Source organism: Halogeometricum limi, from assembly GCF_900115785.1.
Classification (GTDB): Archaea; Halobacteriota; Halobacteria; order Halobacteriales; family Haloferacaceae; genus Halogeometricum; species Halogeometricum limi.
The window spans coordinates 112,071-166,849 of sequence record NZ_FOYS01000002.1 but is presented as its reverse complement, the minus strand read 5'-3'; the positions used below and the strand labels follow the sequence as shown (position 1 = coordinate 166,849).

General features: G+C 66.7%; 57 protein-coding genes. 19 read left to right on the top strand and 38 right to left on the bottom strand.

The annotated features are described in order from the left end of the window. Nucleotides 1–85 precede the first annotated feature (85 nt). Entirely contained in the window at nt 86–1,327 is a 1,242-nt protein-coding gene (locus BM282_RS05735) for an MFS transporter (RefSeq protein ID WP_089877827.1), read from the top strand. Between the two features lie 24 nt (nt 1,328–1,351). On the opposite strand, the gene BM282_RS05730 is transcribed toward BM282_RS05735, so the two are convergent. The 9 genes from BM282_RS05730 to BM282_RS05690 all read right to left on the bottom strand — a co-directional run bounded on the left by BM282_RS05730 (nt 1,352) and on the right by BM282_RS05690 (nt 10,864). Next, nucleotides 1,352–2,410 carry a hemolysin family protein gene (locus tag BM282_RS05730; protein WP_089877824.1) on the bottom strand — a complete coding sequence of 353 codons (1,059 nt, stop codon included), beginning with the start codon at nt 2,408–2,410 and terminating at the stop codon, nt 1,352–1,354. Between the two features lie 148 nt (nt 2,411–2,558). Continuing rightward, nucleotides 2,559–3,707 (bottom strand): acyl-CoA dehydrogenase family protein, encoded by a 1,149-nt coding sequence (locus BM282_RS05725; protein WP_089877821.1) that lies wholly within the window; start codon nt 3,705–3,707, stop codon nt 2,559–2,561. A gap of 90 nt (nt 3,708–3,797) precedes the next feature. Further along, nucleotides 3,798–5,459: a long-chain fatty acid--CoA ligase gene (locus tag BM282_RS05720; protein WP_089877818.1), complete on the bottom strand. Its 1,662-nt coding sequence runs from the start codon at nt 5,457–5,459 to the stop codon at nt 3,798–3,800. A gap of 88 nt (nt 5,460–5,547) precedes the next feature. Then, on the bottom strand, nt 5,548–7,299 hold the full coding sequence (gene menE, locus BM282_RS05715) for an o-succinylbenzoate--CoA ligase (RefSeq protein ID WP_089877815.1): 1,752 nt from the start codon (nt 7,297–7,299) through the stop codon (nt 5,548–5,550). Nucleotides 7,300–7,350: 51 nt separating this feature from the next. Then, a complete protein-coding gene (locus BM282_RS05710; protein WP_089877812.1) occupies nt 7,351–7,545 on the bottom strand; it encodes a hypothetical protein in 195 nt (64 codons plus the stop codon). Between the two features lie 55 nt (nt 7,546–7,600). After that, a complete protein-coding gene (gene mce, locus BM282_RS05705) occupies nt 7,601–7,984 on the bottom strand; it encodes a methylmalonyl-CoA epimerase (protein WP_089877809.1) in 384 nt (127 codons plus the stop codon). Between the two features lie 58 nt (nt 7,985–8,042). Further along, nucleotides 8,043–8,534 (bottom strand): hypothetical protein, encoded by a 492-nt coding sequence (locus tag BM282_RS05700; protein ID WP_089877808.1) that lies wholly within the window; start codon nt 8,532–8,534, stop codon nt 8,043–8,045. Between the two features lie 57 nt (nt 8,535–8,591). Next, nucleotides 8,592–8,915 carry a hypothetical protein gene (locus BM282_RS05695; protein WP_245758314.1) on the bottom strand — a complete coding sequence of 108 codons (324 nt, stop codon included), beginning with the start codon at nt 8,913–8,915 and terminating at the stop codon, nt 8,592–8,594. 272 nt (nt 8,916–9,187) lie between these two features. Next, nucleotides 9,188–10,864 (bottom strand): acyl-CoA mutase large subunit family protein, encoded by a 1,677-nt coding sequence (locus BM282_RS05690; RefSeq protein WP_089877805.1) that lies wholly within the window; start codon nt 10,862–10,864, stop codon nt 9,188–9,190. 112 nt (nt 10,865–10,976) lie between these two features. Between BM282_RS05690 and BM282_RS05685 the strand changes: the two genes are divergently transcribed. The 3 genes from BM282_RS05685 to BM282_RS05675 all read left to right on the top strand — a co-directional run bounded on the left by BM282_RS05685 (nt 10,977) and on the right by BM282_RS05675 (nt 12,822). After that, nucleotides 10,977–11,627, top strand: coding sequence for an O-methyltransferase (locus BM282_RS05685; protein ID WP_089877801.1), 651 nt, complete (start codon nt 10,977–10,979; stop codon nt 11,625–11,627). A gap of 64 nt (nt 11,628–11,691) precedes the next feature. Further along, complete coding sequence (locus BM282_RS05680; protein ID WP_089877798.1) at nt 11,692–12,093, top strand: nascent polypeptide-associated complex protein; 402 nt, start codon at nt 11,692–11,694, stop codon at nt 12,091–12,093. Next, nucleotides 12,094–12,822 carry a tRNA (adenine-N1)-methyltransferase gene (locus BM282_RS05675; RefSeq protein ID WP_089877795.1) on the top strand — a complete coding sequence of 243 codons (729 nt, stop codon included), beginning with the start codon at nt 12,094–12,096 and terminating at the stop codon, nt 12,820–12,822. Between the two features lies 1 nt (nt 12,823). Here the strand turns inward: BM282_RS05675 and BM282_RS05670 are convergent, their stop codons facing one another. From BM282_RS05670 to BM282_RS05660, 3 genes are all read right to left on the bottom strand, one after another. Next, nucleotides 12,824–13,477 carry a hypothetical protein gene (locus tag BM282_RS05670; RefSeq protein ID WP_089877792.1) on the bottom strand — a complete coding sequence of 218 codons (654 nt, stop codon included), beginning with the start codon at nt 13,475–13,477 and terminating at the stop codon, nt 12,824–12,826. A gap of 68 nt (nt 13,478–13,545) precedes the next feature. Then, nucleotides 13,546–13,869, bottom strand: a complete 324-nt coding sequence (locus tag BM282_RS05665; RefSeq protein ID WP_089877789.1) for a transcription factor S — start codon at nt 13,867–13,869, stop codon at nt 13,546–13,548. 78 nt (nt 13,870–13,947) lie between these two features. Continuing rightward, nucleotides 13,948–14,205 carry a DUF5789 family protein gene (locus BM282_RS05660; protein ID WP_089877787.1) on the bottom strand — a complete coding sequence of 86 codons (258 nt, stop codon included), beginning with the start codon at nt 14,203–14,205 and terminating at the stop codon, nt 13,948–13,950. Nucleotides 14,206–14,350: 145 nt separating this feature from the next. Between BM282_RS05660 and BM282_RS05655 the strand changes: the two genes are divergently transcribed. Further along, entirely contained in the window at nt 14,351–15,883 is a 1,533-nt protein-coding gene (locus BM282_RS05655; protein ID WP_245758313.1) for a methyl-accepting chemotaxis protein, read from the top strand. 65 nt (nt 15,884–15,948) lie between these two features. Here the strand turns inward: BM282_RS05655 and BM282_RS05650 are convergent, their stop codons facing one another. Beyond that, nucleotides 15,949–16,722 carry an enoyl-CoA hydratase/isomerase family protein gene (locus BM282_RS05650; RefSeq protein ID WP_089877781.1) on the bottom strand — a complete coding sequence of 258 codons (774 nt, stop codon included), beginning with the start codon at nt 16,720–16,722 and terminating at the stop codon, nt 15,949–15,951. Between the two features lie 104 nt (nt 16,723–16,826). On the opposite strand from BM282_RS05650, the gene BM282_RS05645 reads away from it, so the two are divergent. Beyond that, the gene (locus BM282_RS05645; protein WP_089877779.1) at nt 16,827–17,330 is read left to right on the top strand and encodes a DUF5797 family protein; all 504 of its coding nucleotides are present in this window, start codon (nt 16,827–16,829) and stop codon (nt 17,328–17,330) included. A gap of 54 nt (nt 17,331–17,384) precedes the next feature. Here BM282_RS05645 and BM282_RS05640 read toward each other — a convergent pair whose 3' ends face one another. Next, entirely contained in the window at nt 17,385–18,416 is a 1,032-nt protein-coding gene (locus BM282_RS05640) for a DUF5787 family protein (RefSeq protein ID WP_089877776.1), read from the bottom strand. A 118-nt stretch (nt 18,417–18,534) separates the two neighbouring features. After that, nucleotides 18,535–18,993 (bottom strand): bis(5'-nucleosyl)-tetraphosphatase, encoded by a 459-nt coding sequence (locus BM282_RS05635; protein WP_089877773.1) that lies wholly within the window; start codon nt 18,991–18,993, stop codon nt 18,535–18,537. A 164-nt stretch (nt 18,994–19,157) separates the two neighbouring features. Between BM282_RS05635 and BM282_RS05630 the strand changes: the two genes are divergently transcribed. Then, on the top strand, nt 19,158–19,490 hold the full coding sequence (locus tag BM282_RS05630) for an uS10/mL48 family ribosomal protein (protein WP_089877770.1): 333 nt from the start codon (nt 19,158–19,160) through the stop codon (nt 19,488–19,490). A gap of 13 nt (nt 19,491–19,503) precedes the next feature. Here BM282_RS05630 and BM282_RS05625 read toward each other — a convergent pair whose 3' ends face one another. The 3 genes from BM282_RS05625 to BM282_RS05615 all read right to left on the bottom strand — a co-directional run bounded on the left by BM282_RS05625 (nt 19,504) and on the right by BM282_RS05615 (nt 21,634). Further along, a complete protein-coding gene (locus BM282_RS05625; protein WP_089877767.1) occupies nt 19,504–19,770 on the bottom strand; it encodes a hypothetical protein in 267 nt (88 codons plus the stop codon). A gap of 77 nt (nt 19,771–19,847) precedes the next feature. Continuing rightward, the gene (locus BM282_RS05620; protein ID WP_089877764.1) at nt 19,848–20,111 is read right to left on the bottom strand and encodes a DUF7513 family protein; all 264 of its coding nucleotides are present in this window, start codon (nt 20,109–20,111) and stop codon (nt 19,848–19,850) included. Continuing rightward, complete coding sequence (locus BM282_RS05615) at nt 20,108–21,634, bottom strand: Na+/H+ antiporter NhaC family protein (RefSeq protein WP_089877761.1); 1,527 nt, start codon at nt 21,632–21,634, stop codon at nt 20,108–20,110. The genes BM282_RS05620 and BM282_RS05615 overlap by 4 nt, the downstream gene beginning before the upstream one ends. Nucleotides 21,635–21,808: 174 nt before the next feature. On the opposite strand from BM282_RS05615, the gene BM282_RS05610 reads away from it, so the two are divergent. Continuing rightward, a complete protein-coding gene (locus tag BM282_RS05610) occupies nt 21,809–23,080 on the top strand; it encodes an amidohydrolase (protein WP_089877759.1) in 1,272 nt (423 codons plus the stop codon). Between the two features lie 200 nt (nt 23,081–23,280). Further along, nucleotides 23,281–25,251 (top strand): right-handed parallel beta-helix repeat-containing protein, encoded by a 1,971-nt coding sequence (locus BM282_RS18430; protein ID WP_175501399.1) that lies wholly within the window; start codon nt 23,281–23,283, stop codon nt 25,249–25,251. Nucleotides 25,252–25,366: 115 nt separating this feature from the next. Here BM282_RS18430 and BM282_RS05590 read toward each other — a convergent pair whose 3' ends face one another. From BM282_RS05590 to BM282_RS05560, 8 genes are all read right to left on the bottom strand, one after another. After that, nucleotides 25,367–26,806, bottom strand: a complete 1,440-nt coding sequence (locus tag BM282_RS05590; RefSeq protein WP_281244792.1) for a geranylgeranyl reductase family protein — start codon at nt 26,804–26,806, stop codon at nt 25,367–25,369. Nucleotides 26,807–26,860: 54 nt separating this feature from the next. After that, nucleotides 26,861–27,019 carry a hypothetical protein gene (locus BM282_RS18425; protein ID WP_175501397.1) on the bottom strand — a complete coding sequence of 53 codons (159 nt, stop codon included), beginning with the start codon at nt 27,017–27,019 and terminating at the stop codon, nt 26,861–26,863. A gap of 50 nt (nt 27,020–27,069) precedes the next feature. Continuing rightward, entirely contained in the window at nt 27,070–27,996 is a 927-nt protein-coding gene (locus BM282_RS05585) for a hypothetical protein (RefSeq protein ID WP_089877753.1), read from the bottom strand. A gap of 78 nt (nt 27,997–28,074) precedes the next feature. Further along, the gene (locus tag BM282_RS05580; protein WP_089877749.1) at nt 28,075–29,175 is read right to left on the bottom strand and encodes an ABC transporter permease; all 1,101 of its coding nucleotides are present in this window, start codon (nt 29,173–29,175) and stop codon (nt 28,075–28,077) included. After that, nucleotides 29,172–30,524: an ABC transporter permease gene (locus BM282_RS05575; protein ID WP_089877745.1), complete on the bottom strand. Its 1,353-nt coding sequence runs from the start codon at nt 30,522–30,524 to the stop codon at nt 29,172–29,174. Before BM282_RS05575 ends, BM282_RS05580 begins: the two co-directional genes overlap by 4 nt. Continuing rightward, the gene (locus BM282_RS05570) at nt 30,521–32,143 is read right to left on the bottom strand and encodes an ABC transporter ATP-binding protein (RefSeq protein ID WP_089877742.1); all 1,623 of its coding nucleotides are present in this window, start codon (nt 32,141–32,143) and stop codon (nt 30,521–30,523) included. Before BM282_RS05570 ends, BM282_RS05575 begins: the two co-directional genes overlap by 4 nt. A gap of 239 nt (nt 32,144–32,382) precedes the next feature. Then, a complete protein-coding gene (locus BM282_RS05565) occupies nt 32,383–33,516 on the bottom strand; it encodes a BMP family lipoprotein (RefSeq protein ID WP_089877739.1) in 1,134 nt (377 codons plus the stop codon). A gap of 137 nt (nt 33,517–33,653) precedes the next feature. Continuing rightward, nucleotides 33,654–35,036 carry a phosphomannomutase gene (locus BM282_RS05560; protein ID WP_089877737.1) on the bottom strand — a complete coding sequence of 461 codons (1,383 nt, stop codon included), beginning with the start codon at nt 35,034–35,036 and terminating at the stop codon, nt 33,654–33,656. A gap of 96 nt (nt 35,037–35,132) precedes the next feature. Between BM282_RS05560 and BM282_RS05555 the strand changes: the two genes are divergently transcribed. Together BM282_RS05555 and BM282_RS05550 are read left to right on the top strand one after the other, a co-directional pair. After that, a complete protein-coding gene (locus BM282_RS05555) occupies nt 35,133–35,414 on the top strand; it encodes an acylphosphatase (protein WP_089877734.1) in 282 nt (93 codons plus the stop codon). Nucleotides 35,415–35,463: 49 nt separating this feature from the next. Further along, nucleotides 35,464–35,709 (top strand): hypothetical protein, encoded by a 246-nt coding sequence (locus BM282_RS05550; protein WP_089877731.1) that lies wholly within the window; start codon nt 35,464–35,466, stop codon nt 35,707–35,709. 23 nt (nt 35,710–35,732) lie between these two features. Here the strand turns inward: BM282_RS05550 and BM282_RS05545 are convergent, their stop codons facing one another. The 7 genes from BM282_RS05545 to BM282_RS05515 form a co-directional block, all read right to left on the bottom strand. Then, nucleotides 35,733–36,509: an inositol monophosphatase family protein gene (locus tag BM282_RS05545; protein WP_089877728.1), complete on the bottom strand. Its 777-nt coding sequence runs from the start codon at nt 36,507–36,509 to the stop codon at nt 35,733–35,735. A 92-nt stretch (nt 36,510–36,601) separates the two neighbouring features. Further along, a complete protein-coding gene (locus BM282_RS05540) occupies nt 36,602–37,405 on the bottom strand; it encodes a TrmB family transcriptional regulator (protein ID WP_089877726.1) in 804 nt (267 codons plus the stop codon). Continuing rightward, nucleotides 37,402–39,984: an efflux RND transporter permease subunit gene (locus tag BM282_RS05535; protein WP_089877723.1), complete on the bottom strand. Its 2,583-nt coding sequence runs from the start codon at nt 39,982–39,984 to the stop codon at nt 37,402–37,404. The genes BM282_RS05540 and BM282_RS05535 overlap by 4 nt, the downstream gene beginning before the upstream one ends. 3 nt (nt 39,985–39,987) lie before the next feature. Next, nucleotides 39,988–41,859: a COG1361 S-layer family protein gene (locus BM282_RS05530; RefSeq protein WP_089877718.1), complete on the bottom strand. Its 1,872-nt coding sequence runs from the start codon at nt 41,857–41,859 to the stop codon at nt 39,988–39,990. A 152-nt stretch (nt 41,860–42,011) separates the two neighbouring features. Next, complete coding sequence (locus BM282_RS05525) at nt 42,012–42,713, bottom strand: DICT sensory domain-containing protein (RefSeq protein ID WP_089877716.1); 702 nt, start codon at nt 42,711–42,713, stop codon at nt 42,012–42,014. Nucleotides 42,714–42,774: 61 nt separating this feature from the next. After that, on the bottom strand, nt 42,775–43,242 hold the full coding sequence (locus BM282_RS05520; RefSeq protein WP_089877714.1) for a hypothetical protein: 468 nt from the start codon (nt 43,240–43,242) through the stop codon (nt 42,775–42,777). A 53-nt stretch (nt 43,243–43,295) separates the two neighbouring features. Continuing rightward, nucleotides 43,296–43,967 carry a helix-turn-helix domain-containing protein gene (locus BM282_RS05515; RefSeq protein WP_089877713.1) on the bottom strand — a complete coding sequence of 224 codons (672 nt, stop codon included), beginning with the start codon at nt 43,965–43,967 and terminating at the stop codon, nt 43,296–43,298. 258 nt (nt 43,968–44,225) lie between these two features. Here BM282_RS05515 and BM282_RS05510 point away from each other — a divergent pair, with 258 nt between their 5' ends. Together BM282_RS05510 and BM282_RS05505 are read left to right on the top strand one after the other, a co-directional pair. Next, nucleotides 44,226–44,669, top strand: coding sequence for a DoxX family protein (locus tag BM282_RS05510; RefSeq protein WP_089877711.1), 444 nt, complete (start codon nt 44,226–44,228; stop codon nt 44,667–44,669). 77 nt (nt 44,670–44,746) lie between these two features. Further along, nucleotides 44,747–45,331, top strand: coding sequence for a flavin reductase family protein (locus tag BM282_RS05505; protein WP_089877708.1), 585 nt, complete (start codon nt 44,747–44,749; stop codon nt 45,329–45,331). Between the two features lie 22 nt (nt 45,332–45,353). Here the strand turns inward: BM282_RS05505 and BM282_RS05500 are convergent, their stop codons facing one another. Continuing rightward, entirely contained in the window at nt 45,354–45,779 is a 426-nt protein-coding gene (locus BM282_RS05500; protein ID WP_245758312.1) for an SRPBCC family protein, read from the bottom strand. Between the two features lie 90 nt (nt 45,780–45,869). Between BM282_RS05500 and BM282_RS18925 the strand changes: the two genes are divergently transcribed. Further along, nucleotides 45,870–46,001 (top strand): hypothetical protein, encoded by a 132-nt coding sequence (locus BM282_RS18925; RefSeq protein ID WP_281244789.1) that lies wholly within the window; start codon nt 45,870–45,872, stop codon nt 45,999–46,001. Nucleotides 46,002–46,110: 109 nt separating this feature from the next. Then, nucleotides 46,111–47,085 (top strand): phosphomevalonate decarboxylase MvaD, encoded by a 975-nt coding sequence (gene mvaD / locus BM282_RS05495; protein ID WP_089877705.1) that lies wholly within the window; start codon nt 46,111–46,113, stop codon nt 47,083–47,085. Nucleotides 47,086–47,124: 39 nt separating this feature from the next. On the opposite strand, the gene BM282_RS05490 is transcribed toward mvaD, so the two are convergent. Continuing rightward, nucleotides 47,125–47,748, bottom strand: coding sequence for a hypothetical protein (locus BM282_RS05490; RefSeq protein ID WP_089877703.1), 624 nt, complete (start codon nt 47,746–47,748; stop codon nt 47,125–47,127). A 178-nt stretch (nt 47,749–47,926) separates the two neighbouring features. Here BM282_RS05490 and BM282_RS05485 point away from each other — a divergent pair, with 178 nt between their 5' ends. The 3 genes from BM282_RS05485 to BM282_RS05475 all read left to right on the top strand — a co-directional run bounded on the left by BM282_RS05485 (nt 47,927) and on the right by BM282_RS05475 (nt 50,347). After that, a complete protein-coding gene (locus BM282_RS05485) occupies nt 47,927–49,066 on the top strand; it encodes an NAD(P)/FAD-dependent oxidoreductase (RefSeq protein WP_089877700.1) in 1,140 nt (379 codons plus the stop codon). A 6-nt stretch (nt 49,067–49,072) separates the two neighbouring features. Continuing rightward, on the top strand, nt 49,073–49,540 hold the full coding sequence (locus BM282_RS05480) for a carotenoid biosynthesis protein (RefSeq protein ID WP_089877697.1): 468 nt from the start codon (nt 49,073–49,075) through the stop codon (nt 49,538–49,540). Nucleotides 49,541–49,747: 207 nt separating this feature from the next. Further along, entirely contained in the window at nt 49,748–50,347 is a 600-nt protein-coding gene (locus BM282_RS05475; RefSeq protein WP_089877695.1) for a DUF5789 family protein, read from the top strand. Nucleotides 50,348–50,408: 61 nt separating this feature from the next. Here BM282_RS05475 and BM282_RS05470 read toward each other — a convergent pair whose 3' ends face one another. Both BM282_RS05470 and BM282_RS05465 read right to left on the bottom strand, forming a co-directional pair. Next, on the bottom strand, nt 50,409–51,260 hold the full coding sequence (locus BM282_RS05470; protein WP_394327785.1) for a BtpA/SgcQ family protein: 852 nt from the start codon (nt 51,258–51,260) through the stop codon (nt 50,409–50,411). Nucleotides 51,261–51,293: 33 nt separating this feature from the next. After that, nucleotides 51,294–51,956: a helix-turn-helix domain-containing protein gene (locus tag BM282_RS05465; RefSeq protein ID WP_089877691.1), complete on the bottom strand. Its 663-nt coding sequence runs from the start codon at nt 51,954–51,956 to the stop codon at nt 51,294–51,296. Between the two features lie 218 nt (nt 51,957–52,174). On the opposite strand from BM282_RS05465, the gene BM282_RS05460 reads away from it, so the two are divergent. Beyond that, nucleotides 52,175–52,591, top strand: coding sequence for a hypothetical protein (locus BM282_RS05460; protein ID WP_089877689.1), 417 nt, complete (start codon nt 52,175–52,177; stop codon nt 52,589–52,591). Nucleotides 52,592–52,727: 136 nt separating this feature from the next. Here the strand turns inward: BM282_RS05460 and BM282_RS05455 are convergent, their stop codons facing one another. Then, on the bottom strand, nt 52,728–54,740 hold the full coding sequence (locus tag BM282_RS05455; protein WP_089877687.1) for a cbb3-type cytochrome c oxidase subunit I: 2,013 nt from the start codon (nt 54,738–54,740) through the stop codon (nt 52,728–52,730). Nucleotides 54,741–54,779 lie beyond the last annotated feature (39 nt).

Here is a 54,779-nt window from a genome sequence, read left to right as displayed (position 1 = left end):
GCGCGATAACTGTTGGTTCGCGAAGAAGTCCGGGCGAATCGCCGCGTTCCCGAAGCTTTCTACCGACCCTCGCGAACCGGCCGACGTGTCCGACTCGCCGTTCTCGCTCGACGCCCTCCGCGGCTTTCCGCGCCCCGTCTACGCCGTCGCCGCCGGCCAACTCGTCAACCTGTTCGGCTCCGGACTGGTCTACCCGTTCGCCACCCTCCACTTTCACCTCGCAGTCGGCATCCCCCTCGCCGTCGTCGGCGTCGGCCTCCTCGCGAACAACGTCGCCACCGCCGCGGGCACCGTCGTCGGCGGCTACCTCGCCGACCGCCGCGGACGAAAACCGGTGATGGTCGCGAGCATGGCGCTCTCGTCGGTGACGCTCGCCGCCTACACCCTCGTTCGCTCGGGGTCGGGGTTCGTCGCCGTCGCGGCGGCGGCCGGACTCACGCTCGGCCTCTACACGCCCGCGAGTCACGCCACGGTGGCGGACCTCACGGACGGAAGCGACCGCGACCGGGCGTTCGCCCTCCTCAAAGTCGGCAACAACGCGGGGTTCGGCGCGGGGTTCGTCGTCGGCGGCGTCCTCTACGAAGTCGCCGAACTCTCCGTGTTCGTGCTCGACGGCCTCACCTGCGCCGTCGTCGCCGGAATCCTCTGGTACGGCCTCCCTCGCCTCCACGCGGGAGACGCCGACGCCGCCCTCCGCGACGCCGTCGGCGACTGGGGACGCGCGCTCACCGAACGGCGACTCCTCCTCCTCGCCCTCCTCAACGTCGGCTTCGCCGTGATGTACGCGCAGATGCAGACCACCGTCCCCGTCGTCGCCGACGAGGTGTTGGGCCTCACCAGTTCGGAGTTGGGGACGCTGTACGTCCTGAATCCGCTCGTCATCGTCCTCTTTCAACTCCCCCTCGTGGCCGCCGTCGCCGACTGGCGACGGACCAGAGGACTGGTCGTCTCGGCGTCGCTGTGGGCCGCGAGCATGCTGGCCGTCGCCGCCGTCGGGTCGGTGTCTCCGACGCTCGGCGTCGCTCTCGTCGGCGCGTTCCTCGTCCTCAGGACCCTCGGCGAGATTCTGCACGCGCCGCTGGTCACCTCGCTGGCGTCGTCGCTGGGTCGGGTCGAAGACAGAGGCTCGCAACTGTCGCTGATAGAAGTCGCGAAGCGACTCGGGTTCGGTCTCGGGTCGGTCGTCGGCGGGGCGTTCTTCGACGCCGGACTCGCCTCGCTGTTGTGGCCGACGCTCGCGGGCGTCTCTGGCCTGTTGGCGGTCGGCGTGCTGTTGCTGGAGCGTCGCGTGAGTCCGGGAGAAAACGGTGCGGCCGCGTCGTCGTGACCGACGTGGGGCGTCTCGACCGCGTCAGTCCGACTGGTCGAGCGGGTCTTCGAGTTCGCCCATGACCGCCTCCATCCCGTCGGTGGCGGTGATGAGTCCGACGATGTCACCCTCGTCCTCCACGAGTGCGAGTTCTTGGGACTCCGATTGGAACTGGTCGTACGCCTCGCTCACCGTCGTGTCCACGGACACCGTCATCGGCGGCGCGGCGATGTCGGTGAACGAGACGTCGCCGGCGCGAATCTCCTCTATGCGGTTCAGAATCTGCGGGACGTAGAGGATGCCGTGGAACTCGTCGAGACTGTCGCCGATGAGCGGGAACCGGGTGTGCGGCGTCGACTTCAGCACGTCGAGGTTCTCCTCCAGACTGGCCGTCGTCGAGAGTGCGGCGATGTCTTCTCGGGCCACCATCACGTCGCGGACGGTGAGACGGTCGATGTCGAGTGCGGCCTGAACCTCCTCTTGACGCTCTTCGGGGACGCCGCCCTCGTCGAGCATCTGGTCGAGGTTCCGGCGGAGTTCTGCACGGGACTCGATGACGTCGGCTTCGGCCTCCATCCACGCGCCGGTCATCTCGATGCCGAACAGTCGGAGCGTCCCTTTCGCTATCTTGTCACCGAACTTGATTATCGGCGAGATGACGACGTAGAACCAGTACAGCGGTGCCGCCCCGTATCGACAGACCAGACGCGACCGCTCGACGCCGAGGTACGTCGGCGCTTGCTCGCCGTGCGTCAGGTGGACGAGGTTGATGATGAAGTACGCGAGGAGCGCACCCGCTCCGACCGTCGCGAGGAACGTCCCGCCGAACAGCGGCTCGAACAGCGCGGCGAGTGCCGGTTCGGCGACGATACCGACGGCGATACTGGACGCCGTGATTCCGACCTGACACGTCGTCAGGTACAGTTCGAGATTGCTCGTCATCTCCCACGCCCGTTCGAGTCGACCGTCGCCGCCGATGAACTCCTCTTCTGTGAACTGCCGCGCACGAGTGAGAGCGAATTCGATGGCGACGAAGAACCCGTTGGTGAGGATGAGCAACACCCCTGCGACGAGACGTAAACCGATCTCTAACCCGTTCATCGTCAGTAGTGGCTCACGTTCCGCTCCGTAGACATTAGAAGCTACCGAATCGACAGACGGTACAAGTACTGGGCTGTTCGTGTGTCCAAATCACCATCCAGAGATTACGGTTTGAAAAGTTTTTGGCCGTTACGGGGCGACCGACCGACTACTTCGACTGCCGGTAGATGAGGTTGCGCTGAATCTCGTTGGCACCCTCGTAGATGACCGGGATGCGCACGTCGCGGTAGACGCGCGAGATGGGGTACTCGTTGAGGACGGAGCGACCGCCGTGCAGTTGCATCCCGCGTTCGGCGCACATCATCGCCGTCTCGGTGGACTTCGTCTTACACGACGCCGCCCAGAATCCGGCGTTGTCGTCGTTGGCCACCTTGTCCGCGGCGCGCCAGTTCAACGCTCGGGCCGCCTCGAACTCCATGCGCATGTCCGCGAGGATGTGTTGCGTCGACTGGAAGTCCGAGATGTTGCGCCCGAACGCCTCTCGGTCGTGAACGAACTCCCACGTCTCCTCGATGGCGCGGGCGGCCAGTCCGATGCCGTGGCCGCCGACGACGACGCGGCCGTGGTTGAAGAAGTCCGCGAGCATGTAGAACCCGCCGCCGGGCGTCCCGACGACGTTCTCCTCGGGAATCGTGCAGTCGTCGAAGACGATGTGGCCCTGCTTCGACGCGCGCATCCCCATCTTCTCCGGGATGTGTTCGGCCTCGTAGCCCTCGGTGTCCGTCTCGACGATGAACATCGAGTAGTTCGAGTATCGGTCGTCGCCCTCGCCCGTCTTCGCGTAGACGGTCAGCCAGTCCGCCTCGACGGCGTTGCCGACCCAGTACTTCTCGCCGTTGAGCACCCATCCGTCGTCGGTCTTCTCTGCGGTCGTCGTCATCCCGGCCATGTCCGACCCGGTCTGCGGTTCGGAGACGGCGAGACCCGAAATCTGTTCGTTCGCCGCGACGGGGCGGAGATACTCGTCTTTCTGCTCCTCGGAGCCGTAGTGTTCGACGATTTCACACCCGAACGACGCGAGCATGAGCGTCAGGGCGATGCCCGCGTCCGCGCGGTACAGTTCCTCGTTGATGGCGAGTATCTGGTGGAGGTCGTAGCCCTTACCGCCCCACTCCTCGCCGATGTCCTGTGCGACGATGCCGGCGTCCATCGCCGCCTCCAGAATCTCCCAGGGGTACTCGCCGCGTTCGAAGCACTCCTCCGCGTTGGGGAGCATGTGTTCTTCGGCGAACTCACGTGCGGTCTGCTTTACGTCCCGAGCGTGCTCCGGGACGATACTCTCGTCGAGAAGGTCCATGCCATGGAGTGGAATTGTAAGGTAAAATAATCCACGGAACTGTGGAGAACTCAAAACGAGTTGTTCGTTTTCGAGAGCGGTCGCCGCTCCTCAGTCGTCCGCGTCGGGCGCGGCGTCCTCGGGCGTCTTGCCCTCGACCAGCGACTCGTCGTCGTACTCTTCGCGCAGTACCTTCTTGTCGAACTTCCCGGTGGCCGTCTTCGGCACCGACTCGATGAACACCACCTCGTCGGGCGCCCACCACTTCGGGAACTCGTCCGTGACCATGGCGACGAGTTCGTCTTTCAGCGTCGACTCGTCCGCGTCCGCCGCGGGGACGACGAAGGCGACGGGCCGTTCCTGCCATCGCTGGTGCGGGACGCCGACGACAGTCGCCTCGGCCACGCCGTCGTGCGCCATGATGGCGTTCTCCAGTTCGACCGAGGAAATCCACTCGCCGCCGGACTTGATGACGTCCTTCGCCCTGTCGACGATTTGGACGTAGCCCTCCTCGTCGACGGTCACCACGTCACCGGTCTTCAGCCACCCGTCCTCGAAGTCCTCCTCGTTGGCCTCGGGCCGTTCGAAGTACTCCGTCGTCACCCACGGGCCGCGGACCCACAGTTCCCCGAAGTCCTCGCCGTTCCACGGCAGGTTCTCGCCGTCGTCGCCGACGACGCGCATCTCCAGTCCCGGGACGAGGAGGCCCTGCTTGCCCTGCTTTTCGTACTGTTCGTCTCTACTCAGCGACTCCATCCCCGGTTTGAGGTGCGCGACGGTGCCGACGGGGGACATCTCGGTCATCCCCCACGCGTGCACCACGTCGACGTCGTACTCCTCGTCGAAGCGCCGAATGACCGACTTCGGGGCCGCCGACCCGCCGATGACGATGCGCTCTAGCGAGGAGATGTCGGCGTCGTTCTCCTCTAAGTAGTCGAGCAGTCCCAACCAGACGGTGGGGACGCCCGCGGTGAGCGTCACTCCCTCCTCTTCGATGAGCGACGCGAGGTCCGCGGGCGTCGGCGACGGCCCCGGATAGACGTGTTTCGCACCGGCCGCGGTGGTCGAGAACGGCATCCCCCACGCGTTGACGTGGAACATCGGCACGACGGGCATCACGACGTCCGACGAACGGAGGTCCAGTCCCGCCTCCGGGAGCGTCGCCATCGTGTGCGCCCAGAGCATCTGCTGGGTGTACTCGACACCTTTCGGTTTCCCCGTCGTCCCCGACGTGTAGCACATCCCGGCCGGTTGCTCCTCCGAGACGTCCGGCCAGTCGTACTCCGCCGACTCCGCGCCGACGAACGACTCGTAGTCGACGACGTTCTCCAACTCGGTGTCGGGCACCTCCTCGCCCATCACGACGAACTGCTCGACGGACGCGAACGACTCCTCGTCGTACGCGCCCGCGAGTTTCTCGAACAGCGAAGGGTCGACGAACACGACCCGGTCGGCCGCGTTCTCGACGATGTACTGTATGTGGTGGTCGGGGAGTAACGGGTTGATTGTGTGTAGTTGTGCACCCATCGACGGGACGGCGAAGTACGTCTCGAAGTGGCGGTGGTGGTTCCAACAGAACGTCGCCACCCTATCCTCCTCTTCGACGCCCATCGCAGAGAGCGCGTTCGCCAACTGCCCCACTCTGTCGGCGTACTCCGCGTAGGTGTATCGATGAATCCCCTCGTGCGTCCGCGAGACGACCTCTCGGTCGGGAAACATGGTCTGTGCGCGCCAGAGGAACGGTCGGAGCGTCTGCGCTGTTGCACCAGGCATACACCGACCAGACGGACTCGACTGTAATCATCGTTTGTGATGTGCCGCCGTCTCTCGAACGAGTCGCACGCGACGCGACTCGCCGCAGTCAGTCGTTCGTGTCGCTCTGTGACGGGGCCCGTACGGCCTCGTCGCCGCCGTCGGTCTCGCTGTGGTCGTCCGAACCGTCAGTGTCGCTCTGGTCGTCCGAACCATCAGTGTCGCTCTGGTCGTCCGAACCGTCGGTCTCGCCCTCGCGTGTCTGCCTCGGGTCGCCGGCGGACCGGTCCGCGGGGGACGCTCCGTCCGCTGCCGCCTCGTCGCCGTCGCCGCTCTCGCCGTCGCCGTCCGCGTCCTCGGAGGGCCCGCGTTCCGCCTCTCGCCCCCCGGAGAGTCGTTCGCGGACCGCGTCTCGTTTCACCGTCCCGGAGACGGTGCGAGGGAGTTCGTCGGCAAAGGCGACGACGCGGGGGAGTTTGAACCCGGCCAGTCGCTCCCGCGCGTACGCGGTGAGTTCGGCGGCGTCGAGTTCGTCGGTTTCGGGGACCACCAGCGCGGAGACGCGTTCGCCCCACTCGGCGTCGGGGACGCCGACGACGGCCACGTCGCGCACGTCCGGATGCGAACGCACGACGTCGGCCACCTCGCCGGGGTCGACGTTCTCGCCGCCGGTGATGATTCGGTCGTCGACGCGGTTGAGCACGTACAGACGCCCGCCATCGTCGACGTAGCCCACGTCGCCCGTCCGGAGACCGCGTTCGTCGAACGCCGCCGCCGTCGCCTCCGGGTCGGCGTAGTAGCCGGGTGAGACGGTCGGACCGCGGACGACGAACTCGCCCAACTCGCCCGCCGACACTCCGTCGCCGTCCTCGTCGACGACGGTCACGTCCGTCCACATGAGTGGTCGGCCGACGGTCCCCGGGTGGTCGAACGCCTCGTCGGGGGCCGCCGTCGCCACCTGCGACGCCGTCTCCGTCATGCCGTACGTGGGGTAGACCGGGATGGAGTAGTCTCGGCAGCGCTCGATCAGTTCTCGCGGGGCGGGCGCGCCGCCGAGGAGGACCGTCCGAAGCGACGACGCCAGCGTCCCGCGACTGTCGAGCATCCGGCGGAGCATCGTCGGGACGAGCGAGACGCCGGTGACGTCGAACCGGTCGATGTCGTCGGCGGCGGCCCCCGCGTCGAACTCCTCGCGCAGGACGACGGTCATGCCGTACAGCGGCATCCGCAGGACGGGAGCGATACCGCCCATGTGGTGCAACGACAGCGTCACCAACCAGCGGTCGCGGGGGTCGAACCCGAGTCGGAACGCCGAGGCGACGGCGCTGGCGAGGATGTTGCCCATCGTCAGTTGTACCGCCTTCGGGTCGCCCGTCGTGCCCGACGTGAAGAGAAGCAGTTGCACGTCGTCCCGCGTCCACGTCGCCGGCGTGACCGGGTCGGGCAGTACCGACCGGACGGAGACGACTTCGTCCGTCGTCGCGGCGTCGACGGAGACGACGGGGACGTCGTCCGTCGCCTCCACGGCCCGCGTCTCCGTCTCGCTCCCGCAGACGAGGACGGTGACGTCCGCCGTCTCCACCTGCGTTCGGAGTTCGGGCGCGGTCAGGCGGTCACCCATCGGGACGAGGGTGACACCCAGTCGCATCGCCGCGTGAATCAGCGCGACGTAGTCGACGCACGGTCCGAGGACCACCCCCACGTGGTCACCGCTCGCGACGCCCAGGGCGGCGAGTCTGCCCGCCATCTCGTCGACCATCCCGTCGAGTTCGGCGAACGTCCACGACTCACCGCTCGTCGACCGAACGAGTGCCGTCCCCTCCGGCGACACCCGGACTCGGTGTGAGAGCCAGTCTCGCATCGTTCACACGTCGTGCGCGGTGCTAAACTAGCTTTCGTGATTCCGCCGGGGTCAGAACCTGTCGGCGACGGTCACGAAAAGGTCGGCGAGGAGGTAGGACGGCGCGAGAATCGCGACGAGAAACGCGACGACCGAGGCGACGCGGGCGAGCGCGGACGCCGGAAACGTGAGAGAGAAGTTCGTGTTCAGCACGACCATCGAGAACAGAAACAGCGTGAGGACGTGGTACAGTTCGGTGCGCTCCATACGGCGCGTCTCTCGACGCTCTCGAAAACAGTTACGGAACCAACACGTCCCGCGGTCAGTGCGAGACGAACTCGACGAGGACGCCGCCGGTCGATTTGGGGTGGAGAAAGGCCACCTCGTGTCCCCACGCACCCGGCCGCGGTTCCTCGTCTATCAGTTCGACGCCCGCGCCCGTCGCCGTCTCCAACGCGCCCACGACGTCGTCCGTCCGGAGGGCGACGTGGTGGATTCCGGGGCCGTTCTTCTCCAGATACCGGGCTATCGCGCCGTCTTCGTGCGGTTCGAGCAGTTCGAAGTAGCCGTCTCCGAGTTCCAGAAACACCACGCTCATCCCGTCGAACTCCTCCTCGTGCGCGACGGGTGCGTCGAACAGTTCGGTGAACAGGGCGGCGAGGCCGGTGGCGTCGTCGGTAGCGACGCCGAGGTGGTCGAACTCCATCGTCTCGGCCGTCGTCGGGCGGACGAATAAATCCGCAGGCCGACGCGCACCGCCGGAGTCAAAGGAGCAGTCGGACGCCGTACTCGACGCCCGCGAGGACGAGCAACGCCGTGAGAATCGCCGGCCCGAACAGTAGCCAGTAGAGGCCGATTGGGTCCGACTCACCGCGGACGTGCAGGAACACCCACACGAGAAACGCCGTCGCGCCGAACAGGACGACGAGAGGCGTGAGGTAGCCGAACCGGGCGTGGAAGTAGAGCGCGAGTGCGGTGTGGGCGAAGACGACGAGGCCGGACGCGAGGACGACGGCGGCGAACGTCGGAAGCGACGGTATCGCCAACTGTGCGAACTCGTTCGTCGCGACGCGGACGACTCCCCAGAGGAGTATCGCGGCGACGGCGTAAGCGGTACCGCCGGCGAGAGCGAGGCGTCTCGGCGTGGTCCGCGACCGGTAGTGGAGGGCGAGGAGGACGGCGCCGCCGGCCACGAGGCCGGCGACGACGTGCGTCAGCAGAGACGACCCGAGAACCGGGTCGGGCGTTCCGGGCATACGCCGACTATTCAGTGAGTTGACGTGAATGTGCTGGTCGACGCGGGGTCCCCGCGGTCAGTCGCGCGAGGACCGAGCGACGGTGACTTCGACGCCCGCGCCGGGCACGCGGACGGTGGTCTCTCGCTCCGCCGCGCGATGCACGGCGCGACCGACGGTGGTGACGGCCATCCCGACGACGACGGCGGCGACTCCCGTCGCGGCGACGGCGGGGAACGACGCGACGACGACGGCGGCGACGATACCGGCGGCGAGTCCGACCTGCACGACGGCGGCGGGAGCGTCGCGGGCGTCACGGGCGGCGCGCGTCTCGGGGGACATCGCCCGGGGGATGTGGTGCGTTCGGGTGCTGTCGTGTTCGTCGGAGGTGTGGCGTGACATGGATGTGACTGGTGAAGCGTGTTCGAGAACGAGACGACGACGCGGCACTCCGGGCGCGGAGACGCCACCCGGGAGTGCGACCACGTCGGAGGGACGGCGGCCGGCACGCCGACACCGCGACCGACCACCTCCCTCGACTCTCCTGCGAGGCGGTGGACGGGTCGAATGCGGGGTGCGCGGTCAGGTCGGGAGGAGCATCGTACACCCACCCACGGAATGTCGACTAATCAATATTTCTGAGGCGCGGCACCAACTCACACATCCGGACGAGTTCAGGCCGAGGGGCGGTACTCGCCGAACTCGTCGCGGAGCGTGTTCGATATCTCGCCGACCGTCGCGTACGCCTTCACGGCGTCGACGATGGGCGGGAGGAGGTTGTCGTCGCCTGTGGCGGCGTCGCGGAGGGTGTCGAGAGCCTCCTCGACCGCTTCGGCGTCGCGTTCGTCTCTCACGGTCGACAGGCGTTCTCGCTGGCGTTTCTCGTCTTCTTCGTCCACGTCTTCGACGTCGGCGTCGGGTTCCTCGTCCACCTCGTACTCGTTGACGCCGACGATGATTCGCTCGCCCTCCTCTATCTCTCGCTGGCGTTCGTACGCGACGTCTTGAATCTGGCGCTGGACCCACTGGGACTTCACCGCTTCGAGCATCCCGCCGCGTCGGTCCACCTCGTCGAGAATCTCGAACGCCTCCGCTTCGAGGCCGTCCGTCAACGACTCGACGTAGTAACTGCCCGCGAGGGGGTCGATGGTGTCGGCCGCGCCGGACTCGTGCGCGAGAATCTGCTGGGTTCGGAGCGCGGTGCGGACGGACTTCTCGGTGGGGAGCGACAGCGCCTCGTCCTTCCCGTTCGTGTGGAGACTCTGCGTCCCGCCGAGGACGGCGGCGAGCGCCTGATAGCCGACGCGGACGACGTTGTTCTCCACCTGTTGGGCCGTGAGCGTCGAGCCACCGGTCTGGGTGTGGAACTTCAACTGTTTGGACTTCGGGTTCTCCGCGCCGAATCGCTCCTCCATTATCTTCGCCCACATCCGCCGGGCGGCGCGGAACTTCGCGACTTCCTCTAAGACGTTGTTGTGCGCGTTGAAGAAGAACGACAGTTGCGGGGCGAAGTCGTCCACGTCGAGTCCGGCGTCGATGGCGGCCTGGACGTACTTGATGCCGTCGCCGAGGGTGAAGGCAATCTCTTGGGCGGCCGTCGACCCCGCCTCGCGGATGTGGTAGCCCGAGATGGAGATGGTGTTGAAGTTCGGCGTCTCGGCGGCGCAGAACTCGAAGATGTCCGTGATGAGACGCATCGACGCCTCGGGCGGGTAGATGTAGAGGTTGCGGGCGATGTACTCTTTCAGGATGTCGTTCTGGATGGTGCCGCGGAGTTCCTCGCGCGGGACGCCCTGTTGGTCACCGATAGCGATGTACATCGCCAACAGGACGGCGGCGGGCGCGTTGATGGTCATCGACGTGGACACCTCGTCCAACGGGATGCCGTCGAAGACGACTTCCATGTCGCGGAGGCTGTCGATGGCGACGCCCGCCTTCCCCACTTCGCCCGCCGACATCGCGGCGTCGGAGTCGTACCCCTTCTGCGTGGGCAGGTCGAACGCCATGGAGAGCCCCGAGGAACCCTGTTCTATGAGGTACTCGAACCGCTCGTTCGTCTCGGTTGCGGTACCCATCCCCGCGTACTGCCGCATCGTCCAGAGGCGGCCGCGGTGCATCGTGGGGTAGACGCCGCGCGTGTACGGTTCCTCGCCGGGGAAGCCCGCGTCGGCGAGGTAGTCGTGGTCGGCGACGTCGTCCGGCGTGTACAGTCTCTCTACCTCCTGCCCGCCGGTGTCGGTGGTGAACTCCTCTTCGCGCTCCCCGAAACGCTCAAGCGTCGGTGAGAGCGTCTCCGCCTCCCACTCGGATTTCGCCTCGCGGATACGAGCCAACTCGTCGGGGTCGAACATGGTCGAAGATGATGGAGGGCGGCGACTTAACAGGGTGGGATTGGCGAGGGTCGACGGGTCGAGAGGGAACCGCGGGGAGAACGCTGACGTACCCCTTGGTCGAACACGTCGCATGGACGAACTCACCCGGTACCTCGACGGACTGGCTCCCGAACACGACGCGGTGCAGGCGGAGATGGCCGACTACGCCGACAGAGAGGGATTCCCCATCGTCGGCCCGGCGGCGGGCGGCACCCTCCGCATCCTCGCCCGCCTCGCGGACGCCGAGAGGGTGTTCGAGTTCGGGTCGGGGTTCGGCTACTCCGCCGCGTGGTGGGCGCGCGGCATGAACGGCGGGGAGGTCATCCTCACCGAACACGACCCGGACGAACTCGAGATGGCGCGCGAGTGGCTTCCCGAGGGCGACTACGCGCCCTCGTTCGACTACCGCGACGGCGACGCGCTCTCCATCGTCGAGGAGTACGACGGTCCGTTCGACTGCGTCCTCGTCGACCACCAGAAAGAGCGCTACGTCGACGGCTTCCACGCGGTCCGCGAAAAGGTCGCTCCGGGCGGCGTCGTCGTCGCGGACAACGTCGTTCGCGGCCCCGCCGACTTCCCGACGCTCGTCGACTACGCCGAGGGCGAGACGGTTCCGGACGACGCCTCGGCGGCGACGCGCGGCATCGCCGCGTACCTCGACGCGGTCCGCGCGGTCCCGGACTTCGAGACGACGGTCCTGCCCGTGGGAAGCGGACTCGCGGTCAGCGTCCGGTCCGAGTAGTCCCCTCCGGGAGTCTCGCGGCGGTTCGCCACCCTTTTTGACTCCGGGCCTCCTCCGTGCGAGTATGTTTGGCGGAGGCGGCATGAACCCACGGAAGATGAAGCAGATGATGAAGCAGATGGGCATCGACGTGACGGAACTCGATGCGGAGGAGGTCATCATCAAGACGGCCGACGAGGAACTCGTCTTCACCGACGCGCAGGTGACGCGCATGGACGCGCAGGGCCAGGAGACCTACCAAATCGTCGGCGAACCCGAGTCGCGCGAACTCGGTTCCGGTTCCGGCGACGCGGGCGGCGAGGACGCACCCGCCGTCGAACCCACCGACGACGACGGCGAGGCGGAGATTCCCGAGGCGGACGTGGAACTCGTCGCGCAGCGGGCGGGCGTCGGCAAGAGCGAGGCGCGCGAGGCACTCGAAGCCGAGAACGGCGACTTGGCGGCGGCCATCTCCCGTCTCGAGTAAGTGTATCTGCTCGTCCACTCCGACCGCGAGTACCTCAGAGCGCCGGGCGACGAACTCCAGACGGACCTCGGCGTGCTGACCGTCCCCGAAGACGCCGAACCCGGTGACACCCTCGAGACGCATCTCGGCGAGGAGTTCGTCGTCCGTCGCCTTCGAGGGCCGGACCTGTTCAACCACCTCGAACGGACGGGCGCACCGATGATGCCGCGGGACGTCGGTCTCATCGTCGGCCACACCGGCGCGGCCGCGGGTGACCGCGTGCTGGACGCCGGAACCGGCACGGGCGTCCTCTCGGCGTACCTTGGCCGGATGCACGCCGACGTGACGACGTACGAACGCGACGCCGAGTTCGCCGAAGTGGCGCGGGAGAACATGCGCCTCGCGGGCGTCGACGAGTACGTCGACGTCCGCGCGGGCGACCTGACCGAGGAGTTGGACGCGGTCGCAGAAGAGGGGCCGTTCGACCTCCTGACGCTCGACACCGGCGACGCCGCGGACGTCGTCGAACGCGCCCCCGACCTGTTGCGCTCCGGTGGCTACGTCGCCGTCTACTCCCCGTTCGTCGAGAACAGTCGCGCCGCCGTCGAGTCCGCGAGGGCGGCCGGCTTGAACGACGTCGAGACGTTCGAGACCATCCAGCGGCGGATGGACTTCGGAGACAGAGGCTCTCGCCCGTCGACGGCGGGCGTCGGCCACACCGGCTACCTCGTCTTCGCGCGGTACGAGTAGGCTACGCCGTCGAGCGAATCAACTCGAACAGCTCTTCTCTGTGTCTAGCCGGTGCCAGCGACGACGCCACCGCCGCGGCGAGTTCGCCGTCGTCAGCGACCGAGACGGGATACGCCCCGCCCGCCACGAGGTAGCCCTCGTCCGCCGGCCACACCGCGAGGTAGCCCTCGGCGGCGACGGTCACGGCCGCACCGTCCGTCTCCGTACCGTCGTCTGTCACTGTACCATCGTCCGTCCCCGTACCGTCGTCCGTCCCCGTCCGCACCCGGACGCGGGCGCGGTAGCGCGTCAGGTTCGCCTCGGTTCGCTCGACGGCGAAGCGTCGCGACTCGACGCTCGTCACGTCGCGGAACCCCCGTTCGCCGAGTTGGTCGACGAACCCGGCGTTCGCTCGGTCGTCGACGAGTCGCGTGAGCGGCTTCGAGGGCGTCACGTTCGGGCGGAGGCGGAGGCGACTGGCGAAGAAGAAGCGCCACGTCCCGTCCACACCGGTTCGGTCGCGAATCGCGTCGCGGAGGGCGGCGTCCTCGAAGACGACGGTGTGCGCGCGGACGGAGACCACCTTCGCGTCGAACATCGTCTCGACTGTCGAACTCGTCTCTCGCCACCCCTCGGGGACGCGGACCGTCGGAGGTGCGTGGTCGCTCTTCGACATACGGGCCGTACGGTGAGCAGACCCTTAATTCGACCCGCAATCGGCGAGAGACGGGGCGGTCGAGGGGGTCAGTGGTCGTCTTCGCGCCACTTGTGGTCGCACTCGACGCAGGTGAAGAATCGGGTCTCGGACTCGTCGGCCGAGCGAATCTGCTTCATCTCGTAGCGGGCTTTGTCGTGTCCGCAGTTGGGACACTTCACCGTCGTCGTCGGCCCGATCTCGCCAGCGTCGACCTCGGACATGTCGACGACTTCGCTGTCCTCGCGGGCGGCCGTCGAGGTCATGTGCGACTCGTTCGCGGAGTCGCGAAGCTTCTCGTGGCCGCAGTTACCGCAGACCCAGACGTCGCCGTCGGTCTTCATCATCGAACCGCATTCGTCGCAGAACTCCATTGGTACCGGAGGCAGTCGCTTCTCGCACTTAAGCGTCGGGGAACGCGTCTCCCGCGAAGAGTGTGGGCGTCGAACGAATCAGGCGTCGCCCTCCGACTGCCCGGGTTCGCCGAGTGCTTCGATGGGCATCACGTTCTGCAACTCCTCGTACAACTCCGTCGACGACGAGAACGAGTCGCTCCCGACTTCGGAGACGAGTGCCCCGAGGTTATCCTCGCCGTCGGCCATCAGCACGGTCACGTCCGACAGTTCGGTCGCCGCGTCGTCTCTGGTCACGGGGTACGACAGGTCGTCGAGACGCGACTCGACTCGGCTCAGGTTGATCTGTTCGCTCATACGTAGCCGTCGCCGTCAAGACACTTATCTGTGCGGTACGGTCGCACACCGAGCGACCGCGGGAGTGCGGTTCGCCGCCGCGTAGAATATCAAATTCGATATTCAGGGTAGGAGGTTTAATAGTCGGGAGCGGCCCGCGTAGTACATGAAAGGATGGCTACGCCGACTGCGTGAGTCGATCGGACGTGGAGACGATGCAGGCGACCGGCAGATGGACGACGGCGTCGCCGTCGAAGACGCGAGTATCGGTTCGGAGAACGAGCCCGCGGACGGTGGGCTCGGCCCGGACGCACCCGAGGCGGAGGAGACCGACCGTCTCCGCTACGAACGCGACTTCTGGCGCGGCCTCTTCGAACAGGTCGTCGCCTCGCATCCCGACCCGTCGCTCGTCGTCGACGCCGACGAGAGCGTGGCGTACTGCAACGCCGCGGCGGCGAAGCGGCACGGTGTCGACGCGGACCAGGTTCTCGGAGCGTCCGTCGGCGACGCGTTCCCCGGCGTCGAGACGGCCGCACGGACCGCCGTCGCCGACGGCGAGAGTCACCGCGACGCTGAGCCTCGTCGAGCGCCCACCGCCGACGGCGAGGCGTGGGTTCGGTCGGTCGGCGTCCCCCTGCGAAACCCCGAGGGTGACGTCGTCGCCGGACTGGAGACGACGACGGTCACGGAACCGGTCGCGGAACGCGATACGGAGACCGACGAACAGGTCCGACTGTCCGAAGAGATAGCCGGGCACGTCGCGGACGCGACGGATACCACAGACCGGGTCGGCGATTCGGTCCACGAGGCCGCGTCGCTGGCCAGAGAACAGGCCGAGAACATGGACGAAGTCTCGGGCGAAGTCGGGTCGCTCTCGGCGACGGTCGAACAGATAGCGGCGTCGGCCGACGAGATAAACGAACGGTCCGAGGAGGCGGAGCGACTCGCCTCCGAGAGCACGGCCGCCGGCGAACACGCCGTCGACACGATGGAAGACGTCGCCGAGAGCGGCGACGACGTGGCCGAACAGACCCGCGAACTCGCCGACCAGGTGGCTCAAATCGACGACATCGTCGAGGTCATCAACGACATCGCCGACCAGACGAACATCCTCGCGCTGAACGCGAACATCGAGGCGGCGCGGGCGGGCGAGGCGGGCGAGGGCTTCGCCGTCGTCGCGAACGAGGTGAAGTCGCTGGCGAACGAGGTGCAGACCGAGTCCGAGCGCATCGAAGAGATCATCGAGGAGACGCGGGCGGACGCCGGGCAGACCGTCGACAGCATAGAGGAGGTCACCACCGAGGTGCGAGAGAGCGCCGACGCGGTCCGCGAGATGGTCGACAACCAAGAGGCCATCGTCGACGCCGTGAACGCCACGTCGACGGGGATGGAAGACATCGCGGGCGCGACGGACGACCAGGCCGTCCGGACCGAAGAGGTGGCGAGCATGATAGACACGAGCACCGAACGAGCGAAACGAGTACGCGAAGAGGTCGAGACGGCCGCCAGCGCGAACGAAGAACAGATGGCGCTCGTCGCCGACATCGCGGCGTCGGTCGACCGACTCCGCGCGACGGCGGACGTCGATGGAGACGGTGCGAACGCCGAGGACTCCGTCGGTGCGGCGGCGGCCGCGGCGGCAGAACAGGCGGAGAGCCGAACTCACGACGCCGAGGCGGCGGCCCCCGACGCGCGGTAGTCGTCGTCAGTTTTGCCGTCTGCTCGCTGCTCGTTCGCCCCCCGTCCGCCGTCCGCTCTCGGTCGCTACTCGAACTCCGCGTCCCGCTTGTCGAGGAAGGCGCTCATCCCCTCTCGCTGGTCGTGCGTCCCGAACAGTCCGCTCCACGCCCGCGCTTCGTGCTCCAGTCCGGTCGACCGCGGCGAGTCGTGGACGGCGTTCAGCGCCTCCTTCGCCGCCCGGAGCGCGAACTTCGGTTTCTCGGCCAGTTCCCGCGCCATCTCCGCGACGTGCTCTCGGAGTTCGTCGTGCGCGACGACTTCGCCCACGAGTCCGCGTTCGAACGCGTCCGTCGCGTCCACGCGTTCGCCGAAGAATATCATCCGCCGAGCGACTTCGTCGCCGACGAGGGCCGGGAGGCGTTGGGTGCCGCCCCACCCCGGGATGATTCCGAGGTCTATCTCCGTCTGGCCGAGGAGGGCGCGTTCGGAGGCCACGCGGAGGTCACAGGCGAGGGCGAGTTCGCATCCGCCGCCGAAGGCGTAGCCGTTGATGGCGGCGATAGTCGGCGCGGGGAACGACTCGAGAGTCGCCGCGATGCGGTGGCCCTGTTCGGCGTACGTCTGCGCCTCCGCGGTCCCCAACTCCTGCATGTAGGAGATGTCCGCGCCGGCGACGAACGCCTCCTCGCCCTCGCCGGTGAGGACGAGACAGCGCGCCTCCTCGCGGCGTGCCTCCGCTAACGCCTCCTCGATAGCGTCCAGCGTCTCGACGTTGAGCGAGTTCATCCGGTCGGGTCGGTCGACGACGAGCGTCGCCACGTCGCCGTCCCAGTCGAGTCTGATAGTGTCCCACGACATGGCCGAGGCGACGCGCGGCGATGGGGTAAACGTTCGCCCGGTGCCGGGTGCTGACCCCGTCCCGTTGCAGAAGCTACTATACGCCCGATGCAAACGACTACGATATGACTCTCTCCGAGGAAGCGAAGGAGCGGTTGGCAGACATCGTCCGTCTGCAACCGACGAAGAACAAGGAGTTGCAGGACAGGTGGGGACTGGAGTCGGGAAGCGAGGTACACCAGTACTTGGAGAACACCCTGAAAGAGTACTACTTCCGCGACGACAACAGTCTCATCCGCGCGACGGCGGAGGCGGCCGAGTTGGTCGACGTCGAACCCGGCGTCGAAGTCGCAGCGGACGAAGAGGGCGTTCCCTCCGTCATCCGCGTTCCGGAACTCGAAGCGCGCGTGTTCGCGGTGGTCGCCGGACCCGACGACCGTTCCGAGAGCGTCGTGAGCGTCCTGAACAAGGTTCGAGAGGAGTACGACGACGACCCGGACGTTGACGAGGTTCGGCGCGCACTGCAGAGCCTCCGACGGAAGGGCGTCGTCGAAGTCGTCTATCGAACCGTCCCGACGTTCCGTCTGGCCGTCGAACGCGACGCGGTGGACGTGGAAGTCACCGACTGAGCGTCGCCGCCTCTCTCATCCGTCGGTTGTTTCGTTCATCAGTCGACCCGTTCGTCAGTCGACCCGTTTCTCGCCGTCGGTCGTCCGCTCTCTGACCCACTCGCGCCGCCCGTGGAGCAACGCCTGCAAACCCTTCCCCGGACCGCCCTCGATGGGCCATCCGTCGGTCCGCCAGACGGGCGGTTCGGGTTCGAAGTCGGCGCAGGACCCGGCGCATTCGGCGGCCGTCTGCGGCCGGGCCTTCGCGGCGCAGTGAGGCACGAGTGCGCGGCCGAACCGCCGGAGTTCGAAGTGTCGGCAGTCGGGTCGCATCGTCTCGTGGTACGACCGCCACCCGGCACCGTAGGCGCGTTCGGCGAGTTCGAGGCGCGTCGTCCGCCGGTCCTCGTCGCGTTCTGCGTCCGCGGGCGTCACCTCGCTCGGGTGCCACTCCACCGAGGCGTCGGCCCACCCGTCGCCGGGCGCGTCGGCGTCGAACGAGAACGCGAGGATGCCGACGTCGACCGGGATATCCTCTAAGAGGGCGGGTTCGACGCAGCGTCCGGTGGCGTGCGTCGCCACCCACACCTCGTCGGCGAGGGCCGTCTCCACGTCCCGCGTCAGTTGCTCGGAGAGCGCGCGCGCCGCCGACGCGTCGAGGTCGGGTTTGTTCTCGATAGCGACGATGCGACGGACCCAATCGGGGTACGGCGCGACGCGCCGAATCTCGATTCGGTTCCCGCGGCGGCGCTTCTCGACGACGCCGCGCCCGGCCGCGCGGTGGACGGCGGCGCGGACGTACCGCCACGGATAGCCCGGGTGCGGGAGGGCGTCCCGATACCACGCCCACTCCTCGGGCGCGTTGCGGACGACGTGGAGGAGGTCCGAGTCGAGTTCGCGTTCGCCGAACCGCGCCCGCGCGGCGAGTCCGGCGGGGTCGCACTCGACGACGATGGTGTCCCAGCGTCGTCGCCGCGTTCCGAGTTGCCGGGAGACGAGGACAGCGGCGTCGCTCTCCGGGCCGTCGGACGCCTCGGGCGGCCACGACGTCTCCGCCCACCGGCAGACGAGCAATTCGAAGCCGAACTCGGTCGCGCCGGGGTACACGGTCGTCGGTCGGAGTCGAGCGAAGAAGTCGTTTCGGGTCCGTCGTCGAGACGACGTCGTCGCTCCCGCCGCCCCGCCGTCCGGGACGGTGCCGACGTCCGGGCCGCGACGCTCGCCGTCAGGCGAGGTACTGCGTCTCGCCCTCGTCGCCGTCCTCGGCGACGTCTTCGAGGTAGGCGTGCGCCTTCTTCAGGATGTCGCGCGGACCGTCCTGCGTGATGGTGTTCAGCGCCTGTTCGTAGTCGCGCCACTGGAGGTCGCGGTGTTCGGTGGAGAGTTCCGCACTCGCCTCGAACGACCGGGCGATGAACAGGTGCACCGTCTTGTGGATGGTCTTTCCGTTCGCTTCGAACACGTAGTCGTAGTCTTCGCGGAAGCCGTCGACGAGGCGGAACTCTTCGATTCCGGCCTCCTCTTTGACTTCACGTATGGCAGTCTGCTGGAGTTCCTCGTTCCCTTCGACCCCGCCTTTGGGGAACTCCCAGTCCCCCGGTCGGCTCTTCAGGAGTAAATACTCCCTTCGGCCGCGGGTGTCGCGGAAGAGGATGGCTCCAGCGCTCACCGCTTGCACTGGCATTACTGTACGTAAATGTGCCGGGTTTTAAGAGGCTATCGGTGAATCTGGCGGCGCCGTCACACCTCCGTGCGTATCTGTCGGCGTTCGTGAGCGAACCGCACGGAGACGGCGTGTAGGTGCGTTTTTACGCCTCCACATCCACGTAGGTGCTAAGCACCCCAGCTATGACCTTCGTCACCAAACTCACGTTCCAGAGTGGCAATCGCTACGAACTGGAGTCGCAAGTGTCCGACCTCCACGAGATGGTCGAACGGAAGGGCGCGGAGTGTAAAGGCCCGCACGCGTCGCCGCCCGAACACCACACCGTCCCGCAGTACCGAAACCTCGCACCCGGCGACGAGTTCGCCTCGTGGGATTACACCGTCTACTCTCGTAAACTGGAGATACACGGCAACGACCACATCGCCCGCGAAGTCGGCCACATGGAGTTCCCCGAGAGCATCCACGTCGAGATTGAAGTCGAACAGAAGAAACCGCTCGGCCACCGTAACAAGTAGCCGCAGAGGAACGCTACGCTATCTCGAATCGACCCTCGCAGTTGTCGCACTGCCACCACCGTTCGACCGTCTTCCACTCGGTCATGCTGACGAGGAGTCCTTTCTCCTCGCGTGTCTGGTGGGTACGCGCCGCGAGTTTCCACTCGTCGCACCGTGGACATTCCACGAACGGCTTGTGCAGGTGTTTCCGCTCCACCTCGTTCCCGTGTCCGCTCTCGCGTCGCCACGTCTTCTCCACTCGGCCTTCGCTCACGATTTCCTCGAACTCGTCTTCGTCCATACTCTCGACTACACGCATCAATTATAAAATTTCTATTACTTCCACCAATCCGACCAAAAGTTCCCGGATGCGACCAGCTACTCCGCTTCTTCCAGCACGTCGACCAACCGGCCGCGCCCGCGGTACGTCGAGGCGTCGAACGACTCCACCTCTAACCGGACCGTCGCGTCGACGAGCGACGGGTCCGCGTCGGGTAGTTCGATGACGGAGTCGCCGATGCGCACGAGGAGCGCCGAGCCGTTCGTCCCGGTGACGAACGCCGTCAGTTCGTCGCCCGCCTCGTACGTCGGCGTCGAGGTGCGGAGACGGAAGCCAGCGGCCAGTTTCTCGAAGAGGCTCATACGCGACTCACCTCCCCGCTGACGCGGTCAGGAACGTACTCCCGACCGTACCCCGTCCACGCGGCCAAGAGGAACACGCCGACGAGGAACCAGCCGTGGAACACGTACGGCCAGACGCTGGCGGGGTTGACGAGCATCGCCTGCGTGAACCACTCGTACTGCTCGGGGAGACGTTGCATCGCGGAGTAGCCCGCGAGCAGGCCGCCGCCCCACGGGAAGATGTATCCGAGCGCGGAGGTGTTGGCGTCCAAGATGTTCGCGCGGCGGTAGCCGTTGATGTTGAACCGGCGGCCGAGCGTGCGGATGTACGGGGCGATGGCTATCTCGGCGGCCGTGTTGATGGTTATCATCGCGTTGACGAGGGCGGTTCCGAGCACCATCGTCGTCTCCGCGCGGCGCACCGAGGTGGCGACGCGTTCTAAGAGGAACTCCAGAATCGCCGCGAACCCGCCGCCACGCTGCATCACCTGCGCGCCGGCGACGATGAGGAGGACGAGGACGATGAGGGGGAAGAATCCCGCCGCGCCGGTGTAGATGCTCCCGGCGACGGCGGTGTTGCCGGGGTCGACGGGGACGACGAACGCGCCGACGACGGGAAGCGCGTCGATGCTCATCGCGAGGTCGGACTCCCGTGACGCCTGGAACGCCAGCATCGCCGACGGTGCCGCCAGACCGAGGCTCACGTTGAGAATCGCGGAGGAGACCAGACCCCACGAGACGGCTTCGATGATGTGCCGCCCGGAGACGGCGGTGACGATGACGATGCCGATGGAGACGAGGTGGACCAGACCCAGTGCGGACGCGTCGCCGCCGACGGTGCCCGCGTCCACCGCCTGCCCGGCCATCGCCTGTCCCGCGACGAGATAGGCGACGAACGCGAAGGCGGCGGCGACGAGCGCGTACTTCAGCCGGGAGGCGACGACGCCGCCGATGTCGGCGTCCTGCGTGACGGCCGAGACGATGGTGGTGTCGCTGACGGGTGCGAGGTTGTCACCGAAGACGGCGCCCGAGAGGATGGCACCGAACAGGAGGATTGGGTTCGACCCGAGGGCGACCCCCGCCGGGAAGACGAGCGCCGTGAAGGCGATGGCGGTGCCGTAGCCGGTTCCGATGCCCGTCGCCAGCAACGCCGCGAGGAGGAACGTGATGGCCGGGAACAACGACGCACCGACGCTCAGCGCGTCCGCCGCCCAGACGAGTCCGTCCACGAACCCGCCGACCTGGATGGTCTCTGCGAACATCCCGGCCCACAGCCACGCGACGATGGCCGTCGCGGCGACACGTTCGGTCATCCCGTCGAAGACGACGTCGGCGTACTCCTTCCACGGACCCTTGACGAAGAACATGCCGACGACGAGTCCGACGAGCATGCCGGCGACGAGTCCTGTCGTATCTCCGATACCCAGCAGTCCGCTCTGGACGATAGCCCAGACGATGAAGAACGCTATCGGAATCGCACTCGCGAGACGCCCGCCCCGGAACCGTACGTCGGGAGCGACGTCGTCGTCGGTCAGTTCGGTCATTCACTCCCCCATCTATGATGATTCCTGATAAACGACCCGCTTGCGGTCGTGTACTCTGGGTCTACAGTCGCTATCGCTGTCACGAACGGGCGATGTCCGGCCGCGGCCGCGTACCTCGCGGCAAACCCCCCGCAGTCGCCGAAGTTTATCACGGTCGGCGTCCACCGGTGGCGTATGACCTCGTCAGACCTCCTCGAACTCCGCCGTGACCTGCACCGACATCCCGAACCCGCCTGGCGGGAGTTCTACACCACCGCTCGACTCGTCGACGAACTGGAGTCGCGCGACCTGGACGCACTCTACGTCGGCCGCGAAGTCCTCTCCGAGGAGGACCGGATGGCCGTCCCCGACGACGACGAACTCGACGCGTGGTTCGAACGCGCCCGCGAGGCGGGTGCCCGCGAAGACGTCCTCGAACGTCTGGAAGGCGGTTACACGGGTGCCGTCGCCGTCCTCGAACGCGGCGAGGGGCCGACCGTCGCCCTCCGCGTCGACATCGACGGCCTGCCCATCACCGAGTCCGACGAGGCGGACCACGCCCCCGTCGCCGGCGAGTTCCGCTCTCAGAACGAGGGCTACATGCACGCCTGCGGGCACGACGCCCACGCGACCATCGGGATGGGCGTGTTGGACGCCATCGCCGAGAGCGACTTCCAGGGAACGCTGAAGGTGTTCTTCCAACCCGGCGAAGAGCAGATAGCGGGCGGAAAACCGATGGCGAAGTCCGGCCACCTCGACGACGTGGACTACCTCCTCGCGGTCCACATCGGTCTGGACCACCCCTCCGGCGAAATCGTCGCCGGTATCGACGGCTTCCTCGCCGTCTCGCACTTCGAAGCCGAGTTCACGGGGACACCGGCCCACGCGGGTGCGCGGCCCGAACAGGGCGACAACGCGATTCAGGCGATGGCGGCGGCCATCGAGAACCTCTACGGCATCCCCCGCCACGCCGACGGCGCGACGCGGGTCAACGCCGGTATCGTCGAGGGCGGCACCGCGACGAACATCATCGCCGAAGAGGCGTTCCTCGGCGGCGAAGTCCGCGGCGAGACGACCGAACTGATGGAGTACATGCAGGAGAAGGCGCGGCGCGTCGTCCGGTCGGCCGCCGAGATGCACGGCTGTGAGGTGGACATCTCGACGGAGGGTGAAGCGCCGTCCGCACGAAGCGACGACGCACTCGTCGACGTCGTCTCGGCCGTCGCAGGAGCGAACGACGGCGTGACCTCGCTCGTCGAACGCGACTCGCTCGGCGGGAGCGAAGACGCGACGTACCTGATGCAAGAGGTGCAGGCGAACGGCGGCCTCGCCGCGTACGTCGGCGTCGGCACCGACCACCCCGGCGGACACCACACCCGGACGTTCGACGTCGACGAGGACACCATCGGACTCGGCATCGAGGTGCTCTCGCAGTCCATCCTCGACGTCGCCTCCTCGCGTCCGTAGCGCCCTCGATTCGGCTCTGATCGCGTCTCGTCTCTCTAGAGTAACTTTCGCTCGTTCGAAGATAGTTAAATTCCAGACACGATACTCCCGGCGAGAACGTCATCGTGGAGTGGATTGTCCGGCCTGAAGTTCCACACGAACTGAAAATTTGTAAATTCACTTATATGATTTAACAGTGCCCCGTGTGTCGTGGCTCCCGTATGCCGACACAGAGACAAGTGCTAGCGTTCACTGCCGCACTGTTAGTAGCGGCAGTGGCCCCCCTCGCACCGCTCGGTGCGTTCTCGGGGACGGCCACCGCCCAAGAGGCACCGACAGAAATCGACACGTGTACGACTATCACCGAACCGGGGTCGTACGTGCTCAGCGAGGAGTTAGCGAACGCCTCGCCGAACCAGTCGACGCCGCTCGTGACCGACAACGCGTCCGTGAGTGCGTGTATCGTCGTTGCGAGCGACGACGTGACGATAGACGGTAACGGCGTCACCCTCACCGGCCCCGGGCAGTTCGTCGACGACAACGCGACGGAGACGCCGAACGAGACAGAAACGCCGACTGAGACGCCGGACGAGACAGAAACGCCGACCGAGACCGAGACTGAGACTGAGACGCCGAACGAGACGGAGACGCCGACGGAGACTGAAACCGAAACTGAGACGCCGACCGAGACGGCTACAGAAACCGACACGGAGACCGAGACGGACACTGAAACCGACACCGCCACCGAATCCGCGCTCGCTCAGCAAGCCGAGAACAACACGACCAACGGTTCGAGCGGTGGCGTCATGGCGGCTGACGAAGAGAACGGCTCGACCATCGGTGACGGAGCGCCCGTCCCGGACGTGGGCAACGACACCGACATGGGTGACGGCACGAGCAACCAGTCGCTCTCGGCCGGTATCGTGGTCGTAAACGAGACCGGACCCGTCGAGAACGTGACCATCACCAACGTGACGACGACGAACTTCTCCAGCGGCGTCCTCCTCTTCGAGACGACGAACGCCTCGGTCAGCGACGTGAACGCGTCGTCGAACACCGACCTGGGTGTCGAGATACTCGACTCGGAGAACGCGTCCGTCGAGAACGTCACCGCCGACGACAACGGCTTCGCCGGTCTGTACGTCGGTTGGTCGAACGGAACGATGGCCGAGAACGTCACGGCGACCGGTAACGACGTCGTCGGCGTCGAACTCGTCGAGAACGCCGAGAGTTCGGTGAACATGGTGAACGCGAGCAACAACGGGATGGCCGGCGTCGCCTTCGTCGACGCGACGAACAACACGGTCAGCAACGCGACGGTGAACGACACCGGCGCGATGCCCGCGATGAACGACTCGAACACCACCGACGGAGCGGACATGGGTAACGAGTCGGACATGGACAACAGTACCGACGCGGATAACCAGACCGACACGAACGACAGCGCCGACAACGCCTCCGAAGACGTCCTCGGTGCGTTCGTCTACCTGGGCGGAGAGAACAACTCCGTCGAAGACAGCGCCGCGAACGGCGGGACCGGACCCGCCGTCCACGCCGCCGAGGGTGCGAACAACAGCACCGGGACGAACGTGAGCGTCGAGGGCACCGCGGTCAATTACAACGCGCAGGACGTGGCGTTCGGAGCGGCCAACGAGACGCCCGAACCGCCCGAAGGGTACACCGTCGTCGGACAAGCGATGGACGTCGAGTCCGTCGGAAACGACACGATGCTTGACCTCGGCGTGCGATACTCCATCGAGGAACTCGAAGCCGAGAACACCGACGAACTGAGCATCTCGTTCTACCAGTTCGCCGACGGTGAGTGGACGCAGGTCCGGAGTCAGGTCGACCTCTCCACGAACACCATCTCGGCGACGTTCACCGACAACGCCACCGTCGCCGTCCTCGGTGAAGTAGACGAGGAACCGTCAGAACCGCCGGCCGAAACGCCGACTGAGACGGAAACGCCGACCGAGACGGAAACACCGACCGAGACGGAAACACCGACCGAGACGGAAACACCGACCGAGACGGACACTGAAACGGAGACGATGACCGAATCTCCGACCGAGACGGAGACGGAGACGGAAACGGAAACGATGACCGAATCCCCGACCGAAACGGACACCGAAACCGACACTGACACCGATACGGAAACGGCGACCGAATCCCCGACCGACACCGAGGCCTGAGTTCGCGCCTCGAACGCCTATTTTTCGAGGACCACACCGTAGAGCCGTAGCTCCACCCGCAGTAGACGGACGTCGCGAGTAAGAACAGACGGAAAAATCGCGGCGCGTCGAGTGGTCAGTACTTGGGTTCTGCGCCGGTGACGTCGTAGACCGTCTCCATCAGACGGTCACGCTCCTTCTGCCACCCCTCCATCGCGCTCGGACGGCGGGGGTACCGCTCGTAGTGCCGCATCACGTCGTCGGCGGCGTTCTTCGTCTCGTAGAACTGGTAGATTTCGCGCCAGAAGCCGTAGGACTCTTTCGCCGTCTGCGCGATGAGGCGCGGGCCGAAGGAGGTGGTCCCCGAGTAGAGCGCTTCGGCGAACTTCTCGCCCGGCACCCGAGCGAGGAGTCCAGTCAGGCCGTCCACGTCGATGGCCGTCGAGAGGATGTTGTAGACGTCGAGGCTGGCGTAGCGGGCCCCGAAGTGGTCCATCACGCGTTCGTTGTAGTGCCAGAGAGCAGACTCGCTCACGTCGCCCTGTTCGATGGCTCGGACGGCCTGTTCGCCGGCGTACTTGCCGGCGTAGGCGGCACCGGCGATACCGCCGCCGGTGGTCGGATTCACGTGACCCGCGGCGTCGCCGACGGCCATGAAGCCCGGTGCGACGGCGGAGTCGTACGGGCGGCGCGTCGGCAGGGCCGCGCCGAGTTTGTCGGTGACCGTCGCGTTCTCGAACTCCGGGCGGGCCCGGAGGTCCTGTTTCAGGTCCTCGACGAGTTTCATCGGCTGTTCGGTCATCTGGAAGCCGAGTCCGGCGTTGATGGTCGTCTCCGTCCGGGGGAAGTACCAGATGTAGCCGGCGGCGACTTCGGCGGGCTTGAACACGAGGGCGTCGGACCACTCGACGGGTTCGTCGACCTCGACGATTTCGCGGTACGCCGAGCAGAACTGCGAGTACGAGACGTTCGTGTCGAACGTCGCGTCGGACAGGTCTGCTTTGTCCTGCAGGAGCGACAGCGCACCCGCCCCGTCGATGGTCACGTCGGCCTCGTACTGGACGACCTCACCCTTCTTCTTGCCGCGGACGCCGGTGACGCGTCCGCTCGCGTCCTGCGTCACGTCTTGGACGACGGTGTCGTAGTGGAACTCGACGCCTCGCTGTTCTGCGCCCTCGATGAGGAGACGGCCGTACTCCCAGCGGTCGATGACGGCGAGTTCGCCGGGGACGGGAATCTCCAGGACGGAGTCCTCCTGCGGAATCTCGAAACGGCCGTGGTCAACGTCGGTGTTGGTGAACGCCGGTTCTATCTGTTCTTTCGGGATGGCGTCGGGGAACGCGTTCGCGCCCTTCAGCGCGTCACCGCAAGCGATGTGGCCCGCCTCTTCGGCCGTCTTTCGCTCGACGATGACCACGTCGAGACCCTCGCTCGCGATGGTTGCGGCGGCGTAGCACCCGGAGGTACCCGCTCCGACGACGACGACGTCGTACTCGTGGGTGGTTGTCATTGACTCAAACTCTCGGGGGCGAGCGGAAAACTCTTTATTTGTCGATTTCGCGAGGGCATCCCGGATGAGACCGCCGAGAAGCAGCCAGACGACAGTTTCAGGACGTCTCCCGTGATTCCGCTACGAGAACAGTTCGTCGCCGTCCGGTGTCGACGGGTCGACCGGTTGCCGCCACTCGACGTCGAACGTGGGGAGTGCCGCAATCGTCGCCTCGTTCCGGCGAATCTGCCGTTCGATGCGGCGCGCCAGCGTGTCGATGTCCTCGTCGAGTGTGCTCATTCCACGTCTCAGTTAGCGCCGCCGGAGTATCAGTGTTCTCGCCGACGGCCTCACGTCTCGTCCGGGTCGCGGACCTCGGTGCCGAACACCATCTCGCCGTCGCCGAGTATCTCCGCGTCGTCGGTGTCGCCCCCGTCCGGTAAGTCGGGGTCGGAGGGGTCGGCGTCGAGTATCTCCGCGCCGTCACCGGCCGTTCCGGTCGTTCCTGCCGTTCCTGCCGTCCCGGCCGCGTCTACCGCCTCGGGCGTCTCCGCCACGTCTGCCGCTTCCGCCGCCCCGGAATCCGGTGTCGCTTCCGCTTCCCGTTCGGGAGTCCGCCCGTCCGTCTCGACGAGCGTTCGAGTCGCGGCCGCGTCGTCGGAGTCGTCCAACACCCGCGCCCCTTCGGCGAGTTGGCGGAACTCGTCGACGGTCGCCTCCCCGGGGCCGTCCGCCTCGTCGGTCGCGAGGTACGACTCGACCCGTTCGCTCGCCCGCCGAGTCGCGTCCGCGAGTGCGTCCGTCCCCGCGGACGACTCGGCCGGGTTCGGGGTCGAGGCCGACGGACGTGGTGACCGCCCCGCCGCCTCGGTGTCGCCGTCGGCGACGGCGCGTTCGACGGCCGCCGTGACGCGCGCTTCGACGTCCGCCGTCGCCCCCTCGACGGAGTCCGCGACGGCGCGTTCGGTGGCCAGCGCCACCGTCTCCCGAAGGTCGTCGTCGTCGAGACTGGCCTCGTCGGCGACCCGTTCGGCGGTGAGTCCGGCGGTGCTGTCGAGGCGGACGGCCGTCCGTCCCACCGCCGCGACGACGGCCCCGACGCCGACGAGTGCGGCCGTCGGGACGAACCGACCACTCGCCGGAAGCGACGCGAGGGTGGTTCCGCCGTCGAGGCCGTACCAGACGCCCGCGCCCGCGAGACCGAGTCCGATAGCCGTCGGTGGCAGCGCTCGCAGATGATACCGCGCGGCGTGTCTGAGCGCGTCCGGGAGTCGCATGCGCGGTGCGTCGTCGTACCGGTAGTTAACTCTCCCGTCCTCGTTACAGATTTTGAGAAACGGCGCGGCGACGGTCGCTCAGTCGTCGCCGGACTCGTAGTGTTCGCCCGCCGCCTCGGGGATGCGGGTGCGGCCGACGAGAGCGAGGACGACGATGACCGTCACGTACGGAATCGTCTGGATGAGCGAGTCGGGTATCGCGTAGCCCGGCACCTGTTGGAGGCGAATCTGGACGGCTTCCAGTCCCGCGAACAGGAACGATGCGCCGAACGCGCCGATGGGGTTGTAGTTGCCGAACAGGTAGGCGACGATGGCGATGAACCCCTTCCCGTTGACCATCGTCTGGTTGTTCCCGATGAACTGACCGAGGCCAAGCGAGAGCGCCGCCCCCCCGATGCCGGTGAGGAACCCGGAGAGGAGGACGCTGGCGTAGCGAACCCGCGAGACGTTCACGCCGACGGTGTCGAGTGCGCGGGGGTTCTCGCCGGAGGCCCGGACGTGGTTGCCGAACGACGTGCGGTTCAGCACGAACCACGAGGCGGGGACGGCGAGTAGCATCGCGTAGACGGCCGGCGTCGCACTGAAGAACGCCCCGAAGAGGGGAATCTCCGAGAGCACCGGAATCGTCCACGTCGGCAGCGACGTGCCGAGGTTCTCGGTGTTGACGCCGCCGTAGTACACCGTCGCGGCGAACGGCGCGAGACCGAGGGCGATGAGCCACACCGCCAGTCCCGCGATAATCTGGTCGGCCTTGTAGCGGATGCAGACCACCGCGAACAGCCCCGAGAACAGCACCGACGCGAGGATGCCCGCGGCGAATCCGACCCAGAGGTTCGGGATAAACAGCGTCGTCTCCGTCGGCCCGAGGATGGCGGGCACGAGGATGGCGACGAACGCCGAGACGATGAGCAGGCCTTCCAGACCGATGTTGATGACGCCCACCTTCTCGGCGAAGATGCCGCCGAGAGCGGCGAACACGATTGGAACCGACAGACGGAGCGCGGAACTGAGCGTGCTCCGTTCGGTGATGATGCCGAAGAGGTCGGCCCAGAGACTCTCCGGGAGGAGGAGTCCGAGGACGGCGATGGTGACGAAGATGCCCACCGCGCCGCCGACGAGCGTCTCGCGATACGACCAGTCGCGTTCGAGGAGTCCGGTCAGTGTGTTCTGCGTGCTCATTCGTCGTCACCTCCGGTGACGCCGCCGTCCGTCGCGACGGCCTTCGAGTCGTCGGCGTCGAGGTCCACGACGTTCGTGCCGATGGCGCGGAAGAACTCCGGCATGGCGACGAACAGGATGATGAGACCACGGAGGACGCCGACGAGTTGTTTCGGGACGCCCGTCTCGAACTGCACCGCCAGCGACCCGGACTTCAGCGTGCCGAACAGGAGTGCGGCCGGGATGGTTCCCAACGGGTTGTTGCCCGCGAGGATGGAGACGGTGATACCGTCGAACCCGAGGGCGGGCACGCCCGTCTGCCACTTACCCATCACCATCAACACCCACACCGCGCCGCCGATGCCGCCGAGGGCACCGGAGAACATCATGCTGGTGACGACTGTTCGTTTGGCGTCGACGCCGCCGTACTCCGCGGCCTCCGGTTGGATACCGCTCGTCCGCAGGTCGTAGCCGTACGACGTGCGTTCGAGGAAGAACCAGATGACTCCGACGAGGACGAGTGCGAACGCCAACGCGAACAGCGAGAAGTCGCTGCCCTGCGGGAACACCACGGAAGAGAGCGTCGCGTACCCCGGCAGGGGAGCCGTCTCGACGACTTGCGACTCGGGGTTCCGGAAGAACTCGGAGACGGCGACGAACGCCAACTGCGCGGCGATGAAGTTGAGCATGATGGTCGTGATGACCTCGTTCGCGTCGGCGTACGCCTTCAGCGCGCCGGGGATGGCGGCGTAGAGGCCGCCCGCGACGGCGCCGGAGAGGACGCCGACCGGAACGAGGAGGAGTGCGCCCGCGAGACCACCGGGGAGGACGGGGACGAGGCTTCCGACGACGAGTGCCGTCACGAGTCCGCCGACGACGAGTTGTCCCTGCGTCCCGATGTTGAACAGTCCGGCGCGGAAGGCGACGGCCACCGAGAGACCAGTGAAGATGAGAAGCGTCGTCTCCTTCAGCGTCAGCGCGACGCTGAAGTTCAGCGGGTTCCATCCGGCCGTGAACAGCGCCGTGGTCAGAAGCGGCCCGGTGAACGTCAGCGGTCCGGTGAACGGACTCCACGTGGGGTTCACCAGGTTGCCCGCCATGATTCCCGGGTTGAACGGCTGTCCGAACGCGCCGTTGAACAGGACGAAGTAGACTTCGAGCGGGTCGTAACAGAAGCCGAGTCCGAAGTAGACGGCCGCCGCCTGCGTGCAGGTGGCGACGCGCCCGGACGTGAGGATGATGCCCGCGCCGACGAGGATGGCGAGGACGAGTGCCGCGAGACTGATGAGCAGTCGTTCGACGCCGGAGAGGGCGACGAGGCGGCGAAGCAGCGATTCGACGGTCCGTCTCGCGTCCGTTCCGGCGCTCATCGTTCACCTCCGTCGGACGGGACGTCCGACGCGGCTCGGGAACCGCTCGTTCCCTCGCCCCTCCCGTCCGCGATGGCGTCCGCCTCGGCCGCGGAAGCCGCGTCGTCGGGGTGTTCGCCCGCCATGAGCAGGCCAATCTCCTCTTCGGTGACGTCCTGCGGGTCCACGACGTCCATGAACTCCCCGTCGTGCATGACGGCGAGGCGGTCCGAGAGCCCCTGCACCTCGTCGAGTTTCGAGGAGACCAACAGGACGGCCTTCCCTTCGTCGCGGAGTTCGAGGAGTCGGTCGTGGATGAACTCCGTCGAGCCGATGTCGACGCCGCGCGTCGGGTGCGTGGCGACGACGAGGTCCGGATTCCGCTCGAACTCGCGGCCGACGATGAACTTCTGCTGGTTGCCGCCGGAGAGCGAGACGGCGTCGGCGTCGGCGTTCGGGGGCCGCACGTCGTACTCGCGGATGATGTCCTCGGCGTGGTTGCGCGCGGTGTTCCAGTCGATGTTCCCCCGTTCGGCGAACGGCGCGCGGTGTTGACTGCCCAGAATGCCGTTCTGGACGAGGTCGAACTCCATCACGAGGCCGCGTTCGTGGCGGTCCTCGGGGACGTACGCCATCCCGGCGTCGATGCGGTCTGCGCGCGGCGCGTCGGTGATGTCCTCGCCGAGGTAGGTGACGGTGCCCGTCGTGGGTTTCCTGAGCCCCGTTATCGCCTCGATGAGTTCCGCCTGCCCGTTGCCGTCCACGCCGGCGATACCGAACACCTCGCCCTCGCGCACGTCGAACGAGACGTTCGAGACGGCCTCGATGCCGCGGTTGTCCTCCGCGGTGAGACCGTCGGTCGAGAGCACCACGTCGCCGGGGTCGCTCGGCGCTTTCTCGGTCTGCAGGAACACTTCGCGGCCGACCATCAGTTCGGCGAGTTCCTCCCGGGAGGTGTCCGCCGTCGTGACCGACCCGACGTTCTTGCCGTCCCGGAGGACGGTCACGTCGTCGGCGGCGTGCAACGCCTCGCCCAGCTTGTGCGTGATGAAGATGATTGTCTTTCCCTGGTCGGTGAGTTCCTCGAAGACGCGGAACAGGTCGTCGACTTCCTGCGGCGTCAGCACGGCGGTCGGTTCGTCCAGGATGAGGATGTCCGCGCCTCGGTAGAGCGCTTTGAGAATCTCGACGCGCTGTTGCACGCCGACGCTCACGTCCTCTATCGTCGCTTCGGGGTCGACGTCGAACCCGTATCTGTCCGACAGCTCTCGCACGTCACGCCGCGCGCCTTCTCTGTCGACTGCGAGTCCGAACCACTTGCGCGGTTCGTTGCCGAGGACGATGTTCTCGGTCACGGTCATCGGGTCCACGAGCATGAAGTGCTGGTGTATCATCCCGACGCCCGCGTCTATCGCGTCCCGCGGCGAGGAGAACTGCCTCTCCTCGCCCTCGATGACGACGCGTCCCTCGGTCGGTCGGTAGAGGCCGTAGAGGACGTTCATCAGCGTCGTCTTCCCCGCGCCGTTCTCGCCCAGAAGTGCGTGCACCGTGCCGCGCTCGACGGTCAGGTCGACGTCGTCGTTCGCGACGACGCCTGGGAACCGCTTGGTTATCTCGTCGAGGTGGACCGCGGTGGTCATGTTACCCACCTATCTCGGGTGTTCGCTTAAACGCGTTTGGTTTCCCGGTCATTCGTGAAAGACACTCACCGTTAGATTTCGGACAGATGTGGCGCGAATCGGCCAGCTTCAGACATCGACCGAACAGTCAGTTTTGCGCTCGTTTCGTCGAAGAAGCGTGACATGGCTCGGCGACTCGGCGACGAGTCTCGCCAGTCTCGCGCGGCGTCGAAAGAAATCGTGCGTTCGGAGTCGGCTCTCTACTGCGGTTCCGTCGGGACCGAGATGTCGCCGTCGATGATGGCCTGACGGCTCTCTGCGACGGACGACTTCACGTCCTCGGGAATCTCCGAGCCGAGTTCCTGCCCGTAGACGCAGGCGACGCCGTCCTGTTCGAGGCCGAGCGTCGTCAGTTCGCCGCCGTTGTACGAGTCCTCGGCGACGTTCTCGACGGAGGTGTAGACGGCCGTCTCGACGCGCTTGACCATGGACGCGAGGATGACGTCGGCGTAGTTCGGGTCGGTCTGCGACTGGTCGGAGTCGACGCCGATGGCGAACTTACCCTGTTCCTGCGCCGCCTGGAAGACGCCGAGACCCGTCCCACCGGCCGCGTGGTAGACGATGTCCGCGCCGTCCTCGTACATCGAGGTGGCTATCTCCTTACCCTGCGCGGAGTCGGAGAACGACCCGGCGAACGCCGAGGTGACCTCGATGTTCTCGTCGGCGTGCTCGACGCCCGCGGTGAATCCGGCCTGGAACTTCTGGATGAGGGGGACCTCGAACCCGCCGACGAAGCCCACTTTCTTCGAGTCGCCAGAAGTACTCCCGGCACCGGCCTCGAACTGCTGGTTCGTCAGGAGGCCGGCGAGGTGGCCGACGAGGAACGACCCCTGCTCCTCTTTGAACACGTAGGACGCGACGTTGTCGCGTTCTATCTGCTCGTCGACGAGCATGAACTTCTGGTCGGGGAAGTTCTTCGACGTCTCCTGCAGCGCGGACTTCTGCGCGAAGCCGATACAGCAGACGAGGTCGTAGTCGGGGTTCTGCGACTGGGCGAACCGGCGCTGGAACGTCGGGAACTCCTCGGCCGCCGAGGGCTGACCCTCGTTGTAGCTGACGTTGAGTTCGGACTCCGCGCGTTCGATGCCGCGCTTTGCGGCGTCGTTGAACGACTTGTCGCCGAGGCCGCCGAGCGCGTACACCATCCCGACGTTCACCTCGGAGTCGGCCGACGCCGTCGACTCCTGCGTCGTCTCCGCCTCCGTCGATTCGCTCGTCGACTCGGCGGACTCCTCCGTCGCCGTCGAACCCGACTCCGTCGGACCGCCACTGCATCCGGCCAGTCCTGCGATACCCGCGACACCCGTCGCCTTCAAGAACTTGCGTCTATCCATAACTGTGGACACCTATCACGTAGACCATCACGAGATGAGCATAAGTGCGTCGCTTCGATTCTCAGCATCCGAAACGAGGAGTCGGGAGTCCGCGAGAATCACGCTCGTGTCGTCGGGAAACGGTTACTACGGCACACTCACTCGGCGGAGTCGAGAGCCGACTCCACGACGGCGCGGGCGTCGGCGACGAGTGCGTCCACGTCGTCGGCCTCGGCGTAGATTCTCACGTACGGTTCCGTCCCCGACGGACGGACGAGAACCCACGACGCGTCCGGGCGTTCGACGCGGACGCCGTGTTCCGTATCCACGTCGGCGTCGGGGAACGCCTCCGGGAGCGTCGTCTCCAACCGCGCCATCGCGGCCCGTTTCTTCTCGTCGGGACAGGCGACGCTCACCTTCCGGTACGGTCGTTCGGTGACGGGTTCGCGGAGCGCGTCGAGGCCGTGTTCGGCGACCAGACGGGTGAACACGCCCGCGGACGCGACGCCGTCTATCCACCCGCCGAGTCCGGGGTGGACGTGCTTCCACGGTTCGGCGGCGAACACCACGTCACCGCCTCCGGCGCGGGCGGCGGCGATACCTTCGTGGAGGGCGCCGAGACGGACGCGTTCGACTCGTCCCCCGGCCTCGCGGACGCGTTCGTCGATGCGGCCGGAGGCGTTCGGCGTCGTCACGACGACGGGGTCGTCGACGTCGGAGTCGCGGACGAAGTGTTCGGCGACGATGGCGATGACGGTGTCCTCGTGGACGATGTCTCCCTCGGCGTCGACGACGACGATTCGGTCGGAGTCGCCGTCGTGTGCGATGCCGAAGTCGAAGTCCCCCCCGGGTTCGGTGTCGTCGTCGGCCAGGAAGGCGCAGAGGTCGGTCAGTGTCTCGGGCGTCGGTTTCGACTCGCGGCCGGGGAAGTGACCGTCGACCTGTCCGTTGAGGGTGACGACGCGCGCGCCGAGTTCGCGGAGGACCTGCGGCGTCCCGAGCGCGGACATCCCGTTCCCGCAGTCGACGACGACGTTCAGACCGTCCGCGTCGGAGCCGTGTTCGCGCGCGTACTCGACGACCGCTTCGCGGTACGACGGCAGGACGTCGACCGACTCGCTCTCGCCCCACTGGTCCCACGCGGCGGGCGAGGGGTCGGCGGCGACGCGTTCTTCGACGCCGCGTTCGAGCGTCCGGTCGTACTCCTCGCCGTCGACGAACACCTTGATTCCGTTGTCCGTCGGCGGGTTGTGCGACGCCGTCAGCATGACGCCCCGGCGGCCGCGGGAGGCGAAGGCGAGTGCGGGCGTCGGGACGACGCCGGCGCGGCGAACGTCGGCCCCGGCGGATTCGAGTCCCGCCTCGACGGCGGCGGCGAGTGCCGGGCCGGTGATTCGTCCGTCGCGTCCGACGACGACTTCCGCGCGTCCGTCCGACTCTACCGCGTCGAGACCCACCGCACGACCGACCGAGAGCGCGAGTTCCGGGGTGACTCGCGTCACCGCGTCGCCGCGAATCCCGGCGGTACCGAAGAGTTCCATACCGACGACTCGACCGCCCCGCACTTAGATGGCTTCGATTCCCGCGATGGAACCTCGGCCATCTGATATTTGACGCTGGCTGTGGTACCGGGAGGTATGTCCGCCGACAGAACGCGCGCTCACGTCTTCGTCACGGGGAGAGTACAGGGAGTGTACTACAGAGCGAGCACGCGGGACGCGGCCCGCGAACGCGACGTCGACGGGTGGGTGAAGAACCTCGACGACGGCCGCGTCGAGGCGGTGTTCGAAGGCTCCGAAGACGCCGTCTCCGAGATGGTCGAGTGGTGTCACACTGGGAGCGACGCCGCCGAGGTGGAGGACGTCGAGGTGACGTACGAGGAACCGCACGGCGAGTCCGAGTTCGGCGTCCGGTGGTGACGACTCGTCGACGGGCAACAGATAAGTCGGTGCAGTCGTCTCCGGACGTATGTTCCGTCGTTCGACCACCGACCGCGCCGGGTTCGGCGTCCTCACTTACTTCTACGGCCTCGTGACGTTCGTCGGCCTCCTCGTCACCCTCGGAACCGGGTTCCTCCTCGTCAGGGGACCGTTCTTCGGCGGTCGGTTGCTCGAACCGACGCCGCTCATGGTCGCATTGGCCGGGTTCGTCGTCGGTATCGTCGTCCTCGCGTGGGGCGCGTCTCGCGTCGCGGGCGTCGGCTCTCGTATCTGAACCGAGTCGACGCCGCCCCGCCCTCAGAACTCGAACAGGTCGAGGACGTCGTCGTGCGCCTCCCCGTTCGAGGCGACGATGCCGTCGCTGTCGTGTCGCCACGGTTCGCCGTCGAGGTCGGTGACGGTGCCGCCCGCCTTCCGGACCATGTGCGCGCCGGCGACGGTGTCCCACGGATGCGACTCGCCCAGTCCGAGTGCCACGTCGATGTTCCCGGCGGCGACCATCGCGAACGTCACCTGCGCCGAACCGATGCGCCGCATGTCGCCGAGTTCTCGGAAACAGGTCTCGACGACGTCGAGATATCGCCCGCGATTGGAGTCGTCGACGCGGAGCGTCGGCGCGACGACGAACCGTTCGACGTCCGTCTCCTCGCTCACCGTCGTCTCGACGCCGTTCTTCCGGAAGCTGTCTTCGTCGGCGACGAACGTATCGCCGATGGCCGGGCGCGTCACCGCGGCCGCGACGGGGTCCGCGTCGCGGACGGCGGCGACGGCCTGACACCACGTCGTGAAGCCGTGGAGGTAGTTCGTGGTGCCGTCGATGGGGTCGAGTATCCACGCGTCGCCCGTCTCCGGGACGGCCTTCGGCGTGTCGCCCTCCTCGCCGACCACCACGTCGTCCGGGTAGTGGTCGGCTATCACCTCGCGGATGGCGACCTGCGCCTTCTCGTCCGCCTCGCTCACGACGTCTGTCTTCGAGGACTTCTCGTTCGTCTCGATGTCCTCTTCGAACATCTCCATCGCCACCTCGGCCCCCGCGGCGGCGGCCGCTTCGGCGACCGCTTCTCTGTCTGTCATGTCAGGACCGTCGAAGCCGAGCGAGAAATAGCCACGGGGAGAGTATGAATCGCGTCACCGACCGGCCGTCGGAGCGCGTCGTCGACGACCGTTCAGACGCCGATCATCGACTCGATACCGCCCTCGATGATGCGCGAGAGGATGTCCGCCATCGCGGTGTCGGCCGACCAGATGGCTGTCTCCTCGCCCCCCGGCGTCGGGGGGACGACCGAGAGGAGGACGGCCCGGCGGTCCACTAAGAGGACCCGTCCGGTGAAATCGGCCGGGGGGTCTTCGACGGGGCCCGTCGCTTCGACGCGGGGGACGTCCGCGAACAGGTCGCGGAGGGCCGGGTCCTCGCTGACGACGCGGACGTGGACGTCTGCGGCGGCGCGTTCTTCGAGCGTGGCGACGAACCCGTCCGGAACGAACGACGGGTCCGGCGCGGCGAACAGCACGCGTTCTTGCGCCTGTTCGGCCAGTTCGACGACGCGGTTGTGGACGGGTTCGCGCCCGCGGACGGTCCACACGTCGTCGCGCGTCTCGCCCGCCGTCCGTTCGGCGCGGGCCGCTTCGAGGTAGTCGAACGCCCGGTCGGCCTCCGTCTGGAGGCTCTCGGCGAGGCTCTGTCGGGCGGCGTCCAGACTCACCGGTCGGTACCGCTTCGGCGTCGACTGCTGGAGTTCGACCAGTCCGAGGTCCTCCAGTTCCTCGGCCGCGCCGTACACTTGCGACCGGGGGACGTCGGCCACGTCGTGAATCTGTTTCGCCGTCCCCACGCCGAGTCGTTGGAGCGCGACGAAGACGCGCGCGGCGTAGTTCGACAGGCCGAGGCGTTCGAGCGACTCGACCGCTTCGTGTTCGTTCGTCGCGGCGTCGCCGGTCACGCCGTCGTCGGGGCCGTCACGGTCGGTCATCGCCCGTCACCGCCGTCGAACGGGAACTCGAAGTCACCGGTCGGCGTCCCGCCGTCCGTCACCAACGGGTCGTCGTCGGCGTTACGGCCGGCGTCGGCGGGCGGTTCTTCGGTTCGCATCGGCACGTCGGGGCTCTCGTTGGCGAAGCGGTCCCAGACGACGAGGGCGGAGGGTAAGACGAGTAGGGAAGCCACGAACGAGTAGACGATAGAGATGGCCGTAAGCACACCGAACTGTCCCAGCACCGAGAGGACCGAGAGGACGAGGACGCCGATGCCGAACGCCGTGGTGAACATACTGCCCATGAGTGCGCCGCCCGTCCCGACGACGGTGCGTTCGAGTGCGGTGTGGAGGTCCGTCTTCTTTCGCTCGTCGAGGAACCGGTGGACGACGTGGACCGAGTAGTCGATACCCAGTCCGATGGTGAGAGAGAGGATGGTCGCGGTGAACGCGTTGAACGAGATTCCCAAGAGGCGCATCGTCCCCGCGACGCCCGCGACGGAGACGACGATGGGCACGAGGTTCGCCAGCGCGATGGACGGTAGCCCGTCCAAGAGCCAGTAGATGAACACGAGGAACACCACCGTCCCGCCGAGAGCGAGTGCGAGACTCGTGACGGCGGAGGCGAAGATGAGGTCCGACACCTCCTGGAAGACGACGGTTCCGCCCGTCGCCGTCGCGTCCATCCGGAAGCGGTCGGCGACGAGTCGGGCGTCCGCCGTCGCCTCCTGGTCGCTCGCGTCGGCGGAGACGGTGTAGACGACGCGCGCGCTCCGGTGGTCCTCGGCGAGGTAGCGCTCGGCCTGCGAGGACACCGGCGAGTCGGCGAGCGCGTCGTATATCTCGCCGAGGTTGTCGTCGGGGACGCCGTTGTCGTTCACGTCGTTTCGCGCGACCAGTCTGGCGAATTCGGGGTCGCGGTCGGCGTAGTCGCGGATGACGGTGACGATGCTCGTCGACTCGGCGCGGCGGTCCTCCGAGACGAACGACTCCGGCGGGTCCTCGCCCGCGCGGTATAGCTGTTCGAGGGCGGCGTCGTTCTCCATCCGCCCCTCGACGTATATCGTGACCGACCCCCCCTGCGAACTCGTGAACTTCTCCTCTAAGAAGTTCAGCGTGCCGACAACGGAGTAGTCCGAGGGCGCGAACGGTTCGGGAAGCGACTTCAACAGCGGCGAAACCTCTTCGGGCGGCAGGAAGTCCTCCTGCGTGAACGAGGTGTCGACGCCGGTGGCGTATCCGGCCGCACCCGCGGTGAGCAACAGCGTGAACACGAGAAACAAGACGGGAATCCTGTCGGCGACGACGGCACCGACGCTGAGGACGTCACCGAGCGCCGACCCCTCCTGTCCGAGCGGTTTCTGGCTGAACGTCGGGATGGGCCACGACTCCTTGCGGCGGTCCATCCACACCTTCGCGGCGGGCAGGAAGATGCCGAAGATGAGGAACGTGAAGACGATGCCGACGCCCGCGACGATACCGAAGTCGCGAATCGGCGGGAGGTCGGACGCGAGGTTCGAGAGGAAGCCGATGACCGTCGTCCCGGTGACGATGAAGAACGCGACGAGCAGTTGGTCCGTCGCCACGCGCATCGCGTCCTCGATGTCGAGGCCGGTCTGTCGGTCCTCGCGGTAGCGGTTGATGGCGTGTATCCCGAAGTCGATACCGACCGCCAGCAACAACGGCGGCACCGATATCATAATCTGATTGAACGGGATGCCCGCCAAGCCGAGGAAGCCGAACGTCCAGACGACGGCGAGTGCGAGCGAGAACGTCCCCAAGAGCAGGTCCAGTAAGTCGCGGTAGGCGACGACGAGGAACAGGACGATGAGGATGACCGCCGCGGGCGTCACGATGAGAAGCGAGTCGGTGATGACCGCGCCGAACTCGTCGGCGATGATGCCGCTGCCGAACACCGTGATGTCGCCCTCGCTGTTCTGGGCGATGCGCTGTACCTTCTGCTGGATGGGCGTCAGCGGACTCGACCCGGACTGCCCGGACGAAGAGGACACTTCAGCCGTCAGCGAGTGCTGGACGACGCCGATGGTGGCCGACGCGGAGGCGCTCTTCTCGTTGAAGTCGTCGCTGACCGTCCCCGTGAACGCGGGGTTGTCGGCGTTCTGCCGGACGGCGGCGCGAACGTCGCTCTGCGTCGCCCGTTCGAGTGTCGTTATCTGTCGTTCGAGCGTCGTCGCCTGCGGGTCGATGGTCCGGGCGGCGACGGCCGCCGCCGACGACGTTCGCTCGACGCGCAGGGAGGGTTTCGACTCTATCTCCTCCTGCGTCCGGAGCATCTGCAGCATCGACTGCTTCGAGAGGACGTTCGGCGACCGCTGGATGAGTTGCGTACTGCCCGTGTCCTCGCCGAACACCGGGAGGAACTCGTCGTTGATGCGGTCGAGGGCGTTCTGCGCGGGGATGTCCTCGGCGAACTGCTGGGTCCCCGACTCCGTGGAGACGTTCCCCAGACCGACGCCGAAGAGGGCGGTGACCACGAGGAACGCCAGGATGACTTTCCCCGGACGTTCGACGATGTGGTCGTCGACCCAGTCGACGATGCGTTGGTAGTCGTACGCCATCGGTTAGTCCCGACGGACGTAGACGAAGCCGGCGATGCCGACGATACCGAGCACGATGATGCCGATGAGGCCGAGTGGCAGGCCGTCGCCCTCGGACTCGGTCACCTCCACGGGAACCTGATAGGTGTCGGAGATGGTGGTCTCACCTCGGCTGTCGTCGTACTGGAAGTCCATCTTCACGGGGTAGGTCTTCGCGAGGGCACTGCCGCCGGCGGAGAGTTCGAAGACGATGGTCTCCGTCTCACCCGGGCCGAGTTCCTCGACGAAGGCTTCGGAGTTCGACGAGGAGAGCGGCGACTCCGCGTATATCTTCGCGGAGATGTCGCTCAGCGGTTCGTCGCGCGTGTTCGTGATGTTGACGCGGAACTCGCCCGTCTCGCCCGCCGCGAACGACCCGTTCACCGGCGTCACCTCGAACTCAGCGGACTCCGGCGCGATGTCGGTCTGGACTTCGAGCGTGTTGGACGTTCGCTGTTGGTTGTCCTCGTCGCGGTAGGCGACCTGGAAGCCGAACTGTCGGGGGCCGCCGCCGGAGGACGAAGAGACTTCGACCTGGAACGAGAACTCGCGGCTCTCACCGGCGTCTAAGTTGCCGACGGCGTACTCCGTCTCGACGGGCGTCACCGTCTGCCCGGCGGGGTTGAACTGCAAGACTGCGTTCGTCACCGGGTCGTCGCCGGTGTTGACGAGGGTGCCGCTGAGCGTCCCCTCCTCGCCGACCCGGAGCGAACTCTCCAGGTTCCGTATCTCGAATCCGGCGTTGCTCTGCCCGACGCGGACGGGCACGTCGACGACGTCACTCTGGACCTGGTCGCCGTCCTGGTTGCGGAAGTTCACCATGACGCCGTACTGTCGCGGGCCGGGGTCGGCCTCCGACTTCACGTCGACGGTGAAGGAGAACGGCGTCGTCTCGTTCGGCGCGAGTTCGCCGACTGCGTACTCCGTCTCGACGGCCTGCGCGGTGGCGCTGTTCGACTGGAAGGTGACGACGGCGTTTCTGGCCGTCAGCGGGCCGGTGTTCGTGATGTTACCGGTCACCTTGCCGCTGTCGCCGACGCGGAGCGAACTCTCGACGTCGGACACCTCGAACGTCATCTCCGGAAGCGCGGTCATCCCGACGGTGAACGCGGGACTCGTCCGAGCGTTGCCCGATGCGTCCTTGTAGTCGACGGTTCCCTCCAAGGAGTAGTCGCCCTCCTGCGCGGACTCGCCGAGTTGGGCGTCGTACTCGAACGTCTTCGTCGCTCCTTGCTTCCAGTTCTCGACGAACCGCGTCGCCTGCTGTCCGCCGCCGAGGCGCACGTCGTTGTTGTTCGAGGTGAGCGTGAACGTCGCGTCGGACGCCGCCTGCTCGCCGACGTTGCGCACGTCGACCGTGAGCGTTCCGCGGCCGTCCACCGTCGCGGTGGAGTTCGTGTCCGCGACGACGAACTGCGCACCGCTCTGGACGCGAACGGGGACGTTCAGGTTCTTCGTAATCTGCCGCTGGTCGCCGCCGTTCGTCTCGAACTCGTACGTCACCCGCAGCGGAATCCGGTACGTGCCCGAGTCGATGTTGGCGGGAACCTGCATCCGGAGCGTCTGCGTCACGGGTTCACCGTCCGCCAACCGCGGGACGTACAACTGTTCTGTGAGCACGTCTATCGGCGCGTCGTCACCGACCGAGACGCGGACGTTCGTGGCGGTGATGGTGCTGTCTTCGGTTCCGCGCGCCTCGTTGAGCAGTTGGAAGCTGACGGTGTTCTCGGTGCCCGGAGTGACCGTCGGTTGCGGGACGATGGTCTGAATCTCCGGTTCGGACGTGAGTGCTGTCGCGGGCGTCGCACTCGCGACGAGCGAGACGACCAAGAGTATCGTGAGCGATTTCCGTATCATGTGGTGGGTGCCCGTCGTGGAAGCGAACTACCTCGGGCCGGAGTAGTCCTCGCGGTATTCGTTCGACTAATCGGACCGGGCACATATAACGTGTTGTAAATTTCGACAAACAGAACCTCAGTTTGGGTGGTAGTAGAAATCTACAACCAAAGTCACGGCAGCGGCGCGTACCGCGCCGCGAGGTGCGAGAGAATCGCGTCGACGACGGCCGGGTCGTACGTCCAGAACCCGCGGAACACGTCCGGGTCGCGTTCCTCGGCCAGAAGCGCGCACTTCGCGTCGTCGTCGCCACCGCCGTCGTAGACGACGAACCACGTCTTCGCTATCTCGTCGTCCTCGACGAGGTGGACGTCGACGCCGTCGAGGGGCGGCGCGTCCGCGTCCGGGACGGCGTACGCGTGGATGTCGAGTTGCTTACGCGCCAAATCGCGGTACACCTGCTCTTGCGTCTGGAGCGCGGAGACGCGTTGGAACCCCGCGTGGAGCGACCCGTGGCCGTAGCGCCACGCTCTGTCCTCTATCTCCCTGGACGTGGCGACCATCTGCGACCCGTCGTACGAGGAGAACGTCGTCCGGTCGATTCGCGTCAGCGCGTCGCCGAAACAGGCCTCGAAGGCGTCCTGTGTGAGCGGCGAGGAGAGCGACGAACAGTCGGTGAACAGCCTCGACCCGTCCTCGTGAACGAGTTCGGCGTGTCCCGAGAGCGTCCCGCCGTGGGACCGACTCTCCACCGCCACGGAGTAGGGCGCGAGGTACTCGCGTACCTGCTCGACGAGGTGGTCCGAGGCGGGGTCGTAGAGGACGAGCGTTCGCTCGCGTTCTCTGACCGACCCGATGATGTCTCGGAGAGCCATCTGATACCGCACTGTACGAACCCTGCCGATAAATGGTTTTGTGAAGGACCGGAGGTGAAATTTAGCCGCGGAGCGCGTCTTCCGGCCTGTTCTCTTCGGTGACGCCGAACTCGGCGAGCGAGTCGACGACGAGTCGGGCCTCGACGAAGTCGCGCTGTTCGACCATCGGGTCGTCGCCGTACGCCGACAGCGTCTCGCGGGCGTCGGCGAGGAGACGCGACTCCAGTTCGGTCTGGTCGGGTTCGTCGCGCGTCTGGTTCAGCATCGCCTCGAAGTCCTCTCGGATGCTGAACGACGCCCGCGCGACGTTGCACCGCGAGAGGGGGTTCATCCCCATCTCGACCAGGTCACAGACCAGTTCCCAGTCGCTCTCGCAGAAGTGAATCGACGCCCGTCCGACGATGTCGCGCCACGCGATGGGGTCGGAGTGTTTCATCAGGCGCACCGCACGCGGGGGGATGTCTACCCGAGCGACCGTCTCCGGGTCGTCGCAGAGACAGCAGGGTTGCTCGGTCTTTCCCGTGTACATACCGACGCTTGGCTCTCGGTCGGTTTGTGCGTTCGCCTCCCGGCGAGAAAACGTCAGTTGGAGATGCGACTGCGGCAGGCGTCGGCGAACGACGCGACGTGGACGTCGGCGTCTCGCTCCAGAGAGACGAGTACCTCGGCGTCTGCGTCCATTCGGAGTCGGAAAAGCATCGACTGCTCGAAGCCGCGGACGACGAACTCGCCTTCTCCCGTGGGTAACTCCTCCAGCTTGTCGTCTATCGTCGCATCGCCCGCTCTGATGGCCGCGATGACGTTCGACAGCGACTCCTCGTCGTACGTCTCGCGCACCGATTCGGAGGCGACGAAGACGTTCGAGTCGTCGCCGTCCCGCGCGGCGGCGAGTCGGAAGTTGTCGGGATGCTCGGCCTGAAGAAACTCCACCAACGGCATGTAGGGGAACGCGTCCGCGCCGACGAACGAGACGGAGACGGACGCCGCCTCGCCCTGAAGTTTGACGAGCGCCGCCTCGCCCTCGCGGGTGAGCCCGTACAGCCGACCCTTCTGCTGCGATTCGGGGACGAGCAACTCCACGACCCCTCGGTCACGGAGTTCCGAGAGCGCACGCGAGACGTGCGGTTGCGCCAAGCCGAGTTGCGACGCGATGCGTGACGGAAGCTCCGGTCCCTCGTCGTCGAGGAACTCACAGACGGACGCTCTGTACCGCGAGCTCGCGATGTAACCCGCAGTATCCCAAGAGTCAGTCATCGGTGGAGTGTTCCATTCTAGTGCCACTCCGAGACGGACACGGGTATATTTTTCGAGGGGATTGAGGATAATTAAGAGCGGACGGAATGGTCTCGAATTATGGCTGTTAGCCACATTTAGGTACGGGATGTGATACAAAAAATGACAAAGCGAGAGAAACAGCGTAACGGCGCTGACGGGGCGTGACGCGCGTGTTACCCGGTTACACTTCCGTCTCGACAACTGATATATCGATTCGTCTCGAAACCACGTATCGTAATGATACCAACATTCGGTCCGATACTACTCCAGTTCGAAGGCCCCGGCGCGGAACTCGCGTTCCTCGCCGGACGCCTCGCGTTCGGTCTCGTGGTCGCGTTCATGGGACTGAACCACCTGCTGAACGTCGACGACATGGCCGGATACGGACAGGCGAAGGGGTTGCCCGCGGCACGGTTCATGGTCGTCGCCTCCGGTGTGACGCTCGTCCTCGGCGGACTCGGGGTCGCTACGGGCGTCTTCCCGACGCTCGCCGCGGGCGCGGTGGCGGCGTTCCTCGTCGTCGCGACGCCGACGTTCCACGACTTCTGGGCCGTCCCCGAGGACCGGAAACAGGCGGAGATGACGGACTTCCTGAAGAACGTCACCATGCTCGGTGCCGCGCTCGTGTTCCTCGCCCTCTCGAACACCGCGTGGCCGTACGCGCTCGGTATCGGCCTCTAGCCGGTTCCACTACGCCTTTGCCGCTGGTCGACCAACGACGACCGTGACCCGACAGACCACTTCGGAGGCGGCGTAACGTGGACGGACCGCCGGACGCGTTCGGTTCGCCGTACCGCCTCCTCTCGGGGGCCGTCGTCCCCCGCCCGATAGCGTGGGTGAGTACGCGCGCTCCGAACGGGACGCGGAACCTCGCCCCGTACAGTTTCTCGAACGTCGCCAGCGTCGACCCGCCGACGCTCCTCTTCTCGTCGGTCGGCACCGGCGACGACCTGAAGGACAGCGCACGCAACGCCATCGAGACGGAGGAGTTCGTGTTCAACGTCGTCACCGAGGACGTGGTGGAGGCGATGAACGAGACGAGCGCGACGCTCGACCCGAGCGAAGACGAGTTCGAACACGCGGGCGTGACGCCCGCCGACTGCGTCGTCGTCGACGCGCCGCGCGTCGCGGAGGCGGCGGTGTCGTTCGAGTGCCGCCTGGCCGAGAGCATCGAAGTCGGTACCTCGACGCTCGTGCTCGGCGAAGTCGTCCACGCGCACGTCGACGACTCCGTCCTCACCGACGGCAAGATGGACACGCAGAAACTCGACGCCGTGGGACGCATGGCCGGCAACGAGTACACGCGGACGACGGACCGGTTCTCGTTGGAACGCCCGCCGTAAGTCGGAGCGGCCGCCGCGAGCGTCAGTCGCGAGACGCCGCCAGACGCGCAATCTTCGAGAGCGCGCGGCGGCAGACGACGGCGTACCCGGCGGCGACGAGCGGAATCTCGAAGGCGACGCGGCACCGTCTCTCTCCGAGCGCCGCCACGCGGTGGCCCGTCGCCGGAACGTGCGCGACGCGCCACGTCCACCGCCTCGCCCCCTCGTCGAACGTCGTCACCTCGAACGGCACCCACGCGCCGACGACGGCGATTTTGACCGCACCGGTCGCTCCCGGACCGATTCGCTCCGGGCCGCGGACGGCGGCGACGGACGGCCCCCACCGCGGCCACGTTCGCGTCTCGACGAGGCAGTCCCACGCGGCGTCGGCGGGGGCGTCCACCACGCGTTCGACGACGAGACGCCGACCGTCGGGCGTGCGTTCGATATAGGTGTTCGTACGGTTCACGTGTGATATCGAGCCAGCACTGAAATCCTTAAACACATATGCATGGTACTAAGTGTTATTATCATTTCCAGGAAAGCGTTAAGAGCCCACATGGCAGTCAGTAGCATGATGACAGAGCGAACCAGTATGAAAGACGTCAGCCACACCCCGCCGATGGGGGAGACAGTGACGAACGTCTGGGAACGAGGACGAGAATCGACAGACGCCGACACCGACGAGTAAAGTACGACGCCCGCAGACGCACGCCGACTCTCCTCTCGCAGTGCCCTGAGCCGATAGCGCCGCGCCGACCATCGGGACGTTTAACCCCGCGTCTCTCACGCGTAGGTGTATGAAGGCCACCGCCAAAGCACACCCGATTCAGGGGTTGGTGAAGTACCACGGGATGCGCGACGCGGAGTTGCGACTCCCGTACCACGACAGTATCAGCGTCTGTACCGCGCCGAGTCACACGAAGACCACCGTCGAGTTCCGTCCCGACGCCGACGAGGACACCTACGTCATCGGCGGCGAGGAGGTGACCGGCCGCGGCGCAGAGCGAATCGACGCCGTCGTCGACCACGTGCGCTCGCTGGCCGACTTCGACCACGCCGTCCACCTCGAATCCGAGAACTCCTTCCCCTCGAACATCGGGTTCGGCTCTTCTTCGTCCGGGTTCGCCGCCGCCGCGATGGCCCTCGCCGAAGCGGCCGACCTCGGCATGACGCGCCCCGAGATATCGACTATCGCCCGTCGCGGGTCCTCGTCGGCCGCCCGCGCGGTCACCGGCGCGTTCTCGCATCTGTACTCCGGCATGAACGACGAGGACTGCCGCTCCGAACGCATCGAGTCCGACCTGGAGGAGGACCTACGAATCGTCGCCGCGCACGTCCCCGCCTACAAAGAGACCGAACAGGCCCACGAGGAGGCCGCCGCCAGCCACATGTTTCAGGCGCGGATGGCGCACGTCCACCACCAGTTAGACGAGATGCGCGACGCCCTCCACGCGGCGGACTTCGACCGCGCCTTCGAACTCGCCGAACACGACACGCTGTCGCTGACGGCGACGACGATGACCGGCCCCGCGGGGTGGGTGTACTGGCAACCGAAGACCATCGCCGTGTTCAACGCCGTCCGCGAACTGCGGGCCGACGAGGAGATTCCCGTCTACTTCTCGGCCGACACCGGCGCGAGCGTCTACGTGAACACGACCGCGGAACACGCCGACCGCGTGGAGGAGGCCGTGGCCGCCTGCGACGTCGACACCGACGTGTGGAGCGTCGGCGGCCCCGCCGAGATACTCGACGAGTCCGACGCGCTGTTCTGAGACCGTCCGAAACGAAAAAATCCGCCGTGGTGAGTCGCGTTACGCGACGGGCGCGGTGCGACCGGTCGTCGCCTCGGCCGTCCACGTGCGCATCCTGAGACCGAACAGGAGCCAGCCGACGGCGAACACCACCGCGAAGGTGGCGAACAGGTCGACGAATGCGAGTTCGACGACCAGCGCCGTCACGAACGCGACGAGGGCGAGTCCGAGCGCCGCGGCGACGCGGACGAGCGTCCCGGCGCGGGACAGACCCGCGGCGAGTATCGCGCCGCCGAGGACGGCGACGACGATGCCGCCGAACAGGAACTCGCCGCCCGTCGTGGTTTCACCGGCCGGCCCGGCGTAGACGAGGTTCAGCGCGCTCCCGAACGTCGTCATCGCGAAGCCGAGCGCCGCGACGCCGACGCCGGCGAGGCCGATTCGGCCACCGGACGCCCGAGCGAACGGGTAACCGAGGACCGCCCCGACCAAGAGCGCGAGTGCGCCGAGAGTGAGGAGACCGTAGAACGTCAGCCACCCCGCACTTCCGGGCGTCGTCGCGCCGGGGAGGTAGTTCTCGAAGCCGACGACGGCGACCAGCACTGCTCCGACTGCGGTGAGCAGTCCCGCGACGTACGTGTTTGTGACCGAGTTGATCGCTCCGGTGGAGCGAGTATCTTCCATGTGTATCACCGACTCTCAGCGAGTCACCGTCCTCTCGCTCGCTCACGGGATAAATACATACTCGATTTGACAGTTGTTGCGACTGTGCGAGCCGGCATCGCCCCCCGTTCGTCGCCGGACGTTCCGGCGAGACTGCCGGACCCCACACGCTCTTTGCTCCTCACACCAACCTCCGGACATGCGTGTGCTGGTACTCGGTGCGGGGTACGCCGGTGTGACTCTCGCCCGCCGTCTCGAATCCTGTCTCCCTCCCGAAGCGGAACTGGTCGTCGTCGACGAGGCGGAGACGCACCTCGTCCAACACGAGGTCCATCGCGTGATTCGCCGCCCGAGCGTCGCCGAGGCGATTCAGGTCCCGCTCGAAGACCTGTTCGGCCGGGCCGAAGTGCGCGTCGCTCGCGTCGAGAGCGTCGACCGCGAGGCGCGGACGGTCCGCCTCGGTGACGGCGAGACGCTCGACTACGACTACGCCGCCGTCTGCCTCGGCGCGGAGACGGCCTACTACGACCTTCCGGGCGTCGAAGAGCACTCCCTCCCGCTCAAGCGCGTCGCCCACGCCGAGGCGATTCGCGACTCGTTCCTGTCTGCCACAGAGTCTGCAGACGAGGTGGACGTGGTCGTCGGCGGGGCCGGTCTCTCCGGCGTCCAAACGGCGGGCGAACTCGGTGCGCTGGCCGACGAAGAGGGCGTCGACGTGACCATCACCGTCGTCGAACAGTTAGACGACGTCGCGCCGAACTTCCCGCCGAACTTCCGCGACGCCGTCCGCGAGGAACTCGACTCCCGCGGCATCGACGTTCGGACCGGAACGACCGTCGAACGCGCCGCCGAGGACGCCGTCGAGACGGACGCGGGGACGTTCCCGTACGACACGTTCGTCTGGACGGGCGGCATCGCCGGGAGCACCGCGATGGGCGGCGACCGACCGCCTGTCAGAAGCGACCTCAGAGTCGACGCCAACACGTTCGTCGTCGGCGACGCCGCGCGCGTCGTCGACGCCGACGGCGAGGCGGTGCCCGCCTCCGCTTCGGCGGCCCTCCGGGAGGCCCGGACGGTGGCGAAGAACGTCGCCAAACTGGTCCGCCACGACCTCGGCGACGACACCGACGGGTTCGCCCCCCGGATGGACCCGTACCGGTTCGAGGTCCCGGGGTGGATAGTCAGCGTCGGCGACGGCGCCGTGGCCCAACTCGGGCCGAGCGTCGTCACCGGAAGCGCGGCGAAGGCGATGAAGGCCTCTATCGGCGCGGGCCACCTCGGGTCGGTCGGGGCGGTGGAGAACGCCGTGAAGTTGGTCGAAGAGGAACTGGGTGCGTAGTCGGCGATGCAGGAGAAGGACCGCTTTCGCCTGACGACGACCGGACTCGGCGTCGCCGCCGTCGTCCACGCCGCGTGGGTGTGGGGTGTCGTCCCCGCACTCCGGTTCGTCGCCGTCGCCGTCGCCGTCGCGTTCGTCGCTGAAATCTTCGTCATCCGGCCCGGCCTTCTGACCCACCACACCGGTCCGAAGGCGATGGGCGTCCCGTTCGTCGCCCTCGCGGGGTGGGTGGGCGTCATCTACGTCGCGTACTCGCTCGTCGGGTTCGTCGTCACCGGTCCGCTCAGACCGGTCGCCGCGGGCGTCCTCGCGACGGCGACGAACCTGCTCACCGACCCCCACGGCGTCGCACAGGGCTTCTGGACGTACCACGAGTCGCGCGTCTCCAGTCCCCGCTACGGCGACGTGCCGTGGTGGAACTACCTCGGGTGGTTCGTGCTGACGACCGGAATCACCGCCGTCGCCGCACCGTAGCGGCCTCGTTCTGTCGGGCTCTCCCGACCCGACTCCTCTGAGTCCGGGAGGAGAGACAGCGCTCGGACAGCGACCGCGCTCAGATTCTCAGTGAACTAACGACGCTCTCGGACGGCACCCGTCGAACTCGGGTTCGGTCACCGACGGTGCCGTCCGGGAGGGGTCGTCGGGCACAGGACTATCGGCCTGGAGTGCAATAGTTATCGGATGGCAGATAACAAGACGGGTCGAGATAAGCAAGCACGAGACGCCGAGAGACGCCAGCAACAGCGAGAAATCGACGCGGAACTGGAGCGCGGCGACGAGGAACAGCCTCCGGACGAGTCCACAGAATCCGTCGATTTGGAGGCGGAACTCGAAGCGCTGAACTTCCCCGCGACGGGAAGCGATATCGTCGCGGCCATCGGCGACTGGGCGGTCGAGTCGGCCGAGGGGAGCTACAGTATCGAAGAACTGGTTCCGAAGGCGGACGACGAGACGTTCGACTCCCCGGACGCCGTTCGAGTGCTGGTTCAAGTTCCGACAGTTTCCGCGGCGATGAAACGGATCGTGGAAGCGAGCAAGACCCTCTCGAATACGGAGTTCAGTTGGGCACAGCGTAAAACGTACGAGACGACGTTCCAAGAACTCAAAGCGATAGACTCCGTCGACGACGACGAAGGAATACAAGTCATCAGCGACTGGGTCGTCGAGCAGATTCACGACAAGGAAAAGCTCCCGTCGTCCCGCGCGGTGCGTCGAGAGGCGGCGAAGTTCTGCCGGGCGAACGGATACGAGGTTCGGAACGACGAGTGGCTCGGAATATAGATCGACGAACGCGCCGGACTCCGCCGCGTAGAGAACCCGGGTTCACCCCGCGCTGACACCGCTACTCCGTTCGCGCCCGCGCCGCCTCGACGACGGCACGGACCCGCGACTCGTCGACGGGTGCGGTCGTCTCCCCGTCTTCTTTCAACGCCGTCCCGACGACGACGCCGTCGGCGTGTTCCAGCGTGTCCGCCACCGTCTCGGCAGTGACACCGCTCCCGACGAGTGCCGGGACGCCAGCTTCGTCGGCCGCGCGAGCGACGACTTCGAGGTCGGAGTCGTCGGTGGGTTCGCCCGTCCCGACGCCGGAGACGACGACGCCGTCGGCGAGTCCGCGGCCGACGACTTCCTCGACGGCGACGGCGAGTGGCGTCTCGCCGCCCAGCGGTTCGGAGTGTTTCACGCCCACGTCGGCGAAGACGGCGACGTTCGCGCCGAGTCCCTCGCGGAGGCGTATCGTCTCGTGGGCGCGGCCCTCGACGAGTCCTTGGTCGGTGACACGCGCCCCCGCGTGGACGTTCACCCGAACGAACGACGCGCCCGTCGCCGCCGCGACTGAGAGGGCCGCTTCGGCGTCGTTTCTGAGGACGTTGACGCCGACGGGAACATCGACTGCGCGGACGACGCTCTCGACGACGCTGGTCATCGACGCGACGGTGTGTTTCGGTACGTCGTCGGGGTAGAACGGGACGTCTCCGAAGTTCTCGACCATCACGGCGTCGACGCCGCCCGCTTCGAGGGCCGCGGCGTCTTCGAGGGCCGCCGCGCGGACGGCGTCGATACCGCCGGCGTCGTCGTGCGTCGGCGCGCCGGGGAGTGCGCGGAGGTGGACCATGCCCACGACGGCGTCGTCGGGGAGAGAGAGAGTGCGGTGTGCATACGGGTCGGTCGCGGAGTTGCGGGAAAAACGCACGGACTTCGCTCGCGGGAACGTCGCTCGCGGCGCTCAGTTGAACACGCGGGACCCTGACGCGAGGGCGTTTTCGACGAGCGTTCCGTGGGCGCGGCGGAGTCGTTCGGAGAGGGCCTGGTGCGTGATACCGAACTCGTCGGCGAGTTCGCAGGTGTCGGTGCCGCGGGGGACTTCGTACAGGCCGTGCTCGAGGCCGGTGAGGAGGGCGTCGCGTTGCCCCTCCGAGAGGCCGAACGACCGGGCCGTCGCGTCGGCGTCGAGACGGCGGATGCCGTCCAGTTCCACCTCGACGCCGTGGTCCGCGAGGAAGTCGAAGGTCACGCCGAGACAGTTCCGGTCGGGGGCGAGGACGCGGAATCGCCACTCGGCGTCGACGCCACGGACCGAGAGCACCGTCGCGTCCGTCCGGACGAGCGACCCGAGGACGAGTTCGACCGTCTCGCTCCACGAGACGCGAAACAAGCCGCCGTCGTCGACGGGGGAGAGTCGCGTCGCCTCGCGGACGGAGTCGTCGTCCGCGAACGCCGCCGCGACGCACTCGGGGTCGGCCCCCGTCGTGACGAGGAACGGAAACGGCGAGTCCGGGCCGTGAGCGACGACTGGCGGCACTTCGACGCTCAGCGATGGAACCGCACGAAACGTCGACCCGAGGAGGAAGTCCGCCGCATCCGCCCGGAGGGTGGCGATGCTTGTCATAGGCCGCGGTACGTCCGGGGGCGGTTTGAAGCCGACGGCCGTTCGCGAGACAGTCTGGCCCACCGAACGGTCGCCTTCGGACGACGGGCACCGCTCGCTCGGACGGAGCCACGACGTTTTGCCTGTATCTGCGTGTTGTTTTATAAATCACTTCGGCGGCGGCAGCTTGCATTTGCAGGCAGGAGACGGGTACTCGTTCCGACTCATGAACGAGTGCTATGAGCGAAAACACCGACAGCGACGACGGTGAGCAGGTTCTCTCGGGACACGAAGACATCCAGTCGTGGGCCGACGAGACTGGGGCGCGTCCCGTCATCTCCGCGAACCCCGACGGCGCGTTGGAACTCAACTTCACGACCGACGAGGACGCCGACGGGAAGGAACTCGACTGGGAGTCGTTCTTCTCGCTGTACGACTCCTCGGACGTGGCGTTCGTCGTCGACGGCGACGAGGACCGACACCGGTTCGTCGACAAATCTCGCGTCCCCGGCACGGGCGACGAAGACGACGTCCACCCCGACGGCGACCGTCGCGACCTCGACGCGGTGGACCGCGAGACCGACCAGATGGAGCGAGAGGCACAGGAGATAAACAACCCCGACAACCACCGCGACGAAGAACCGTTCCAGAGCTAACTCGTCGCACGCGTCGCCGTTCGTCTCTCTTCTCCCCCGTTCGGTCGGAATCGTCGACTCTGAACGCCGAGTCGGAACCGCCGAGTCTGAACCGCGCGAAAACAGCGACGGAGCGTCGAGAATCAGTGAGATCGCGTCACGGCGTCGAGGCGTCGGTGTCGTCCGCCGCCTCCGTCTCCGGCGTCTCGGATTTCTCCGTGTCAGTCTGCGTCTCCGACCCCGGCGCACCGTCTTCGTCGATGACCGTGCCGCCGTCGCCGAGCAGTTTCGTCGAACTGGTGAGGTCACTCGACAGTCGGCGCTCGAACCACTGCCACTCGCGGGAGAACTGCCCGGACTCCTTCAGGTTCCACGGGTCCGGGTCGCGGATGACCGGCCCGGTCCGGAACGAGTTGACCATGTTGAACAACCAGACGCCGACCCCGAGGGCGAGGACGAACGCGCCGACGGTGGCTATCTGTTGGAGGAGCGTGAACTCGGCCGGGTACTGCGCGGACCGGCGCGGCAGGCCCATCAGGCCGACGAGGAACAACGGCATGAACGTCACGAGGACGCCGCCGATGCTGAGTATCGAGTGCAGCGTCGCGAGGCGCTTGTCGTACATCCGGCCCGTGAAGAGCGGATACCAGTAGTACGACGCCGCGAACATCGAGAACGCGATGATGCCGACGACGATGAAGTGGAAGTGCGCGACGACGTAGTACGTGCCGTGGAGGACGAGGTCCACGGGGATGGAAGCGAGGAAGATACCCGTCACGCCGCCGACGACGAACAGGCCGATACCGCCGAGGAGGAACTGCATCGGCGCTTCGAGGCGGACGTTGCCGTTCCACAGCGTCGCCATCCAGTTGAACGTCTTCACCGCACTCGGGACGGCGATGGCGAGGGTGACGACCATGAACGATGCGCGGAGTCGCGGGTCGATGCCCGTCGCGAACATGTGGTGCGCCCAGACGCCGAACGAGAGGACGGCGATGGCGAGCGTGGAGTAGACGATGAACTTGAAGCCGAACAGTCGGCGGCCGGAGAACTTCGGCAGAATCTGGCTCGTCAACCCGAACGCCGGGAGGACGAGGATGTACACCTCGGGGTGGCCGAAGAACCAGAACAGGTGTTGCCAGAGGATGGCACCGCCGGCCTCGACGGCGAAGAACGTCGTTCCGAAGTTCCGGTCGAGAAGCAGCATCAACAGCGCACTGCCGAGGATGGGGAAGGCGAAGAGGATGATTCCGCTGGTCGTCAGGAGCGACCACGAGAAGATGTCCATGTTCGACCAACTGACGTCGTCGCCGCGTTCGGTGAAGATGGTGACGATGATGTTTATCGCCCCCATCACCGTCGCGAGGCCCGAGAGGTGGAGTCCGAGGATGAGCAAGTCCACCTGCGGGTTCGCCAGACCCGTCGTCAGCGGGGTGTACAGCGTCCACCCGGGCGTCGGCGGTTCGAGCGCGTAGAGGAACTCGATTCGCGGGCCGACGGCGTCGATGGCCTTCGCCAACACCTCCGTCAGGAGGCCCGCGCGAACCAGGACGATAGAGGGCGGCAAGAGCCAGAACGCGATGGCGTTGATGCGCGGGAACGCCATGTCGTCGGCGTCGATGAGCAAGGGGAGAAAGTAGTTCGCGAGGCCGGTGAAGACGGGCGTGACGAAGAAGAACAGCATCGTCAGTCCGTGCGTCGTGAACAGCGCGTTGTACGTGTCGGCGTCCCAGACGTCGGTGCTGGGGGTGAACAGTTCGGTGCGAATCATCATCGCGTCCGTCGCCCCCCAGAGACCGGCCGCGAGGCCGAACAGGAGATAGAGGATGCCGATGTCCTTGTGGTCGACGCTCGTCACCCACCGCATCAGCCCGTAGGGTTTGCTCGTCTTGTGTTCGCGGCCGTATATCGCACCGATTATCTGCTGGGTGCGGCCGCCGTCCGGCGCGGACTCGTCGGCGCGAGCGTCGTGCGCGTCACCGCCGTCCGTGCGATGACCGCCGTCGGAGCGCCGTTCGTCCGGACGTTCGCCGCCGTCCGTCCTGAGTGCGGCGTCGTCTCGGGGCGATACCATCCGAAGACCGTCGAGTACCTCGTCGCGGTGCCGGTAGGCGAGTCCGCCGAGAAGCACGCTGGCGAGGACGAGGAGTGAAGCGAGCGGCAGAGACATTATCAACCTGCGCGCGAGGCGCGTAAGAAACCGTTAGGA

What these genes read in the sequence shown, in the direction of transcription:
- BM282_RS05730 (WP_089877824.1), bottom strand. Translation starts at nt 2,410, where the DNA reads ATGAACGGGTTAGAGATCGGTTTACGTCTCGTCGCAGGGGTGTTGCTC.
- BM282_RS05725 (WP_089877821.1), bottom strand. Translation starts at nt 3,707, where the DNA reads ATGGACCTTCTCGACGAGAGTATCGTCCCGGAGCACGCTCGGGACGTA.
- BM282_RS05720 (WP_089877818.1), bottom strand. Translation starts at nt 5,459, where the DNA reads ATGCCTGGTGCAACAGCGCAGACGCTCCGACCGTTCCTCTGGCGCGCA.
- menE (WP_089877815.1), bottom strand. Translation starts at nt 7,299, where the DNA reads ATGCGAGACTGGCTCTCACACCGAGTCCGGGTGTCGCCGGAGGGGACG.
- BM282_RS05710 (WP_089877812.1), bottom strand. Translation starts at nt 7,545, where the DNA reads ATGGAGCGCACCGAACTGTACCACGTCCTCACGCTGTTTCTGTTCTCG.
- mce (WP_089877809.1), bottom strand. Translation starts at nt 7,984, where the DNA reads ATGGAGTTCGACCACCTCGGCGTCGCTACCGACGACGCCACCGGCCTC.
- BM282_RS05700 (WP_089877808.1), bottom strand. Translation starts at nt 8,534, where the DNA reads ATGCCCGGAACGCCCGACCCGGTTCTCGGGTCGTCTCTGCTGACGCAC.
- BM282_RS05695 (WP_245758314.1), bottom strand. Translation starts at nt 8,915, where the DNA reads ATGTCACGCCACACCTCCGACGAACACGACAGCACCCGAACGCACCAC.
- BM282_RS05690 (WP_089877805.1), bottom strand. Translation starts at nt 10,864, where the DNA reads ATGTTCGACCCCGACGAGTTGGCTCGTATCCGCGAGGCGAAATCCGAG.
- BM282_RS05685 (WP_089877801.1), top strand. Translation starts at nt 10,977, where the DNA reads ATGGACGAACTCACCCGGTACCTCGACGGACTGGCTCCCGAACACGAC.
- BM282_RS05680 (WP_089877798.1), top strand. Translation starts at nt 11,692, where the DNA reads ATGTTTGGCGGAGGCGGCATGAACCCACGGAAGATGAAGCAGATGATG.
- BM282_RS05670 (WP_089877792.1), bottom strand. Translation starts at nt 13,477, where the DNA reads ATGTCGAAGAGCGACCACGCACCTCCGACGGTCCGCGTCCCCGAGGGG.
- BM282_RS05665 (WP_089877789.1), bottom strand. Translation starts at nt 13,869, where the DNA reads ATGGAGTTCTGCGACGAATGCGGTTCGATGATGAAGACCGACGGCGAC.
- BM282_RS05660 (WP_089877787.1), bottom strand. Translation starts at nt 14,205, where the DNA reads ATGAGCGAACAGATCAACCTGAGCCGAGTCGAGTCGCGTCTCGACGAC.
- BM282_RS05655 (WP_245758313.1), top strand. Translation starts at nt 14,351, where the DNA reads ATGAAAGGATGGCTACGCCGACTGCGTGAGTCGATCGGACGTGGAGAC.
- BM282_RS05650 (WP_089877781.1), bottom strand. Translation starts at nt 16,722, where the DNA reads ATGTCGTGGGACACTATCAGACTCGACTGGGACGGCGACGTGGCGACG.
- BM282_RS05645 (WP_089877779.1), top strand. Translation starts at nt 16,827, where the DNA reads ATGACTCTCTCCGAGGAAGCGAAGGAGCGGTTGGCAGACATCGTCCGT.
- BM282_RS05635 (WP_089877773.1), bottom strand. Translation starts at nt 18,993, where the DNA reads ATGCCAGTGCAAGCGGTGAGCGCTGGAGCCATCCTCTTCCGCGACACC.
- BM282_RS05630 (WP_089877770.1), top strand. Translation starts at nt 19,158, where the DNA reads ATGACCTTCGTCACCAAACTCACGTTCCAGAGTGGCAATCGCTACGAA.
- BM282_RS05625 (WP_089877767.1), bottom strand. Translation starts at nt 19,770, where the DNA reads ATGGACGAAGACGAGTTCGAGGAAATCGTGAGCGAAGGCCGAGTGGAG.
- BM282_RS05620 (WP_089877764.1), bottom strand. Translation starts at nt 20,111, where the DNA reads ATGAGCCTCTTCGAGAAACTGGCCGCTGGCTTCCGTCTCCGCACCTCG.
- BM282_RS05615 (WP_089877761.1), bottom strand. Translation starts at nt 21,634, where the DNA reads ATGACCGAACTGACCGACGACGACGTCGCTCCCGACGTACGGTTCCGG.
- BM282_RS05610 (WP_089877759.1), top strand. Translation starts at nt 21,809, where the DNA reads ATGACCTCGTCAGACCTCCTCGAACTCCGCCGTGACCTGCACCGACAT.
- BM282_RS18430 (WP_175501399.1), top strand. Translation starts at nt 23,281, where the DNA reads ATGCCGACACAGAGACAAGTGCTAGCGTTCACTGCCGCACTGTTAGTA.
- BM282_RS18425 (WP_175501397.1), bottom strand. Translation starts at nt 27,019, where the DNA reads ATGAGCACACTCGACGAGGACATCGACACGCTGGCGCGCCGCATCGAA.
- BM282_RS05585 (WP_089877753.1), bottom strand. Translation starts at nt 27,996, where the DNA reads ATGCGACTCCCGGACGCGCTCAGACACGCCGCGCGGTATCATCTGCGA.
- BM282_RS05580 (WP_089877749.1), bottom strand. Translation starts at nt 29,175, where the DNA reads ATGAGCACGCAGAACACACTGACCGGACTCCTCGAACGCGACTGGTCG.
- BM282_RS05575 (WP_089877745.1), bottom strand. Translation starts at nt 30,524, where the DNA reads ATGAGCGCCGGAACGGACGCGAGACGGACCGTCGAATCGCTGCTTCGC.
- BM282_RS05570 (WP_089877742.1), bottom strand. Translation starts at nt 32,143, where the DNA reads ATGACCACCGCGGTCCACCTCGACGAGATAACCAAGCGGTTCCCAGGC.
- BM282_RS05565 (WP_089877739.1), bottom strand. Translation starts at nt 33,516, where the DNA reads ATGGATAGACGCAAGTTCTTGAAGGCGACGGGTGTCGCGGGTATCGCA.
- BM282_RS05560 (WP_089877737.1), bottom strand. Translation starts at nt 35,036, where the DNA reads ATGGAACTCTTCGGTACCGCCGGGATTCGCGGCGACGCGGTGACGCGA.
- BM282_RS05555 (WP_089877734.1), top strand. Translation starts at nt 35,133, where the DNA reads ATGTCCGCCGACAGAACGCGCGCTCACGTCTTCGTCACGGGGAGAGTA.
- BM282_RS05550 (WP_089877731.1), top strand. Translation starts at nt 35,464, where the DNA reads ATGTTCCGTCGTTCGACCACCGACCGCGCCGGGTTCGGCGTCCTCACT.
- BM282_RS05545 (WP_089877728.1), bottom strand. Translation starts at nt 36,509, where the DNA reads ATGACAGACAGAGAAGCGGTCGCCGAAGCGGCCGCCGCCGCGGGGGCC.
- BM282_RS05540 (WP_089877726.1), bottom strand. Translation starts at nt 37,405, where the DNA reads ATGACCGACCGTGACGGCCCCGACGACGGCGTGACCGGCGACGCCGCG.
- BM282_RS05535 (WP_089877723.1), bottom strand. Translation starts at nt 39,984, where the DNA reads ATGGCGTACGACTACCAACGCATCGTCGACTGGGTCGACGACCACATC.
- BM282_RS05530 (WP_089877718.1), bottom strand. Translation starts at nt 41,859, where the DNA reads ATGATACGGAAATCGCTCACGATACTCTTGGTCGTCTCGCTCGTCGCG.
- BM282_RS05525 (WP_089877716.1), bottom strand. Translation starts at nt 42,713, where the DNA reads ATGGCTCTCCGAGACATCATCGGGTCGGTCAGAGAACGCGAGCGAACG.
- BM282_RS05520 (WP_089877714.1), bottom strand. Translation starts at nt 43,242, where the DNA reads ATGTACACGGGAAAGACCGAGCAACCCTGCTGTCTCTGCGACGACCCG.
- BM282_RS05515 (WP_089877713.1), bottom strand. Translation starts at nt 43,967, where the DNA reads ATGACTGACTCTTGGGATACTGCGGGTTACATCGCGAGCTCGCGGTAC.
- BM282_RS05510 (WP_089877711.1), top strand. Translation starts at nt 44,226, where the DNA reads ATGATACCAACATTCGGTCCGATACTACTCCAGTTCGAAGGCCCCGGC.
- BM282_RS18925 (WP_281244789.1), top strand. Translation starts at nt 45,870, where the DNA reads ATGGCAGTCAGTAGCATGATGACAGAGCGAACCAGTATGAAAGACGTC.
- mvaD (WP_089877705.1), top strand. Translation starts at nt 46,111, where the DNA reads ATGAAGGCCACCGCCAAAGCACACCCGATTCAGGGGTTGGTGAAGTAC.
- BM282_RS05490 (WP_089877703.1), bottom strand. Translation starts at nt 47,748, where the DNA reads ATGGAAGATACTCGCTCCACCGGAGCGATCAACTCGGTCACAAACACG.
- BM282_RS05485 (WP_089877700.1), top strand. Translation starts at nt 47,927, where the DNA reads ATGCGTGTGCTGGTACTCGGTGCGGGGTACGCCGGTGTGACTCTCGCC.
- BM282_RS05480 (WP_089877697.1), top strand. Translation starts at nt 49,073, where the DNA reads ATGCAGGAGAAGGACCGCTTTCGCCTGACGACGACCGGACTCGGCGTC.
- BM282_RS05475 (WP_089877695.1), top strand. Translation starts at nt 49,748, where the DNA reads ATGGCAGATAACAAGACGGGTCGAGATAAGCAAGCACGAGACGCCGAG.
- BM282_RS05465 (WP_089877691.1), bottom strand. Translation starts at nt 51,956, where the DNA reads ATGACAAGCATCGCCACCCTCCGGGCGGATGCGGCGGACTTCCTCCTC.
- BM282_RS05460 (WP_089877689.1), top strand. Translation starts at nt 52,175, where the DNA reads ATGAGCGAAAACACCGACAGCGACGACGGTGAGCAGGTTCTCTCGGGA.
- BM282_RS05455 (WP_089877687.1), bottom strand. Translation starts at nt 54,740, where the DNA reads ATGTCTCTGCCGCTCGCTTCACTCCTCGTCCTCGCCAGCGTGCTTCTC.